The organism is Facklamia sp. P12950, from assembly GCF_050409465.1.
Lineage (GTDB): Bacteria > Bacillota > Bacilli > Lactobacillales > Aerococcaceae > Facklamia.
On sequence record NZ_JBNUPK010000008.1, the window covers coordinates 57,672 to 98,749 of the forward strand.

A 41,078-nucleotide genomic window follows, 5' to 3' on the forward strand; every position below is an offset into this window, starting at 1 on the left:
ATAGATGGTCTTAAGCTATAAAAAGAACCAGGGTCAATGATTGCCTGGTTCTTTTTGTTTTCTAGTTCTCTGAATTAGATTGTGCTAAAATAGAAAAGAATGATATCAAGAGAGGTGATGGAGTGACCCAAGATCAAAAGAACTATATCACGGTAGGAGCCTTATCAAAATATATCAGTCAAAAATTTGATCGTGACCCGCATATTCAAAGGATTAGAGTCTTGGGAGAGATTTCTAACTATCGTTATCGTCCTAATTCTCATCAATATTTTTCTTTAAAAGAAGGCCAAGTCCAAATTAATGCGATTATGTTCAAGAGTCAATTTCACCGTTTAAAATTCCAATTAGAAGAAGGCATGAAAGTTTTTGTAACGGCTAGAGTAGGAGTTTATGAAGGTGGAGGAAGGTATCAACTTTATGTTGAAAATATTGAGCCTGATGGAATTGGCTCTTTATACCTAGCACTTGAACAATTAAAAGAAAAAATGAAAGCCCAGGGACTTTTTGATCGTCCCAAGAGAAAAATATGTAAATATCCTAAACGACTAGCAGTGATAACTAGCCCATCGGGTTCTGTCATACGTGACATTATTACGACTGTTCAACGTCGTTATCCAATTGTCGAAATTGTTGTCTTTCCTACTAAAGTTCAAGGTAAGGAAGCGGCTAAAGAAATTGTTGCGTCATTTAAGCGGCTAGAAGAAAGCACTATTTCTTTCGATGGTGTTATCTTAGCACGCGGAGGTGGTTCGATTGAGGACTTATGGTGTTTTAACGATGAAGGAGTTGCCCATGCTATTCTTGCATGTCCCTTGCCAGTAATATCTTCGATTGGCCATGAAACCGATACTACGATTGCTGATTTAGTGGCTGATTTAAGAGCTCCAACTCCGACTGCTGCAGCGGAACTATCTGTTCCTGTGCTGCAAGAAGTTTTAATGACGATTAGCCAGCAACAAGTACGATTAATAAATGCTTTTCGAGGGCGCTTAGAATGGTCTCAAGAGCGTCTGGCAAGATCTGCTCGATCATATGTTCTTACTCAGCCAGAAAGACTGTACCAATCCTACGTGCAGAGTGTTATGCATTTAAATGAACGATTGAAAATGCGTCAAGAACAATATTTTTCACGCCAAAAACAAAAAATCAATCAACTAAAACAGGCTGTATATGCTTATAATCCTCAACAACAAATTAGCTACCGTCAAGAAAAATTAGGGACACTTCAACTAAGTTTACAACGCTCCTTCAATGATTATTTAAGAAGAAAATACGATAGGCACATGAAGGCAAGTGCCTTATTAGATGCATATAGTCCGCTGAAAATAATGGCAAGAGGATATTCTTTAGTTGAAAAAGAAGGTCAACAAGTAACTTCAAGTCATCAATTAACTGAAGGAGACCGTTTAAATATCCAATTATATAAGGGGCGTGCGAATGTTTTAGTAGAATCACTCGATAAAAATGAGCCAATAGATAGGGAGGATTAATCGATGACAGAAAATAAAACAGTAGAATCAACCATTAGTTTTGAACAAGCTTTACAAGAGTTAGAAGAAATTGTTCAACAATTAGAAAGAGGGACACTACCACTTCAAGATGCCTTACAAGCCTTTCAAAAAGGAATTTCATTAAGTCAGCATTGCCAAGAAGAATTAACGGAAGCCGAAGCGACAGTTACCAAAATGATGACTGAATCGGGATTACAGCCTTTAGATGAGGAGAATAAAACAGAATGATATTAGGTGGGCCCTTACGTTCCAAATTTGAACAGGCTTTGCAAGAGCAAGTTATCTCTTTAAATTCACCTTTAGAAATGGTGAAGCCAATGGTCTACTCGCTTAATAGCGGTGGAAAGAGATTAAGACCCTTACTTTTACTGACAACTATTGCGATTTTTAACAAAAAGAAAATTGATCAGGCTATGTTAACAGCCATTGCTTTAGAATTTATCCATACTTATTCTTTAATCCATGATGACTTACCAGCCATGGATGATGATAAACTGCGAAGAGGCCAACCAACCTCTCATGTTAGGTTTGATGAAGCCACAGCAATCTTAGCTGGTGATGCCCTTCAAGCGGATGCTTTCGCAATTTTATCTAAAGATGAAAGCTTGCAAGCCCATCAGAAGGTCGCTCTGATCAGAGAATTGGCTCATGCTGCAGGTTCATCTGGAATGGTTGCTGGACAGCTTTATGACATTAAGGCAGAAAATAAAACGATAGACATTGAGCAGTTACAACAAATTCATTTGATGAAAACTGGCCTTTTATTTATATTTGCTATGAAAGCAGCTACAATTATTTTAGAGGCTGATCAAGCTGAAAGCGATCTAATGATTACTTTTGGACAGCACTACGGTGTTGCGTATCAAATTCATAATGATCTAAAAGATGTCATAGACTTGAATGAAGAAGTGGATAGCTTAACTTACTCAGATATTATCAATCATAAATCAACTTATCCTAGTCTTTTAGGAGTAGGACAAGCTAAAGCGAGTTTGATTGAAGAAATCAAGTTAGCCAGAAAAGCTTTAAACGATTTAGAAAAGCTTAGCCATAAATCTTTCAAACAGTTAGATAACTTTCTATCACCTCTTGAAAAACACCTATAAGGAGTAATGAATGAAAAAAGAACGAGTCGATAAGCTAGTGGTCCAAGCAGGAATTACTCACTCACGTGAACAAGCACGCCGTCTGGTTATGTCAGGAAAAATCTATGATCAAAACGATCAGCGCTATGATAAACCAGGTGAAAAAATACCGATTGATCGCGAGCTCTATCTGAAAGGGAAACCTTTCCCTTATGTATCGCGTGGGGGATTAAAGTTAGAAAGAGCCTTATCTTCTTTCAATATTGATATTACAGACCATCTACTTTTAGATATCGGTGCTTCAACAGGAGGATTTACCGATGTGGCTTTACAAAATGGCGCACGCTTATCTTATGCTTTAGATGTAGGTTACAATCAATTAGCTTATTCCTTAAGACAAGATCCTAGAGTAGTCGTAATGGAACGGCAAAACTTTCGCTATGCTCGCTTCGAAGATTTTACAAAAGGACAGCCAACAATAGCAACAATTGATGTCTCTTTTATTTCTTTAGCTTTAATTTTGCCACCATTACAGCCGATTCTAAAAAAAGATGGTTCTGTTATTGCCTTGATTAAACCACAATTTGAAGCAGGACCTAGTCGGATTGGTAAAAAGGGTGTCATAAAAGACCCAGCAGTTCATCAAGAGGTCCTTGAAGAAGTATTAGCCTTTATTAGTAAAATTGGCTTTGTTATTAAAGAGCTTACCTATTCGCCAATTACAGGAGGCGAAGGGAATATTGAATATTTAGTGCATTTAATCAATGCTAGGCAAGTAGATAATCAAAGCCACTCAACAATTGCCATCGCAAAAATTGTGGAGGAGAGCCATCAAGCTTTTGAATAAACAATGCAAAGAGGTGCCTTATGTTAATCAGTTTAAGAATTGAAAACTTTGCAATTATTGATCAAGTTTCTATTGATTTTGATGAACAGATGACAGTGCTCTCAGGGGAAACTGGAGCGGGAAAGTCGATTATTATTGATGCGATTGGTATCTTATGTGGTGGAAGAGGGTCTACTGAGTTTGTGCGAAAAGGAAGCCCAAATCTCTTTATTGAAGGTCTTTTTAGTTTACAAGGAAATGAAAAGCTCTTAATGCAATTGCAAGCAATTGGAATTGAAATTGAGGATCCAGAAGATGCCCTTTTGATTCAACGCGAGATCCATAAGAGTGGACGAAATGTTATTAAAATTAATCAACGACCAGCTAATGTGACCATGCTAAAACGAATTGGTCGTTATTTGGTAGATATTCATGGTCAAAATGAACATCAAGCTCTGTTAGACTCCTCACGACATCTTGAGTTACTGGATCTTTTTGCTAGTGAGAGCTTACTTCAAGTTAAAGAAAAATATCAGCTAGTTTATAATCACTATCAAGATTTAAGACAGCAATTGTTAACTAAGAAATTTGACGAACAAGATGCACTTCAACGTTTAAATTATTTAGAGTTTCAGTTAGAAGAATTAAAAAATTTAGATTTAGTGGCAGATGAGGATCAGCAACTGCTACAACAAAGCAAGAGACTTCAAAATGCACAGTTAATGAGTCAGTATCTTAATGAAATCAACCAGCTAATGACCGATCAAGAAGCTAGTGTCGATCAGCAAATTGAGCGAGTGCTTTATCTGTTACAGCACTTGGGAAGATTTGATAATCAATATTTGTCATTTGAGGAGCGCTTACAAGGCCTGCAAGTAGATTTAAAAGAATTAAGCCGAGAAATTGCTTTTTCTTTTGATGTGCCAGATTATGATGAACAAGTGATGGATGAAATTCAAAGAAGACTAAGTCAGTTGGAAAAAGTTCAAAAAAAATATGGGCGTAATATTGAAGAGTTAATCGATTACCAGCTTGAACTCGTTAAGGAAATTGATCAAATTAAACATTTTGAAAGTTATCAAAAACAAACACAGGAAGCCTTCCTCAAAACTTATGAAGAAGCCTTTGAATTAGCTCAAAGCATATCCAATCTCCGTAAAGAAGCAGCCAAAGCAATTGTCTCAGAAGTTGAAGGTCAATTAAAAGAACTCTACATGCCGCATACTGAATTTGAGGTCAAGATGCGACAGGTAGAGTCTGATTCTAATTTGCAACCATTCTTTTCCAATTCTTATTTACGTTTGAATGAAGCGGGTATGGACCAAGTTGAATTCTACTCAAGGACTAATTTGGGAGAAGAAAGTCAACCACTGGCTAAAATAGCATCTGGTGGTGAACTTTCACGATTTATGTTGGCCTTGAAGACAATTTTCGCAAGAAATCAAGCAGTTGAGACCTTAATATTTGATGAAATTGATACAGGGGTTTCTGGTAGAGTCGCTAGTGCTATAGCGAGTAAACTGGCTAAAATCGCTCAAAATAAACAAGTCTTATGCATCACCCATTTAGCACAAGTAGCTGCCGCAGCCAATCAACAGCTAATTATTAAAAAAGAAATTAATCAAGAGCGCACGGTTACACAAGTGGATTATTTATCAGAAGAAGAGCGAGTAGCCATGATTGCTGGCATGATGTCTGGTGAAGTACAATCTGAATCCAGTCTACAAGTAGCTCAAGACCTGCTCACATCCTATCAAAAGAATTAGGGGGTTTTTGTTTGAATAAACTACCGATAGTAGTGATTACAGGACCAACAGGAGTTGGGAAAACCACTCTTTCAATCCGTTTGGCTAAACGTTTCAAAGGGCAGATTATTAATGCGGATTCAATGCAAGTATATCGTGGATTGGATATTGGAACAGGAAAAATTAAATCGGAAGAAATGTCAGGAGTACCTCACCATCTCTTAGACATCTACGACCCGCAAGATAATTATGATGCCAGTCAGTTTCAGGCCGATGCCAATCGTGCAATCGAACAAATTTTGGCGGAAGGAGACTTGCCCATATTAGTGGGGGGGACAGGTCTTTATTTAGAGGGTTTACTTTATGACCTTTCATTTGGTGGTCAGGAATCAATGGATTCTCACTACCGTAAACATTTAGAAGAAAGATTGCAAAACGAAGGCGAAGGTATTCTATGGCAAGAATTGAATGCTATCGACCCTTTAGCTGCAAAGAAAATCCCAATACAAAATGGCCGTCGGATTGTACGAGCTTTAGAAGTTATTAAGCAAACAGGCAAACTTTTTTCAAGTCAGACCGATATAAGTAACCGTCAATCACGGTTTAATGAATTATTGATTATTTTAAATCGTCCGCGCGAGGAATTGTATAGTCGAATTAACCGCAGAGTTGAATTAATGGTCGAAGAAGGATTGGAAAATGAAGTCCATCAGCTGTATCAGCTTAACAAAAATCTAGAGCTTTCAAGTATGAAAGGCATTGGCTATAAAGAGTGGTGGCCTTATTTTGAGCAAAATCAATCACTTAAAGAAACGATTACGACTATCCAGCAAAATAGCCGGCGCTATGCAAAAAGACAATTAACTTGGTATCGTAACCGCATGAAAAATCAGCATTGGATTGATTTAAGCAATCCAGATTATGAAGATGAAGCAAATGAATTAATCGCAAATTTCCTAGAAGAAATTGAAAGGGAGAAAAATGATTGAAACAAGAAAAGGGCCTGAACGAGTCCTAATAGTGGGTATCCGAACGGATACTTATCAAGAAGATCGTTTTATGGAATTAATCTCAGAGATGGAATCCTTGACCCAAACAGCAAAAGGTGTGGTCATTAAAAAAATGATACAAAACTTACCCAGACTCAATCATCATTCTGCCGTTGGGTCTGGCAAGTTAGAAGAAATCCGGCTCTATGTAGAAAGTGACGCTATTGACCTAGTTATCTTTTTTAATGCACTCTCACCAAGTATGAACAAAGTAATTGAGGCTGAATTAGGTGTGAAAGTCATTGACCGTGTTCAATTAATCCTCGATATCTTTGCCATGCGAGCTAAGAGTCGCGAAGGAAAGCTACAAGTTGGTTTAGCGCAATATCAATATTTATTACCAAGAATTGGTGGCCAAGGTAAGTCTCTGTCTCGTTTGGGAGGAGGGATAGGTACCAGAGGTCCAGGTGAAACGCAATTAGAGACCGATCGCCGTCATATCCGCTCTCGCATTACCCAAATAAAAAAAGATTTGCAGGAAGTGGTGCAGCATCGTAAACGAACACGCGAAAATCGCCACAGTGGTCGTGAGTTTAACATTGGCTTAGTAGGCTATACTAATGCTGGCAAATCGACTATTTTGAGTCAAGTAACGGAAAGTGAAACTTTCGTACAAGATCAATTATTTGCCACTCTAGATCCTCTCACTAGACAATTTGCCATTCATGGTCACCCAATGTTTACTTTGACAGATACCGTCGGTTTTATTGAAGAACTACCTACTCAATTAATCGAATCCTTCAAGTCAACATTGGAAGAAATCCGTTATATGGATGTCTTACTACATGTGGTTGATGCTTCCAATCCTGCCCATCTCATGCATGAAGAAACAGTCAACCGTATTTTGAAAGATATTGAAGCAGACCATATTCCGGTTTTAACGGTTTATAATAAAAAAGATGCAATGGAAGAGTCATTTGTTGCTGTTCAAAAACCAAATATAACGATTTCCGCTTTAGAAGCGACGGACATTGAAAAATTAAAAGAAGCGATTTGGGCTCTTTGTATTCAGTCAGCTGAGGCATACTCTGTAAAAATTTTACCCGAAGAAGCAGACCTCTTATCGCATTACCAACAAAATACGCTAGTCGAGAGTTTAGACTTCGATGAAGAAAATCAATTCTATCGAGTGACAGGATACCGTCGTAAACAAAATGACTAGCAGAGACTATAAAGGAGGATGAAAATGTTAACGATGAAAGATATTATTAAAGAAGGTCACCCAACCTTGCGTTTAAAAGCAAAAAAGGTAACTTTCCCAATGGATCCTTCGTTAAAACAAAAAGCCATGGAAATGTTAGAGTTTCTAAAGAATAGCCAAGATAAGGAAAAAGCAGAAAAATATGGGTTAAGACCGGGGGTAGGTTTAGCAGCCCCACAGATAAATATAAGCAAACAGATATTTGCTATGCATATTTATCAATTTGATGATGAAGGCAACATTTCTGGTGAAGAAATGAGTCAAATTTTCGTTAACCCAGTGATTACGAGACACTCTGTTCAGGAAGTCGCTTTAAGTGAAGGTGAAGGGTGCTTATCAGTGGATCGTGAAGTAGAAGGTTATGTGCCTCGTCCACAAAGAATAACACTCAAGTATCAAGATCTGGAAGGGAATGAACATAGTTTAAAATTAAGGAATTATCAAGCTGTGGTAGCTCAGCATGAAATTGATCATTTGCATGGTATCATGTTTTATGATCATATTAATGAGCAAGCGCCTTGGTATGCTAACAAGGATTTAATAATAATTTAGTTTAAGTATTAGCTAATCTAGAGAATAGATTGTTTGAATTTAATATTCTATGATATAATACTTAAGTAATTTGAAGAAGTTAGGAGAAGATAAGATGATTTCAGCAACAGATTTAAAAGCCGGTATGACTTTTGTGGACGAGGGAAACTTGATTAAAGTTTTAGAAGCTAGTCACCATAAACCGGGTAAAGGAAATACTGTTATGCGTATGAAGCTTCGTAATGTTCGCTCAGGTGCAACCTATGATACTACTTTTCGACCTGATCAAAAGTTTGAACGCGCATATTTAGACACTAAAGAAGTTCAATATCTTTACAAAATGGATGGTATGGCTGTGTTTATGGATTTAGAAACATACGAGCAATATGAACTGCCAGCTGATACCATTGAAAATGAGCTATTCTATTTATTAGATAATATGAACTGTAAAATTCAATTCTTCGGTCATGAAGTAATCGGAGTTGAATTACCAGGAACGGTTGTCTTGACTGTTTCGGAAACTCAACCTTCGATTAAGGGAGCAACCGTTACTGGCTCAGGCAAGCCAGCTACAATGGAAACAGGTTTAGTTGTAAACGTCCCTGATTTTATTGAAGCAGGTGAAGCATTAGAAATTGGAACAGCTGACGGATCTTATAAGGGAAGAGCTAACAAATAAGTTTAAAAGACGCAGCTTAATGAATTTTTTATATCATGATTGTTCGAAGATAAAAGCCCCTTGCTGATTAAAGATTCAGCAAGGGGCTTTTAATCAGTTAATCAAGTTCAGTAAAGGTTGCCCAATTATAATAAGAACCTTCATAGTTCTTAACATTTTCAAAACCTAGCATTTCCATAATTAATTGCATATAGGCCGAACGAAAATTGCTTGGACAATAAGTGACGATGGCATCCTCTTTATTAAATCCTTATTCTATGAAAAGAGCTTCGAATTCTTCATTTGATTTTAATAAAACCTCCTCATTATAAAGGTCTGTATTCTGTATATGGAATATTAATTGCGCCAGGCAAATGACCACCTTTTTTTCAAGTGAGTCAAGGATTTTATAATTGGCAATTGTCTCAGTTAATTTGTGTGTATCAATAACAGCTGTACGATCGATATCTTTGACAGTTGCTTCCACTGGTTCTAAGGTTATTTGATCTTTAACCAATTGAATATCAGATTTAGCAATTGCTCCTGAAACATGGCCTTTTTTTGCTTCTTTTTGACCGCGGGTGTCAATAATTATAGTATCTGAATTGCCAAATCTGGAAGCCAAATAATTGACATCAACGATATAAACTCCATTGAAACGATTGAAATCAGCTTTATCTCCATTTAACTCACGCTCAGCTGTTTCAGCACTTGAGTTCTCCGTGTCACTTGCAAATGCAATAAAACTGTTATACGAGCTAAGACCTAGTGATAATAAAAATACTAAAAGTATATTTATGATTTTTTATAATACTCTTCCTTCATGTATTTTAGTACTATTGAGTAATAAATGGTAATAAACATCTGTGAAATAATTATATAAGTAGAAGCAACCTATCAGAATATTAAATAATCAAAATAAAAACCACCTCAACGAACTCTATTAATAGAGAACAATTGAGGTGGTTTAATGTTATAAAATATGCCAGGCAGGATTCGAACCTGCGACCTACGGTTTAGAAGACCGTTGCTCTATCCAGCTGAGCTACTGGCACATAACAGCTACATTATTATAGTTTTTTTTTTTTTGATTGTCAAGCTGTTTCATAAAAAATCACTAAATATAACAGATTATCACTGAAAATTATAACAGATAAAACAGAGTTCTTTGTGCATTTTTTATCAAAGTTTATTATAAAAACCTATGATTTAATTGTAATTGTATGCATAACTCATCTTTTTTCTTGCAATTGGGCAGCTAAGGTGTTATCGTTGAAAACGAGCAATTATTGCTACAGTTTTAATTTAACTGTTATTAAGGACAAAAAATGAGAGGAATGTGAAAGAATGGCACGAGCTAAAGCAAAAGTGACAATGGATGAATTATTGATGCCAGATAATTTTGATTTTTCAATGGTTCAAGTGATGGATGAAGCGGGGAAGATTGTTAATCCAGATCTTTTAGGTGATGTTACTGAGGAAGACATGGTTAAATTTATGGAAGAAATGGTTTGGGCTCGCGAATTATTTGAGCGTTCAACAGCGCTTAACCGTCAAGGACGTTTAGGTTTCTATGCTCCAACTTCTGGTCAAGAAGCTTCTCAATTAGGTACTGTATTGGCTACTGAAAAAGAAGATGTACTGTTACCTGGTTACCGTGATGTTCCTCAATTAATTAAGCATGGACTTCCTTTACATAAGGCTTTTCTATGGTCAAAAGGACATGTAGCTGGATCAACTTTTGATGAAGACCTAAAGGCGTATCCACCACAAATTATTATTGGTGCACAGTATGTTCAAGCAGCGGGAGTTGCCTTAGGAATTAAAAAGAATAAACGACAAGCGATTGCGATGACATGGACGGGTGATGGTGGTTCTTCACAAGGAGACTTTTATGAAGGAATTAACTTTGCTGGTGCATATCAATCACCAGCTGTCTTTGTTGTTCAAAATAATGGCTGGGCGATTTCAACGCCCCGTTCTGTCCAAACAGCCGCACCGACTTTAGCTCAAAAAGCTGTAGCAGCCGGCATTCCTGGTATTCAAGTGGATGGGATGGATATTTTAGCTGTTTATGCAGTTACAAAGGCTGCTAGGGAATATGCGATTGCAGGTAATGGACCGGTACTAATCGAGACTGTTTGTTATCGTTTTGGTCCTCATACCCTTTCTGGAGATGATCCAAAACGTTACCAAGCAGAAGGCTCTCAAGCAGAATGGCGCGCTAAAGATCCTTTAATTCGTATGCGTAACTACCTAACTGCTAAAGGACTTTGGTCAGAAGAACAAGAAGAAGAAGTTATTCAAAGGACAAAAGAAGAAGTTAGAGATGCCATTAAATTAGCTGACCAAGAACCAAAACAAAAAATCTCAGATTTTTTAAAAAATATGTATGAGACACCAGATTTTGTAACACAAGAACAAATTAGTAAATTTGAAGCAAAGGAGAATAAATAATTATGGCTAAATTAACAATGATTGAGGCTATTACAGAAGCCTTAGCCAATGAATTGCGCACAAACGACCGCACACTTGTTTTTGGAGAAGATGTGGGTAAAAATGGTGGGGTTTTCCGAGCTACTCAAGGCTTACAAGAAGAATTTGGCGAAGAACGTGTAATGGATACACCGTTAGCTGAATCTGGTATAAGTGGCATGGCTATCGGGCTAGCTCTTGAAGGATTCCGTCCAATTCCTGAGATTCAATTTAATGGATTTGTTTTTGAAACAATGGACTCTGTTGTAGCTCAAGCCGCGCGTACCCGTTACCGTATGGGAGCTTCCCGTAACCTACCAATTACATTCCGTTCTCCTTTTGGTGGAGGAGTTCACACACCTGAGCTTCATGCAGACTCATTAGAAGGTCTCTTAGCTCAATCACCAGGCCTTAAAGTGGTAATTCCTTCTAATCCATATGATGCTAAAGGCTTATTAATTTCAGCGATCCGAGATAACGATCCAGTGTACTTTTTGGAACACATGAAATTGTACCGTTCTTTCCGTGAGGAAGTTCCAGAAGGAGAATACACTGTTCCTTTAGGCAAGGCAAAAGTTGTTAAAGAAGGTACAGACTTAACTTTAATTGCATATGGTGCTATGGTACAAGAATCGGTCAAAGCAGCAGAAAAATTAGCTAAAGAAGGCGTTGATGTTGAGGTACTTGACTTAAGAACAGTTCAACCATTAGATATTGAAACAATTATTGCTTCGGTAGAAAAAACAGGAAAAGTAATTGTAGTTCAAGAAGCGCAACGTCAAGCGGGTGTTGGAAGCAAAGTGATTGCTGAGATTTCTGAACGTGCAGTTCTTTCTCTGAAAGCACCAATTGGATTCGTAGCTGCTCCTGATACCATCTTCCCATTTGGAATGGCTGAAAGAGACTGGTTACCAAATGCAGAAGATATTGTGGCCAAGGCTAAGGAATTAGAAGATTTTTAGACGATAAATGATTTCAAGCAGATGTTCCATCTGCTTGCTTTCGAGTCAAGTTAAGAAAAGGAGAAAAATTATATGGCATTCCAATTTAAATTACCAGCTTTGGGCGAAGGGATTATGGAAGGTGAAATCGTCTCTTGGGCGGTTAAAGAAGGAGACACAATTAAAGAAGATGACACTTTAGTCGAGGTTCAAAATGATAAATCCGTTGAAGAATTACCTTCTCCAGTTTCTGGAACTATAAAAAAAATTCATGTAGCAACCGGTCAAATTGCTCAGCTCGGTCAAATAATTGTTGAAATTGATGCGCCAGGATTTGAAAACGAAGCTAACCCTGAGAGCGAAGAAACGCCGGCGAGTCCAGCCAAAGAAGCATCTGATTCAAAAGTAGATCAAACAGCAAAAGTTAATTCGAACACAGCATTTTTCCAATTTAAATTACCTGCTTTAGGGGAAGGGATTATGGAAGGAGAAATTGTTTCTTGGTCCGTAAAAGAAGGTGAAACAATTAAAGAAGACGAAACCTTAGTAGAAGTTCAAAATGATAAATCAATTGAAGAATTACCTTCTCCAGTTTCTGGCATCGTTAAGAAAATTCATGTACAGACTGGTCAAATTGCGCAATTAGGGCAAGTTTTAGTTGAAATTGACTCGCCAGAACACAATGGTCAAACCGACAATTCAACTAGTAGGGAAGAACAAGGAGAAGCGCTAGCAAACTCTTATGATGATGCAGCCTCGCCAGTTGAGAAAAACCCAGTAATTGAAACGACGGTAACTAAAGAGTCACCACATGTTCAAGGGTTATCGGATGAAGAGGTAGAGAACCGTCGCGTATTAGCAATGCCATCCGTTCGTAAACTTGCACGTGATAGGGCAATTGATATCACACGAGTAGCAGGAACCGGCAAGAACGGTCGCATCACAGCCGAAGATATTAATAACTTCGCCGCATCGGCCAAAATGGAGTTACCAGTTAATAAGTCTGAGCAAAAAGTGGCTACTTCTAGCACAAATGAAGAAATTGCGGCTAAAACGGAAGCTCAACAGTCAAAATCTGAAGCCAAGCCATTTGTATCCAATCAAACTGAGCGTGAAGAACGTGTGCCTTTATCAGGCACTAGAAATGCCATCGCTAAGGCAATGGTCAATTCTAAGCATACGGCTCCCCATGTTACTTTATTCGATGAAGTTGAAGTGTCTAAACTATGGGAACACCGTAAGAAATATAAGGTCATTGCTGCTAATAAAGAGGTCAAATTGACTTTTCTTCCATATGTTGTGAAGGCTTTAATCGCAGCTGCTAAGCAATATCCAGTGATAAATTCATCAATTGATGATGTTTCTAATGAAATTGTTTACAAAAACTATTATAATGTAGGTATTGCGACAGATACAGAACGGGGACTATACGTTCCAAACATTAAAGAAGCTAATACTAAGAATATGTTCCAAATTGCTAATGAAATTGTTGAGCTTTCTGAAAAGGCTCATGATGGTTCATTATTGATGTCTGAAATGTCAGGTGGAACAATGACTATTTCAAATATTGGTTCAGCCGGCGGAAAGTGGTTCAGCCCGATTATCAATCATCCTGAAGTAGTCATCTTAGGATTCGGTTCGATTGTGCAACAGCCAGTTGTCAATGAAGCGGGTGAATTAGCTGTGGGACGTGTATGTAAGTTGTCATTAAGCTTTGACCACCGTATTGTTGATGGAGCAACTGCACAGCGTGCACTGAATGAAGTGAAACGTTTTCTTGCAGACCCAGAACTATTATTAATGGAAGGATAGTGATCAAATGGTAGTTGGAGATTTCGCAATGGAATTGGATACCGTCGTAATTGGAGCAGGTCCTGGAGGCTATGTAGCAGCTATTCGTGCTGCACAGCTTGGACAAAAAGTAGCAATTATTGAAAGAGAATACTTAGGAGGCGTTTGTTTAAACGTGGGTTGTATTCCTTCAAAAGCCTTGATTCAAGCAGGACACGTGTATCATCAAGCAAAACATGGTGAAACATTTGGAGTTTCTACTTCAAATGTGGAAATTGATTGGGAAAAAACCCAAAATTGGAAGCAAAATGAAGTCGTAGCGAAAATGACTTCTGGTGTGGAAATGCTTCTTAAGAAAAATAAGGTGGAGATTATTGAAGGAGAAGCTTTCTTCTCTGATAAAGATACTCTTCGTGTTGTCAACGGTGAAGAAGCGCAAACCTATACTTTCAAAAATGCAATTGTTGCAACAGGATCTCGCCCTATTGAAATTCCGGGTTTTGAATTCAAAGGCCGTGTGATTGACTCAACAGGTGGATTAAACTTGCCTGAAATTCCTAAAGATCTAGTGGTTATCGGTGGTGGAATTATCGGTACAGAGCTAGGAGGCGTTTATGCAAATCTAGGAACAAATGTGACTATCTTAGAAGGATCTAAACAATTTATTCCTTCATTTGAAAAAGATATGACACGTCTTGTTGAAAGAGATCTAAAAGCTTTAGGAGCCGAAATTGTCACAAACGCAATGGCTAAGAAGGCTGAGGAAAAGGGAGACCGTGTGGTTGTAACTTATGAGCGCAAAGGTAAAGAAATTCAAGTTGAAGCGGACTATGTAATGGTTACTGTAGGACGCCGTCCAAACACTGACAACTGTGGTTTGGAACAAGCAGGTGTTGAATTAGATGAACGTGGATTGGTTAAAGTAGATAATCAAGGACGTACTTCTAATCCAAACATTTTTGCCATTGGCGATATCGTTCCTGGAGCCATGTTAGCCCATAAAGCTTCATTCGAAGCGAAAGTTGCTGCATCAGCAATTTCTGGTGGAAAAGACATTGTTGATTATAAAGCCATGCCGTCTGTATGTTATTCTGACACTGAATTAGCTTCAGCAGGACACACTAAGGACTCTGCTAAAGAAGCGGGGATTGATGTAACTGTAACTAAATTCCCATTCGGTGGTAATGGCCGTGCAGTAGCTTTAGATCACTATAATGGTTTTGTTCGTTTGGTTACAAGAAAAGAGGACGATGTCATTATCGGAGCTCAAGTGGCTGGGCCAAGTGCCTCAGATGTATTAGCAGAAATCACCCTCGCAATTGAAGCCGGTATGAATGCTGAAGATATTGCCTTAACTGTTCATGCGCACCCAACGTTAAGTGAAGCAACGATGGATGCAGCTGAAGCAGCACTCGGCATGCCAATTCACATGTAATAACTCTATAACCCCTGATAGAACAACTTCTATCAAGGGTTTTTTATTCGTTTTCTAAAAGGGACAGTATTTAATAATCAACTAGGGGAAAAATTTAAGCCCCATGCAAAAATCATGCAGGGGGCTTAAATTTTAAGGTTAGACGATTTGCATCCTTAAAGAGGTGGCAGTGTTCCCAGATCCTTTTTTGGCATTGATTGGAATTGATGATAAATGACATAGCTAGCTAAGATAAAAGCCATTACGTCCGCGATAGGGGCTGCCAAAGGGACTTGTTCGACACCGAACTGGTGGCCAAAAAACAAAATGAGGGGAAGCAAGAAAAAAATCTGTTTACTAAGGGCCAATAATGCACTCTTAAAGCCATAACCAATGGCTGATAGGAGATTTGCCATTCCAATGTGCATGCCTATAATAACCGTCATGAATAAAAAGCTACGTAAGTAATGCATGGCATAAGTAAAGTATAACTCCTCACCATTACCAAAGATACGGATTAAAGGACGGGTGAGGGTTTGGAAGATAACAAACATTATTAATGAGAAAGCGGCTAAAACTTTCATCTCTAATTTGAAAGTGTCTCTAACGCGCTGATAGTTTCTAGCGCCGTAATTGACACCCAAAATAGGTTGAGCTCCTTGAACGATTCCGATGACAACACCTATGAACAAGGTGTTAATTTTAATGGTAATACCAGCAGCAGCGATTGGGATATCCGCTCCGTAAATAGAGTTGGCTCCGGCAAATTTAAGAGTATTATTGAGGACAATTTGAACGACGGTATTTGACAACTGAAAGACAAAAGAGTTGATACCCAGTTTAAATATTTGCCAAAGTTCGTTCAGCTGGATAGTTATTTCACGAAAATGAATGGATACTAGTTTGAATTTTGGAATATAAGCAAGAATAAAAAGTCCTGAGACTATTTGCCCGATAATTGTGGCCAAAGCAGCACCACGCATTCCCCAATTAAATCCGAAAATAAACAGAGGGTTCAATGCTGTATTGATTGCTGCCCCTACGAGAACACTTATCATGGAGTATTTTGCACTACCATCTGCTCTAACGAGATTTGCTCCACCAATATTCAACATAAAAAAAGGAATACCTATAGCAATAATTTGTACATATTGAACGGACAGAGGATAAACTTTTTCAGTAGCTCCGAAAAATTTCATTAGTGGACCTGCTTGCCAAAAGACTACAAGAGCGAGAAGAATTCCCGATAAAAGTAAAAATCCAAAGGCTGTTGCGAGTGTATTGCGAGCCGTAGTGAAATCTTTTCGACCAATAGTTAAATTAAAGTTAGCAGCGGCGCCAATTCCTGTGAGTAATCCGATGGCTAAACAGACCGTCGTTATCGGAAAAGCGATATTGGTTGCTGCATTTCCTAAATAGCCAACTCCTTGTCCAATAAAGATTTGATCTACGATATTGTAAAGAGAGTTGGCCAGGTTGGCAATAATACTGGGAATTGCAAATTGTTTAAGTAATTTGGACACGGGTTCAGTTTCAAGAGGGTTGTGTATGTTAGGAATTTCAAGCGAGGGATTAGTTTCTGTCACAAATTTCTTCCTTTCTTAGCAAATTTATTTTTATTATGATAATCGACTTCCCATTATAACATAAAAAAATTCTAAAGGTAAAACGATCCAATTAAACAAGAAAATTTGTGATCTAGAGTTGTCAAACATATGTTACACAAGGTGCTTCTAAAATGGCATGCTTATGTCTTAGCGTCTAGCCCTCAAATTCTTTATATCTGTCAAAGAGGAAAGCGGAGCGATCCTTGACAGAAATAAAGAATTTGAGATCATGGGCAAGACTAAGCAGGCTTGTTCCTAAAGTATTCGCGTACTACTTCATTGGGACTCTTAAAATTTAAAACCTTTCGATGGATATTATTGCCTCGGTTCACATATCGACGATGTGCTTTCTTCAATTCTTGCATACTCTTCAATTCTCGACGAATGTAGAATCGTTCCCCATCTTCTCGGTGACTTCTTTCAACTATGCCGTTCTGCCATAGAGAATAGGGACGGGTCTTGAGATACTCTATCTCCTTACTCTCTGATATCTCTTCAAAAAAGTATGCTTAACGCTCAAAATAGTCCCGAAAGTGGAAAGAGAGTTTACCAACACTCTTTCACCGGAGCATTATGCCTTTCTAAACAAGCAAGAAACAGAACCATGAATGAAAGATAAAAAGATACGTTGCAAATAAAACACTATTTTTAACATTTTATATTTGAGGCGTTCAAAATATTGAATGTGAGGAGTTTTTGACGGTAATTAGTATGCTCTATTGACTAGGATCCGCTTTTTGATTGAGTAGAACAATGTATCTCATTAAGAAAACGTTTTATATTCGAAATACTTTTTCATTTGCGTAAAAATGCGTTATATTAGTATTAACCGAAATGAATTTGTTGGAGGTGTAATAAGATGTCTAGTTATTCCTATCCATTAAATGAAGATTGGTCAAGTCAAGAAATTACGATCGTTGTTGATTTTTTAGCAGGGGTTGAATCCGCCTATGAAAGAGGAATTAGAGTAGAACGGATTAAAGATAAGTATCGAGCATTTAAAGAAATTGTCAATTCGATAAGTGAAGAAAAACAAATTGATCGTGAATTTCAAGCGGCTTCGGGATACTCTATCTATCGATGCATGCAAAAAGCTAAAACATTGAAGGATTCCCAAACGTTAAAAATGCCTTAGGAGGTCACTATGGATTTTCAATTACATCAACGTGTAATATCTTGGTTAAAAACAGCTGGGGACTCGTTGATCGCTTCCTTGAATACCAATTTAATGGTTGAAGAAAAAACGAACGCAAGTGATTTAGTCACACGGATGGATAAAGAAGTAGAAGCCTATTTTACCCAACAAATTAACACTTACTATCCCGACCATCGTGTATTAGGCGAAGAAGGAAAGGGACATTCGATTAAAGAGACTCATGGAGTCTTATGGATAATTGACCCGATTGATGGAACTTTGAATTTTGTCAAGCAAGGGCGTTTTTTTGGCGTCATGATTGGTATATATAAAGACGGTCGGCCGCTAGCGGGCTATATCTATGATGTAATGCAAGGCGATCTTTATTATGGGTTTGTCGGTCAAGGCGCTTTTTTGAATGATCGTCCTCTGATACCATTAGAAATTAATTCGTTAGAGCAAGGGCTTATGGTGACAAACGCCCACATTTTAGTTGAAAACCAATTTAATAGTCAAGCATTATTACATGCATCTCTGGGTTCAAGGTCTTATGGTTGTGCAGCTTATGAAATGATTTCCGTTATTAGAGGGGAATCCGCTTTTTATTTAGCAAGTCGTTTAATGCCGTGGGATTTTGCAGCGGGAGTAGCAATTTTAGAATCTTTAGGTTTTAAGTATAGTCAACCTAACGGACAGGATCTGAACCTTTTAACAGCGAATCCTGGTCTCTTCTCTAACGCTGCAGTTTATGAGGAAGTATTACAGATAATTAATTCAAAAGAAAATTAGGAGAATTTAATGAAAATAAGAAATGACATAAGAAATATTGCAATCATTGCCCACGTTGACCACGGTAAAACCACTTTGGTTAATGAGCTCCTTAAGCAATCGGATACTTTAGATGCTAGAGCTCAGATAGACGATCGTGCAATGGATCGCAATGATATTGAAAGAGAACGTGGCATTACCATCTTAGCTAAAAATACAGCTGTAAATTACAAGGGAACACGGATCAATATCATGGATACGCCTGGACACGCAGACTTCGGTGGTGAAGTAGAACGTATTATGAAAATGGTTGATGGCGTTATCTTGGTAGTAGATGCTTATGAAGGTACTATGCCTCAAACACGCTTTGTGTTGAAGAAAGCCTTAGAAGAAGGTAAGACTCCTTTAGTGGTTGTTAATAAAATTGATAAGCCATCGGCTCGTCCGGAGGTAGTTGTTGATGAAGTGCTTAACCTATTGATTGAATTAGGCGCAGATGATGATCAATTAGAGTTCCCAGTTGTTTATGCTTCAGCTATTAATGGGACTTCTTCGCTTTCTAGTGATTTGCAAGACCAAGAAAATACCATGGATCCAATTTTTGAATCAGTAATTGAACATATTCCAGCACCAATTGATAATTCAGATGACCCACTGCAGTGTCAAGTCACCATGCTTGATTACAATGACTTTGTCGGCAGAATTGGAATCGGTCGCGTTTTCCGTGGCAAGATCAAAGTTGGGGATGCGGTAACGGTTATTAAGATTGATGGCTCTAAGAAGAATTTCCGGGTGACAAAATTATATGGTTTTCTTGGATTAGACCGAATTGAAATTAAAGAAGCGATGGCCGGAGACTTAATTGCAATTTCTGGAATGGATGATATTTATGTAGGAGAAACGATTGCTTCAGTTGATAATCCAGAGGCTATGCCATTGCTTCATATCGATGAGCCAACTCTAGAAATGAACTTCTTAACCAATAATTCTCCATTCGCTGGCCGTGAAGGGAAGTATGTTACTGCGCGTAATTTGGAAGATCGTTTGATGCAGGAATTGCATACAGACGTTTCTTTAAATGTTACGCCAACAGACTCGCCAGATACTTTCAAGGTGGCTGGACGTGGGGAGTTACATTTATCGATCTTAATCGAAAATATGCGACGTCAAGGCTATGAATTCCAAGTCTCACGTCCGCAAGTGATTATAAGAGAAATCGATGGCGTTAAGTCAGAACCATTTGAACGTCTTCAAATCGATACCCCGGAAGAATACATGGGGGGCATTATCGAGGCTATCAGTAATCGTCGGGGTGAAATGGCAGATATGGTTCACTCTGGCAATGGACAGATTCGTCTGGTCTTTTCAATTCCAGCTCGTGGTTTAATTGGTTTCTCAACCGAATTTATGTCTTTAACAAGGGGATACGGCATTATGAACCATACTTATGATGAGTACCGTCCGGTGATTAATGTAGAACTTGGTCAGCGTCGTAACGGAACCTTAGTTTCCATCGATAGCGGTCAAGCAACCACATATTCAATTATGAATCTTGAGGATCGTGGAACGATTTTTGTTGAACCTGGTACGGAGGTATATGAAGGAATGATTGTTGGCGAACATAATCGTGAGAATGATTTGACGGTTAATATCACTAAAGCAAAACAATTAACGAATGTCCGTTCAGCTAACAAAGACCAAACAGCTGTGATTAAATCCACTAAAAAAATGACATTGGAAGAAGCTATACAATTTATGGCAGATGATGAATATTGTGAAATTACACCAATGGCAATCCGTTTACGCAAACGTATTCTAGACAAATCAACCCGTGAAAAAGCGAAAAAAAATAAAAAATAATATAAACATAGAACTCGAAGATAATAAAAGAGTATCTTTGGGTTCAATGCCTTTGTGAATAGATATATAAGCATATTTCTTTGTCTGACTATAGTGGCATGATATGATAAAGATCATAACAGAATTAGGAGGAGTAAAAATGACATTCAAATTACCTGAATTACCCTATGCATATGATAATTTAGAGCCCGCTATTGATCAAAAAACCATGGAGATTCACCATACTAAACACCACAATGGTTATGTTACTAAATTAAACGCAGCCGTTGAGGGAACCGAGTATGCTGACCAATCGATTGAAGAAATTATCAAGAGCTTAAAATCACTTCCAAGTGATATTCAAACAGCTGTTCGCAACAATGGTGGAGGCCACTATAACCACTCGCTATTCTGGGAATCATTACAAGCTCCTCAAGAAGACAACAAGCCTTCTGGAGACTTAGCTAAGAAAATTGATGAAGAATTTGGGTCTTTCGAAAAATTCCAAGAAGAATTTACAAAAGCTGCAACCGGTCAATTTGGATCAGGTTGGGGTTGGTTAGTTAAAGATGGCGACAAACTAAAAGTTTTAGGCACTCCAAATCAAGACAATCCTTTAACTGAAGGTTTAACTCCTTTATTAGGTTTAGACGTTTGGGAGCATGCTTACTACTTAAACTATCAAAATAGACGTCCGGACTACGTTAAAGCTTTCTGGTCTATTATTAATTGGGACAAAGTTGCAGAACGCTTTTCAGCATAATATTTATGAATAAATAAGTATAATGATTATTTTTAAAACTATCTATTTAGTTTTCACTTACTTTCCAAGTTTTTAAACTTAAGAAAAGTAAGTGCTTTTTTAATTCCTAGTCAGAGTAAATCCCGATCTTATTTTCATAAATACCCACTACTGATGCTTTATGCTATAATGTTTTTAGCGAATTAGAGAGGAATAATTATGGAAAACAAAGTCTTTCACATCACTCCTAAAACTAGAGAAGTAGTTTCTAAAGAAATGAATAAAGAGCGTTTTATCACAAGCTTTAAGAAAAAATTTGATCTATATGGAAAGGGCGATAAGTTACTAAGTCTTATTGTCATTGTTTTACTACTTTTTTCCATGTTAGCCGTCTTTTCTTCTACCATGTCACAAGATCCATTAGCCATGGTGAAGAAGCAAGCCCTCTCAATTTTGATTGGTTTTTGCATGATTTTACTCGTTCGGCTTGTTCCAAACGGATGGTTTTCTAACATCTTTTTAATTAATATACTCAATTTTCTAACAATGGTTTTAATTTTTTATGCTACTTTCTTCGGTCAGGAAGGAGGAGGGGCATCTTCTTGGATCAATATTGGAGGATATAATTTTCAACCTTCTGAGCTATTTAAAATAGCTATGGTGCTCACATGTAGTCGACTGGCTGTTTATTTTAAAAGAACTTATCTGATAGCACTAGAAAAGTCTTCTTTTTGGTATATCATTTTGCCCTTTGGTTTAATGATAATATCGGCAATGTTTGTTTTAATTCAGCCTGATGTAGGCACAACAGTACTTATTGGTTTTTGTGCTTATTCTCTGTTTATGATTTTTAATTTATCAAGAAAGAAGAATATTCTTTCTCTGTTATTTTTTATTGTTGTTACTATAGTTATCTATATTGTTTCAATATACTTTGCAGACTATTTTGTGGGTACTGGAAGGCACTTTTTTGAACGTTTAGGATCTTTCATTGATCCGTTTAAATATCAACATGGGACAGGCTATCAAGTCATTCAATCCTATAAAGCAATCGCTAATGGTGGCCTTTTCGGTGTGGGCTTAGGTCAAGGAGTAATAAAAGAAATGCTTCCTGCCGCTCATACAGATTTTATTTTATCAGTGATAGCAGAAGAGACAGGATTGCTAGGGGTAAGCGCTGTAATCTTAACATTACTTGGTTTAGTTTTTTACTTACTCAGAACAGCCAGTATGATGAGTAAATTGTTTCACCGTATTTGTATTACGGGATTTGCTATTTTAATCTTTACGCAAACATTTGTAAATATTGGAGGATTGACAAGTTTAATCCCCCTTACTGGAGTGACACTTCCCTTTATATCGTATGGAGGGACGAGCATGGTAGTCAATTTGATAATAATAGGCATTGTTCAAAAATTCATCAGTGAAGAAGCTCGGATGAGACAAACAACTAATCGCTCAAAAGTATCCAATTTGAAAGGTGGACGCTAATGACATTTGAAGCAGTAAAAAGAAAATCGCTTGTTGTATGGTTATATAGTCTTAAACAATGGAAGCAATTAAGAAAATATGGCACAGTACATTATTTAAGTGAACGCTTGAAATATGCCATCATGTACGTGAATGATTCTCAGCTTGATGAAACTTTATCTTCTTTGCGTAAATTAAATTTTGTGCGGGAAGTAGAGGTTTCATACCGAGATGATATCGATATGACTTTTAAAGATGCTATAAAGGATCGAATTGATCCTGATTTAAAAGCAGAAGAGGAAGAAGAGGTTTCGTTTGACGAATTCTTTAAAGATCTCGCCCAAGAAATCGTCCCAGAAGCAAAAGATAAGAAGTAGGTGGTATGATGCGAGTCATTGCAGGAAGTTATCGATCTCGTCCTTTAAAGGCGGTTCCCGGGAAAAACACACGGCCTACAACCGATAAAATAAAAGAATCGATGTTTAACCTTTTGGCTAATCGATTACCGATTGATGGCTATTGTTTGGATTTTTACGCGGGATCAGGAGCTTTGGCCATAGAGTCTGTTTCAAGAGGACTGGCAGGAGCTGTTATGTGCGAGAAAGATCGGCGAGCCGTTTTAACGATTAAAGAAAATATAAAGATGACAAAAGAAGAAGAAAAGTTTGTACTTCTAAGTGGCAAAAACCGGACAAAGTTATTAGATTGGGGTCTAAAAAACCAACGAGCCTTTGACCTTGTATTTCTTGATCCCCCTTACGCTGAAAATCAAGTTGAGCAAGACTTAGAGTGGTTAATCAAAAATGATTTTCTAAATCCGAGTTGCTTAATAGTTCTTGAGGCTGACGAAGTGCATTCCGTAAAAGAAATCCCTAATTTTCTTGAATTAAAAAATAAAAAATATGGGATTACAGTCATTCGAATATATCAATACCAAGGTGAGGAGAGCGAAGAGTATGAGTAAAAGGGTAGGTGTTTTTCCTGGTTCATTCGACCCCTTAACATATGGACACTTAGATTTGATTGAGCGATCCAGTCAATTGTTTGATGAAGTAATCGTATTAATTGCAGTGAATACCACAAAAAAGACCGTCTTTACAGTTGAGGAGCGAAAGCTTTTAATCGAAGAGGCTACAGCAGCATTTAAAAATGTAAAAATTGATTACTTAGAAGATGGCTTAATTGCTCATTACTATCAAAAAGTTAAGGCGATTTCCCTTATTCGGGGAGTACGCTCGGCACAAGATTTTGAATATGAAGCGAATATTGCGACTGTTAATCGAACCCAACTCCCAGGCCTTGAAACAGTTCTTTTATTTGCGAATGAAAATTATCGCTATTTAAGCTCCAGTTTAATCAAAGAAATCGCTTATTTTGGTGGAGATATTTCGCAAATGGTTCCTCCAAATGTTGCCCAAGCACTTGCTCAAAGGATAAAATAAAAAGAGATATCCAAAGCTTATTTTAAGACCCTCAGTATTTTGATGCTGGGGGTCTTAAAAGCGCCTTTAAGAAATTCTCCTTGTATTTAAGATTGTCAAGTGAGGAGGAAAGTCATGAAGTCTTATTTTGAAGAAAGTCAAAAAGCGTCTGTTTATGCAAAAATTAGAAATAAGCCATTTTTATTGATATTAGTTGCTTGTGTATGTGTTTTTATGATGCTAAATCAAAACAATTTATTAAGGGATACTGTTGATTTACAAGCAGAAGAGCATTCACTAGCATTGGAAATGACCAGTCAAGAAAATGAGACCACTGTATTAAAACAACTTTATGTAGATTTGAAGGGAGCGGTTATGAAACCAGGAGTTTATCAATTACAGCAAGGATCACGTTTAATTGATTTAATCGATAAGGCTGGAGGTTTTACTGAAGATGCGGCACAAGACAGCTTAAATTTAGCGTTACTGTTAGAAGATCAGATGATGGTTACAGTATATAGTCAGTCGGAATGGGATACCCTAATCATAAACGAGCAATCACAGCAGAAAACATCGGCCTTAAACCAGGAGTTAATGTTGGTAGGATCTTCTAATAAAGAGGAGAGGCAAACACTCATTAATATTAATACAGCAGATCAAGCAGAATTAGAAACTTTGCCACAAATCGGTCCTTCTAAAGCTCAAAAAATCATTCAGTATCGCCAGGACCATGGTTCTTTTCAAGCCACTGAAGATATTTTACAAGTTTCAGGCATCGGTCCAAAAACCTTTGAAGGATTAAAAGACCTTATTACAGTAGGGCTTCAGCAATGAATAAATTGACAAGTTGTCGTTATCACTGGACTTTAATTGCTATGCTAATTAGTTTGTTTTTATTGTTTCTTATACATTCCACCTTGTCTTTCTTCATTCTATTTTGTTTAAGCCTTATACGAATTATTAAGTGTGATAATAAGGCCGTAATCATTTTAGCTGTCTTTTTTTTATTGTTAGTGTTCGTAAGGCATCGGTTTTTAGAAAACAAGTTACAAGAACAACTTTCTATGCTTAATGACCAAGAAAAAATTGAAGCCACTATAACTATCAATCCAAACCAAATCCAACAAAGTGAAAATACCTTTTATGGTGAAGTCTTCTTAATTATCGAAAATGATACCACTTTCCCTGTGACAGTGACCTATTGGAATGAGGAAGCTTTGCAAGAAAATTTACCTGACTTAACCCTTAGCTCCTATCGTTTAGAAATAGAAGGCGAAATTAAGCAAGTAGAACCTAATCGCAATTTTGATCTTTTTAACTATCAAAGTTACTTAAAAAGAAAAGGCATAGCTTGGGGGGTGGAGGTAAAGAAAATTAAAAAAATTTCATTGAATCAATCTAATTTAATCAACCACCCCTTAGAATTACTTGCTAATGTTAGAGCAAGGTTAACACATTATATAAGAAAATGTGGTCAGATTCCTTTAGTTAGTATTCATAATAAATTACTCTACAATTTAAATTCCACAGTTTATCAAGATTATAAACAGGCCTTTATGACTTTAGGAATTTTACACTTTTTCTCAATCTCAGGTTTTCATGTCAACTATCTCCGAAGAGTTCTCAATACTATCTTATTAAGAATAGGTATTTCTCCTCTAGTAAGTAAAAAAATCAATTTTATACTTTTAACCTTTTTTGCATGGTTAGTAGCTTGGCCTATAGGTGTTATCCGTTCTATGTCGGTTATTATAATTAATGATTTACGCAAAAGGTTTGATTGGCCACTTTCTTCTTTAGATGTTTTGTCAGTAATTTATATAACCCTCCTAATTATTAATCCCTTCAATATAAAAAGTTTAGCCTTTCTTTTATCATTCATAATGTCGTATCTGATTTATTTTTATCAAGGAAGTATAGTCGATAGCCTTTCAACTACTTGGCAAGAAAAAAGTGAACTAACTTTATTTTGTTTCTTATTTTCATGGCCCCTTTTACTCTCAAGTACTTATACCATTAATTTTTTACAGCTAGCAGTCGTGCTTTTATTTACGCCTATATTCGAAAGATGGATTTTGCCAAGCATGTTCTCTTTTTCAATTTTATTATATGTTAGTCAGTACTATCCAGCTTTATTAAAGTTCATTACTTATCTATCTAATGTCTTCCAAAGAATGTGGGAATTCCTTTCGCTTCATTCTGTTATAGAAAGCGGGACAATCTTATTAGGAAACGGAAACTTTTTCTTACCAATCTTTTTACTTGGTATAGCTATTATTTGGTTTTATTATTTAAAAAGCAACCCAAAATTAGCTTGGCAATCTTTAATTATCGGTTATTCAATCGGAATATTATTTTATCCTTATCTTGATCCACGTGAGCGAATCATCGTTTTAGATGTAGGGCAAGGAGATGCTTTACTCTATAAAAAGGCTTTTTCAAAAGAGGCTTGGTTAGTTGATACCGGAGGGAAGATGGCTAGCTACCAGGAGAAAAATAAATTGGATACTCAATTTGCTTTAAAAAATGTCATTCCAGCTTTAAAATCACAAGGAATTGCTAGTTTGGAAGGCGTCATTATCACTCATCCAGATATCGACCACCTTGGTAATTTGATAACACTTATCCAAGAGATTGAAATAAAACATCTGTATTATTCAAAATTCACTAAAGAGTCAGCAATATGGCAAACCATGGCAAATAAAATTCCTAATCAGACCCAGCATCACATCTTAAATCCGGGAACTAAGGTGAGGGTAGGAGGCAATCAAATTGAGATAATTTGTTTGGATATGCCTGCGAGTCTTAAAGATGATTTTAGTAATGCTTCTTCGCTAATCACTTCTTTTGTAATAGACGATAAAAAATTTCTTAATATGGCAGATCTACCAATTGAGCTAGAAAAATCTTTGTTACAAGTTTTTTCAAGTGAAAAAGTAGACGTTTTAAAAATTGGTCATCATGGTAGTAAAACTTCTACTAGTGAAGATCTATTAGACCAACTGCAACCAGAATTAGCGCTCATATCATCTGGGAAGGACAATCCTTATAATCATCCTCATAGTGAAACAATTGAAAAATTAGAAAAAAGACACCTTAATTATTTAGATACACAAGATGTCGGTGCTATCGAAATTTCATACTTACCTTTTTATGGCTGGTCAATTAGAACAGCAATAAACAAGGAGAACTTAAATATACAGATTAGAAATTCACATTTACTATATTAGCGATATATGATATATTTTAAAAAACTGAAGTAAAGGGAGGTTTGTGATGAACATAATAGTCTTTATCTATGCATCTATAGTGTTTATAACTGGCATTTTAGGAATAAAAAATGGGCTCAATATTTCAAAGATAACATTGACTGTTATTGATTTGCTATTTCTTTTGACCCTAATGAATTTATGGTCAAGCTTGAAACCTTTAGACATTGCTATTTCTATCTTGTTACTAGCCCTTTCCATTACGCTCTATCGCGATCGATTGGTAAGTAGTCGACAAGCTAATATAAGCCATCATCTTTTGCGTTTAATCATCCATTTTATTCTAATATACTTTTTATTTAACTAAAAATTGACAGATAATTCTTCTTTCGTTACATTGGAAGCAATATAAAGGAGGAATTCTATTGGAAAAAATACCAAGTTTTACCATCAATCATTTAATCTTAAAACCCGGTATCTACTTGTCTCGAACAGATGAGATTGGTGGAAGAAAACTACATACTTATGACTTACGTTTCACAGCACCAAATGTTGAACCCGTAATGAATACAGCAGAAATACATACAATTGAGCATTTAGCAGCAACTTTTTTACGTAATCACGAAAAATATAAAAAGGAAGTCATTTATTTTGGACCAATGGGCTGTCGTACGGGCTTCTATTTAATTTTAACGGACGCCTTAGAAGGGCTAGAAGTTTTGAATTTAATTAAAGAAACCTTTAAATTCACAGCAGACTTTGAAGGGGAGATACCTGGTGCTACTGCCAGAGATTGTGGAAATTATCTCGATCAAAACCTACCAATGGCTAAATATCAAGCAAAGCGATATGTAAAAAATCTTGAAAAAGTGACTGATTTAAGCTTTACTTATCCCGAATAGTTTTTCAAAAATAAATGCAGGTTTATAATGGAGTTTAAAATGAAACTTCAACAAACCTGCTATTTATTTGACTGTGTAGTGATATAATTAATCAGTAATTAATTGGTCTCTTTCAAAGTCGAATTCAACTGCTGGATATTGAATGGTTTGGTGAAACAGCTCTTATAACTTTTCGCATCCAAATCACATCAATAAAGCGTTCAGCTTTGCGCACTAATTTTGGGAAAGTAAGCATAGGTTTAAAGCCTTCTTTTTCATGAAAGCTTAGAGAGCGATAATTATCAGCGACAATGGTAGAAATGATGTATTCGATATTAGTTTGAGAGAGCATCAACACTATCACCGTATAAAGTTCATGACCGCCCCCCTTTACTGGACAACCTTCAGCTGTCTAGATTGAAAGTAAAGTAGCCTGAGGCAAAAAGGCTTTATAAAAACCACTAAGGTAAGCAAAGCCAATCACTTCATTTCCATGTTGAAAGCCTAATTTACCATCGGTTTTATAGACAGTTAGTCGTCGACTAATTGAGCGACGTGTTAAACCGAGCTCCACCTGGGCTCTGGCTTTTGATTTTCGGCCCTGTGCAACCGATTGAATGACGGCATATTTTCTTTGTTCGAACATTATTAAATAACTCCCCATCTAACCCCCTGAAGGAAGTATAACTCAGAAGTGGGACATTTTGATTTGTGTTCTCTTGAGACATTATCATTTACGTTTAACACAAATTTTTTAGATTTTTATTGGAATGGATTGACTAATTTTAATAGATAAGATATAATTATTTCGCTTTCGAGATTAAAAATTTTAAGATAAGAAGGTGAGAGTAGATGTTAGATCGAGATACAGAAGTTTTAAAAACATATATTGGTATGATGAGAGCACATGCCTACTTTGAGAAATTGGTGAAAAAAGATGCGAATCATTCAGATATGAATGTGACGGAGTTTGCTGTATTAGAATTATTATATAATCGTGGCCCTCAACCAATTCAACAAATTGGGAATCGAATTTTAATTGCTTCCTCTTCAACCACTTACGTGATTGATAAGTTGTGTAATAAGGGTTATGTGGAACGAAAGCCAGATTTAAATGACCGTCGTGTAACTTTTGCTGAAATTACAGCAGAAGGTACTAAGTTGATGGATGAGATTTATCCTGAGCACCGTAAACATTTGTTAGAAGTTTTTGAAGAATTCACTACAGATGAAGTGCTCGAAATGAAACGCTTATTACAAAAGTTAACTCGCTATGAATAGCCTGCTTGATCCCCTAACTCTTTTAGTGAGTTAGGGACTTTTTTGTTAAATGTAGCGTGTATTAGGATAGTCTTGCTTTTAACTTTAATTCTTTCTATTATAAACTAAAAAGGCAAATCGGATTTAGAAAGGACAAATTATTGATGAAATTCTCGGCTTTAATTCTTTTATTATTTTGTTTATCCGCTTGTCAAAAGGCGCCTTTAAACGAAGAAACAGAATCAAAAAAAGTACAGCTTGATGAATTAGAAATACTAGAGAGTACTTACGATGAAGATTCCACTAAAGAAAGTTCTTTAAAAAAGGATGGTACTCGTCAAGCTTGGACAGATTATTCTAACTATGCGGAAGTCGATGAGGATGGCTATGCCTACTATATGCAAGAAAACCCTGATATTTCTTCGGAAATATTTCCTTTATACGATAGTAGTGATCATAAAGTTCTTTTATTTACCTTTGATGATGCGCCTCAAAGACCGAATTCCTATGCACTTGAAATTGCCCAACAATTAAAAGCTAAGGATGTAAATGCTATTTTCTTAGTGAATGGTATGTTCTTAACAGAGGAAAAGGGGAGAAAGATTACCAAGCAAATTTATGATATGGGATTCGAAATCGGTAATCATACTCAGCATCATCCTAACTTAAAAGAAATGACCTACGACCAGCAGTATCAAGAAATTAAACAAACAAGTGATTTGGTTGAAGAAATTACAGGAGAAAAACCAAGATGGTTCCGCCCGCCTTTTGGTTTGTTTAACATGGATACCTATCAGATATGCCAAGAACTAGAAATGCAATTAATGACTTGGAATTTTGGATATGATTGGATGGATGAGTATTTAGAAAGCGAAGCTTTATTAGAAGTGTCTTTAAATAATGATTATTTAAGGGCAGGAGCAAACATTCTTATGCATGATCGTCCATGGACTAATGGTGCTATCTCGAGGATGGTAGACGGTTATCGTGAGCAAGGTTACCATATAGTTGATCCTTTATTAATTCGTAAACCAAATTTTGAAAAAGAAAGCTAGGCGAATCGATTGAAAAAATATTTTCCTCTATCTTTTTATTTTAAACTCTTATTTATAATACTTGGACTAAGCACCATCTATCACTTTCATGAAGAAATGATCGATCAAGCTTTGTCTCAAGAAGGTTTATCCACTTATCAAAGACTCAGTAAAATATCTGAGGAACTGATTGGAATTGAAAAAGTTCCAGATGAAGACTCTCCCGATATAATTAATCAGATTCAGTCGTACCCAGGGAATAAACAACCCATCCAGTATCCACAAGCAGTTTTAGCACATCCTCGATTTATCAAAGGCCAGCAAATGGCAGACTCTTTTAATAAGCAGTTAGATATAAGTCAGCTAAACAGGTCATTTATAGAAGCAATTAACAGAGTTTATCTCCCACAACAAACAGTCTATCTAGCACCATATTTGTCAAATGGGAATCTACTTAGACTCGATGAGTTAGACAATTATGTATATTTAGATTCTAAAACTACAGAGGGACTAAATTTCCGCGAGCGTTTTTACGAGATTGAAAATAATCAATATCGGATTGGCGAAAACTTATATGAGGTTTTTATTTCGTCTGATGATATTCATTTAGATACTTGGTCTAAAGATGAAGCAGTATTCGCTCAATATTTAGCCAAAGCTTTTTTCGAACAAAATGAAGATTTTTCTGACATGCGGTCGGTATTTATATCTGCTAAAGCTTCAGCCAGTGATTTTCGTCTAGATGATTCGTCCTATGTGCGGATTGTTGTGGTATTAAACTTTGACACACAGAAACTTTAAATAGGGAGGATAATATGAAAAGTAACAATTACCTTAGATGGTCTCTTGCATTAGCAAGTATTTCTCTAGCTTCTCAATTACATCAAAATTTTAAGCATCCACTTCCTAAGATTAGTCATGCTGAAAGATTGCTTGAATTAGCTGAAATTGAAAATTCCATGGATTGGTTGCAAGAAGAAGAATATGAGAAGAATTGGGATGAAAAACTAAGCCCATTTATCGATAATTTAAGACAAGAGGGATCAATTAACCAAGGGGCTTATCACTTAGCTTATGACTTCTATGCTTTAGAAACAGCCAAAGCAACTTGCCTTATTGTCCATGGTTTTAATGAATTTAAAGAAAAATATCGAGAATTAGTATATTATTTATTACAATCAGGAATTCAAGTACTGACTTATGATGCACGAGGACATGGGGAATCTAAATTATCACCTAACCAAACCCAAATTGATATTATAGATTTTAACGTTTATATCAATGATTTAAAATGCCTAGTAAGAAGGGTTAAAGAACTGGGTGGAGAAGAACAGCCTCTCTTTATATTTGGACACTCAATGGGTGGGGCTGTCAGTTCTCGCTTTGCTCAATTATGGCCAGATTTAGTAGATGGTCTTATTTTATCCTCCCCAATGCTTGCGATTGATACTAAGGGAATGCCAATGGAATTGGCGCATATGAGCGCTAGCTTGATGCAAAAAGTCGGCCGGGGTAAGAATTATTTACCTGAAGATTCAAATGGAGGAATAGATGACCATTTAGTTTTCAGAACACCCAATCAGCTGTCCAATTCTGAAGTAAGAGGGCGCTTCTTTTTTGAACTCAATAAAAAACTTCATCTTTATCCTACCAAGTCAGGCTCTATTAACTGGTTGAAGGCATCTTTAGATGCTTTGCAAACTATCCATCAAGAAAAAGAAATCAAGAAAATGACTTTTCCAAGTCTCATCTTCCGAGCAGCTAGTGATAAGATTGTAAAAAAAGAGGGTATCTTCCATTTTTATAATTGTCTTCCAAATTCATTAAACTTCCTTGTACCTTCAAGTGAGCACGAGATTCTTTTAGGACATGATGATCAAGTGAGAAAGATAGTGAGTCAAATCCTTCACTTTATTAATAAAAATATATAGTAAACAAAGAAGGCTGCCTTAAGGGATGTTTAAGGCAGCCTTCTTTGTTTGAATTATTTGGTTTGGTAGCCAACAATTAGACCATTTCTTTGAGCATAGAAAGTGCATAAGCCAGAAGAAGGTAAAATATTAATTTCTGCATGTGGAAATTCTGCAAGAATCATTGACTGAAGTTCTTGGCTCGCTTCCGGGTTTAGGACATGGTTAATAAATATTTTCCCTCCATTAAATCCCTTGCTTTTTATTTCTGCCCAAAGTTTTTTCATTGCTTTTTGATGGCCTCTAGCTTTTTGAGCAAGTTCAATCGTACCCTCAGAACTTCTTTTTCCGATTAAACGTATATTTAGTAATCCAATCATGTTTCCAACAATTTTAGATATTCGGCCATTTTTTACTAGATTATCAACAGATTCTAACAAAAAATTGACATTTGTATTTAAATGTTCTTTTTCAATTCTTGCCACTACCGAATCAAAATCAGTCTCTTCTTTAATGATACTTGCAGCAAGAGTAATAAGTAGGTCGATTTCAGCTCCAGCCGATCGACTGTCGATGATTTTAATATTAGCATCAGGACTTTTCTCTAAGGCTAACTCTCTTCCTAAACAAGCAGCATTGTAAGAGCCTGAAACACCTGAAGATAAAGTGAAACATAAAACATTTTGATTGGACTCAAATGTTTGTGCATAACTTTCAGGGCTTGGACAAGCAGTTCCAGTCTGTTGGCCACTTTCCATTTTATTAACTAGAGTTTGGGTATCCACTTGATTGTTATCTTTATATGTATGCTCATCGATATTCAGTATTAAAGAAACAACTTCAAACTCTATTTCCTCGTTGATATCTTTGACAGAACGAATACTCGCGCCAGAGTCAGTTACTATTTTCCACTGCATAATATTTCCCCCAATTATGGTCAATTAATTATCAGTAGTATAACTAATTTCAGAATCAGTTTCAATTTATTGAAAGTTTAATTTTAACACTTGCTAAAAACAGCATATTATCGGTAAAATAGGAGTTGACATACATTTCATGTGAGGAGGAAAGATTATGTTAGGAGATCTACATCGGTCCAATTTAATCGTCTTAGTTCAAATAGTTTTTTCGATTGTAGGATTAGGCTTTGCCTATATAGGGGCAATTGAGTATGGTTTAATATCTATGATGATAGGAGCCATTCTTAATGAGTATTCAATTGATATTTCTGAGCAATTTGACCAGACAGATGCACAACTAGCTTTTTCCACAGAGTTAGAGGTTATAGCTGATTTTCTATCCTTTGGTTTGATTCCAATTGGATTATTATTAACAGCTACTCAAGGTGGAATATTAGGTATGATTACTATTGCAGTCTACTTAACTGCTGTAGCCATTCGTTTAGCACATTTTAACCGTCCCTTGGAATTTCAAGCTTATCAAATAGATGAAGAGAATTTCTATTTGGGTCTTCCCTTAATTTCAGTAGCTATTGTCTTACCGATACTTTATTTACTTAGTTATCTTATACCAGCAACTGTCTTTTCAGTGCTTATCATGGTTGTTATGATAGTCTTAGCTGCCGGTTATGTGATTGCAAAACCAATTCCGCGTCTAAAAAAAGAATGGATGACTTACCTTATATTTGGTGTAATATTCTTAATTGTCGCTTATATACTTTTAGGTATTTTTAAATAGTCCATTTAAAACCTCCTTTTGTTATTAAGAGGAGGTCTTTTTATAACGAGTTAAAAATGTAACTGCAGAAGGATAGTTAATTAAATTGCATGTTTTATCTATTAATAAAATAGCATTGATAGCTGAAAAAGCGATATATCAGAGTAGTTTATATCAATACCAAAGAAAGCGTATTGAGCAAAGCGGTAGCTATTAAGATTTCTTTCCGAATAAATGAATCATCAAAAGTTTACATTAGCAAGTAGGGGACTCTTTGGCAATAGATTTGGAGGTATATTTTTTGCTACAATGTTCTTTAAAGGTGTTTCTATGAACGTTGGATTAATCGATGGCTAATAGATTGTGAAATGCTAGATAATGAACAAATGTATTGTCTAGCCAGTCTAGATGACTGTGTCTATCTTCCTTTTTACCGTTTATAATGAAATACGATAAACTAACGATTATCTTTCTTAATTTTAAGACATATTATCAGTGATTATTTTCAGGGAGAATTCCCTTTAGAACAGGAGTAAATTATGACAGATTCAACAAAAGAGTTAAAAATTAACAAACAAATAGATCGACTATTGGATGACCTAACGGGCGATGAATTAAATGAAGATGTTATTAAAAACATTAAATTTTTAAATGACAGTTCCTTAATGATTGAAGACGAAGAATACGATTTGATTATTAATCATCAAGAAGCTTTTGACTTTGAAGCCTTCTATAATCGCTATCAAGACCTCTTCGCTAAGTATGATTATATTGTTGGTGATTGGGCTTTTAATCAGCTTCGCTTAAGAGGATTTTATCAAATCGGAACACCCAAAGTGGCTTTCGATCAACGTATTGAAACGTTAGAGGATTATATCAATGAATATTGTAATTTTGGCGCCAAGTATTTTGTTATTGGAAAAAAAAGCTCTATCGCTGAATATCCTCATTTATTAGATCGATTGAGGGCGGGCAAGATAAATAACATTCAAAGTAAGACACTTTATCCAAGAACTTCAAATAAAAACACACGGGGACGTAGCTATCAAAAAAGAACGAATCGAAAAATTCAAAATCTCGGCCATCGTTCTAAGACTGTTACCCCTAAAATTAAGAGAAGAAATGAAAAAAGCCACTCACTAAGTAAATCTGAAAGTAAAAACAATTTGACTGTCGGGTCTAATAAGATGAATAAGCCGACAAACAGAATCAATCATAAGAAGGATTTCGTTATAAAAAAACGCCCCAACTAGCCTTTATTAGAAAGCGAGGATCCATAGTTTGACTGACCACATTAAAAATTTTGCCAGAGTTTGCTTATTTTGCCTAGCATCCTTAACTGGGGCAATCTCATTGACCGTTTTTCTATCGCCAGTTATTTATAGAATCTTTAATCAATATTTTAAATTGCATGAAACAGTTGGATTAACGAGTGAGCAATTAAATCAAAATTATCAAACAATTGTTGATTTCTTAACCCATCCGATGGAAAGTCAAATGCTATTGCCTGATTTTGCCTCTTCTGACGGAGGGATTCAGCATTTTGCTGAAGTTAAAGTTTTAATCCAGCTAACCATGATGGCAGCTTTGTTTTTAATTTTTGTTTTAGCGATTGTTTTGATAAATATTCGCAAGCAGAGGAGACGTAATCCCTATCTTAAGATATATATGATGCTAAGTTACATGTTGCCAATTGGTTTATTATTTCTAGCAGTTATCGCTTTTGATAAAATCTTTATTCTTTTTCACCAAATTTTCTTTAAAAATGATTTATGGCTGTTTGATCCTTTAACAGATCCTGTCATTAATGTGCTTCCAGATAGTTACTTCTTTCTATTACTAATTGTTGTCGTTATGCTATATGAATTATTGTTAGGAATTATTTATTTGTTTATTAAAAAGAAAATATAAAAAAGATAAGCTCAGCTGCTGAGCTTATCTTTTTTTAGCTTATAAATGACTTGGTTTTTTTGGAGGAACGGAAATTTCATCAGTTTGTGGTTGTGCGTGCGCAATTCGGCTTGCAGCGGCAGCGGCTAAGGCACCCACGATGTCATCAATAAATGTATTGCACCGCTGATCTTTTTCATCATTTAGTTTACCAATAATGCCCGGTTTAAGCTTATCTAAATAACCGAAATTAGTAAGACCGATTGATCCATAAACATTGACGATTGATAGAGTCAGAATTTCATCTATTCCATAGAGGCTCTCATCACGCATTAATAAGTCACATAGAAGTGGAGACAAAAGTCCTTTTTCAGCAGCAATATCTAATTCAATTCCAGTTATAATAGCATTTTGAACTTCTCGTTTTTGCATCACAGCATGTAAATTATCAATGCAGTCTTGCATAGTTAAAGTCTCAACATAAGTATTTTGTAAATCGTAGACGATTTTAGCGATTTCTTCGATGCTAACACCTCTTTCAGCTAGCAATTCATAGGATCTGGATTCTAGGTGTTTTAAGTGAATATAATCTTTAGTCATTGAACTCTCCTTCAAAAATAGTTGATGAATGTAAGGGCGACGGTCGATAATTAGGATCGATGAAGTGTAAGGCTTGATTAACAGCTAATAAGGCTTCACCAAATCCAGCTGCAATGATCTTTACCTTACCAGGATAGTCAGCAATATCCCCAACAGCGAAAACACCAGGCAAATTAGTTTCCATTAATGATGAAACTTTGATTTGGTTGCGAGAAAGCTTGAGTCCCCAATCTTTTATATGGCCTAAAGAATTAGAAAAGCCATAATTGACAATTAATTGATCGAGGCAAAGTTCTACTATTTTTTTTGATTTCACCTGCTGAAGCTTGAGTGATTCGAGCTGGTGATTTTTACCCTCTAAGGTTAAAATTTTATAGGGGGTTAGAATTTTAACAGACGAGGCATGTAATTTGGATACTGAGCTTTCTAAAGCTCGAAAGTTTTCACGTCGGTGTATTAAATAGACTTCTTTAGCAATTGGTTCTAGGGTGAGTGCCCAATCAACTGCAGAGTCTCCTCCTCCACATACTGCTATCCTCTGATGCTTAAAATGTTCAGGTTTTTTAACAATATAATGTAAGGAATGATTTTCGAAATGATTCGCATTATCCATTCCAAGCTTTCGGGGTTGAAAAGCTCCATTACCTGCTGCAATGATAACGGTCTTTGAGTAATAAATTTCTTTACTAGTTTGAATTGTATAGATGCCATCTTCTCTGGGAGAGAGATTTAAGACTTCTTCTCCCAAAGAAATATCTGGTTTAAAATGATTGACCTGTTCAAATAGTTTTTGACTCAAAATATTCCCCTTAATCGAAGGATAGGCAGGAATATCGAAAATCAACTTTTCACCATAAAGATGATTTGGTTGCCCCCCCACCTCCTCAAGTGACTCAATAATTTTTACTTTTGCGTTTCGCATATGAGCGAAGAAAGCGGTATAAAGGCCTACAGGGCCTGCACCGATAATTGTTATATCATAAATATTTTCCATAATTTCTGCCTTTCTAATAAAAAAACGCAAGGAATACTAAGCGCATGACTACTGCCACAAATCCGCCTGTAATAATACCTGCAAATACTTCTGTTGGTTTATGTCCAAGGTATTTAGTAACTATAAGGTCTTGATAATTATCAATAATTTCAGTTTCAAATTCAGAGTCTTCTAGTTTTTCTTTAATTGATTGAACATTTATATCCTCATAATTTGATTGAGAGAGACGTTTAACGATAGCATCAATTACAAGGCCTTGTTCACCACTTTGACGTCTGACCCCCATAGAATCGAACATGATAATAACACCGAATACAGTTGCTATGGCTACGTGTGCTGAAGCAAAACCGTATTCAAATATAAGACTGGCAATTAAACTTGCGACGGCAGCCGAATGCGATGAGGGCATGCCACCAGTAGAAGTGATTATATCTAATTTAGGACTTCGCTTTGAATAATAGGCAATTGGATATTTAATCATTTGCGCGAAAAAAATGGCGGTAAAAGCAGCAATTAATGGGTAATTCATAGCATCCTTATCCTTCTTTTTATTTTTAACACTAACTATCTTAACAAAAATAAGACCCTTTAACTATAAATTTAGTTTTTTTTCGAGTAAAATGATAGAGAAAATAGATATAAGGAGCGATAAAATGAATAATTTTCCACAATTAAAGACAGAGGAAATACAAAGTCAAGTTGTTTTACATACTAATAAGGGTGACATTGAATTAGCATTATTTAAAGAACAAGCACCCAGGACAGTCGAAAACTTCATTACTTTAGCTGAAGAAGGCTACTATGATGGCGTGATTTTCCATAGAGTTATTAAAGATTTTATGATCCAAGGAGGAGACCCAACAGGAACAGGCATGGGTGGTGAAAGCAAATGGGGAGAAAGTTTTGAAGATGAATTTTCAATGCATCTTTTTAACTTTTATGGAGCTCTTTCAATGGCTAATGCAGGACCAAATACAAATGGCAGTCAATTTTTTATTGTAACTGCACCAAATGTACCGGCTGATATGCTCCAACAGTTAAAAGACTTAGGGTTCCCTGATGAAGTTGTGAAGGCTTATGAAGAAAAAGGAGGAGCCCCTTGGTTGGATCAACGCCATACTGTCTTTGGTCAAGTCGTTGGAGGTATGGAGAATGTTTTAGCTATCCAAAATGTTACAACAGGGCCTCAAGACAAACCGGTTGAAGATGTGATGATTGAATCCGTTACCGTTTCTAAATAAGTGAGAAAGCACGGTAATCGATATGAAGTTTAAAATAGGAGATATTATTGAAGGAGAAGTAACCGGTATCCAGAACTATGGTATTTTTATAAAGCTTTCTGATGAAGAACAGGGTCTAGTGCATATTTCCGAATGTAAACATGGATATGTAGGGGCTTTAGATGAATTCATTAATATTGGAGAAAAAGTTAAAGTAGTTGTAATTGATATTGATGAATACAGTAAGAAAATTTCTTTATCCATGCGAGCACTAGATAAAATTAACACCCCATTGTTTCCTGTTAGAAATCGAAGAAAAAAAAGACGGAATTTACCAGACATAGGATTTAAGACCATAGCAGATAAGATGCCACAATGGATTGATCAAGCAATGCATTCTATTGAAGAAAATGAGTTTAATACCAAGATAGAAGTTTAGGAGGTTTATAAATGGAAACAATTAGCTTTGATTATTCGAAGGCTTTGAACTTTTTTCAAGAAAAAGAAATGGAGCACTTAAGTGGGTTCGCAGAATCCTCTTTACGTGAACTTAAAGAAAAAACAGGGGCAGGTTCTGAATTTACGGATTGGATTGATTGGCCACTTGATTTCCCCCAATCCGAAATAGAGCGAATTAAAGGAGTAGCTCAAAAAATTCAAAAGAACTCGGAAGTATTAGTAGTAATCGGCATAGGCGGATCCTATTTAGGAGCTAAAGCAGCCATAGATTTTTTAAACCATACTTTTTATAATATGATGGCTCCAAGCAAAAGTTTGCCTCAAATACTTTTTGCTGGTAACAACATATCATCCACTTACTTGAATGATTTAATAGAAGTAATTGGAGAGCGTGATTTCTCTATTAATATCATCTCTAAATCAGGAACAACTACGGAACCAGCAATTGCTTTTCGGGTTTTAAAAGAAAAACTAATCAAAAAATATGGAAAAAAAGAAGCTTATCAAAGAATTTATGCGACAACCGATCAAGCTAAAGGAGCATTAAAAAAAGAAGCCCAACAAAATAATTATGAGTCTTTTGTAATCCCAGATGGTATCGGTGGGCGCTTCTCAGTTTTAACACCAGTGGGCTTGCTTCCGATTGCTGTAAGTGGTGCAAGCATAGAAAGGCTGATTGAAGGGGCAAAAATTGCTAGAGAGCTTTATCTAAATGAGGATTTAGCAAAAAATCAAGCCATGCAGTATGCTGTTATAAGAAATATTTTCTATCGCAAAGGAAAGGTCAATGAATTGTTAATCAACTATGAACCAGCTTTACAAGCTTTCGGTGAATGGTGGAAACAGTTATTTGGCGAGTCTGAAGGAAAAGATCATAAAGGAATTTTCCCATGTTCAGCTAACTTTTCAACAGACCTACATTCAATTGGTCAAATTATTCAAGATGGCCAACGAAATATATTTGAGACGGTATTAAACTTCCAAAAAGTTAGGAAAGATTTAACAATCCCTCAATTAGAAGAAGACGTTGACGGTCTTTCATATTTAGAGGGAGAAAAAATGTCAACTGTTAACCAAATGGCTTATCAAGGAACTATGATTGCCCATACGGACGGAGAGGTACCTAATCTTATTATTAACATTCCAGCAATGAATGAAGAAAGCCTCGGTCAAATGATTTATTTCTTTGAAATGGCAGTCGCTATTTCTGGATACCTTAATGGTGTCAACCCATTTGATCAGCCGGGAGTCGAAGCCTATAAACGTAATATGTTTGCCTTACTTGGTAAAGATGGTTATGAAGAATTAACAAAGGAACTTAGTCAAAGAATATAGAATTATCAATCGATAATAAAAGTTAAAACATTTGAGATGGTCGGACTATAGATCGTCTCAAATGATTTTTATTCATCAGAGGTTATTGATAAAATTGAAGAACAAAAAAGAATTCACAAAAAATTTATAAAAAGTTAAAAAAGCTATTGACTTAAGCTAACAACCCATGCTATATTAATTCTTGTCGTCACGAACGAAGAGCAATGCATCTTGAGTTGCTAAAAATAAAAAACTTTGAAAAGTATTTGACATTAACAAACAACTCATGTTATATTATTTCTTGTCGTCACGAACGACCGAAACGAAAAAAGTTTAAAAAACTTTTTAAAAAGGTTTGACAAAAAATCTAAACCATGCTAGTATATAGAAGTTGTCACTTATGGCAGCGAAGCTCATTGAA

The 41,078-nt window shown here is 36.1% G+C and carries 42 protein-coding genes, 1 tRNA gene and 3 pseudogenes; 35 read left to right on the forward strand and 11 right to left on the reverse strand.

Translation table 11 applies throughout. From position 1 onward, the window contains the following. The first annotated feature begins 122 nt into the window (after window positions 1-122). The 9 genes from xseA to efp all read left to right on the forward strand — a co-directional run bounded on the left by xseA (window position 123) and on the right by efp (window position 8,627). On the forward strand, window positions 123-1,490 hold the full coding sequence (gene xseA / locus ACQV2Q_RS07445) for an exodeoxyribonuclease VII large subunit (protein WP_428874284.1): 1,368 nt from the start codon (window positions 123-125) through the stop codon (window positions 1,488-1,490). A 3-nt stretch (window positions 1,491-1,493) separates the two neighbouring features. Then, window positions 1,494-1,739, forward strand: coding sequence for an exodeoxyribonuclease VII small subunit (locus tag ACQV2Q_RS07450; RefSeq protein WP_428874285.1), 246 nt, complete (start codon window positions 1,494-1,496; stop codon window positions 1,737-1,739). After that, entirely contained in the window at window positions 1,736-2,617 is an 882-nt protein-coding gene (locus ACQV2Q_RS07455) for a polyprenyl synthetase family protein (RefSeq protein WP_428874286.1), read from the forward strand. The genes ACQV2Q_RS07450 and ACQV2Q_RS07455 overlap by 4 nt, the downstream gene beginning before the upstream one ends. Window positions 2,618-2,627: 10 nt before the next feature. Beyond that, window positions 2,628-3,443, forward strand: a complete 816-nt coding sequence (locus ACQV2Q_RS07460) for a TlyA family RNA methyltransferase (RefSeq protein ID WP_428882402.1) — start codon at window positions 2,628-2,630, stop codon at window positions 3,441-3,443. A 20-nt stretch (window positions 3,444-3,463) separates the two neighbouring features. Beyond that, complete coding sequence (gene recN / locus ACQV2Q_RS07465) at window positions 3,464-5,188, forward strand: DNA repair protein RecN (protein ID WP_428875299.1); 1,725 nt, start codon at window positions 3,464-3,466, stop codon at window positions 5,186-5,188. A gap of 11 nt (window positions 5,189-5,199) precedes the next feature. After that, on the forward strand, window positions 5,200-6,156 hold the full coding sequence (gene miaA / locus ACQV2Q_RS07470) for a tRNA (adenosine(37)-N6)-dimethylallyltransferase MiaA (RefSeq protein WP_428882403.1): 957 nt from the start codon (window positions 5,200-5,202) through the stop codon (window positions 6,154-6,156). Beyond that, window positions 6,149-7,378, forward strand: coding sequence for a GTPase HflX (hflX, locus tag ACQV2Q_RS07475; RefSeq protein WP_428882404.1), 1,230 nt, complete (start codon window positions 6,149-6,151; stop codon window positions 7,376-7,378). Before miaA ends, hflX begins: the two co-directional genes overlap by 8 nt. Before the next feature lie 24 nt (window positions 7,379-7,402). Continuing rightward, window positions 7,403-7,969 carry a peptide deformylase gene (gene def, locus ACQV2Q_RS07480; RefSeq protein ID WP_428874293.1) on the forward strand — a complete coding sequence of 189 codons (567 nt, stop codon included), beginning with the start codon at window positions 7,403-7,405 and terminating at the stop codon, window positions 7,967-7,969. Window positions 7,970-8,063: 94 nt separating this feature from the next. After that, window positions 8,064-8,627 carry an elongation factor P gene (gene efp, locus ACQV2Q_RS07485; RefSeq protein WP_428874295.1) on the forward strand — a complete coding sequence of 188 codons (564 nt, stop codon included), beginning with the start codon at window positions 8,064-8,066 and terminating at the stop codon, window positions 8,625-8,627. Window positions 8,628-8,724: 97 nt separating this feature from the next. On the opposite strand, the pseudogene ACQV2Q_RS07490 reads toward efp, so the two are convergent. The 3 genes and pseudogenes from ACQV2Q_RS07490 to ACQV2Q_RS07500 all read right to left on the reverse strand — a co-directional run. Then, window positions 8,725-8,859, reverse strand: a pseudogene (locus tag ACQV2Q_RS07490) (rhodanese-like domain-containing protein); the annotation flags it as partial. Between the two features lie 18 nt (window positions 8,860-8,877). Next, window positions 8,878-9,231 carry a hypothetical protein gene (locus ACQV2Q_RS07495; RefSeq protein WP_428882405.1) on the reverse strand — a complete coding sequence of 118 codons (354 nt, stop codon included), beginning with the start codon at window positions 9,229-9,231 and terminating at the stop codon, window positions 8,878-8,880. A 356-nt stretch (window positions 9,232-9,587) separates the two neighbouring features. Continuing rightward, window positions 9,588-9,661, reverse strand: a tRNA-Arg gene (locus ACQV2Q_RS07500). 292 nt (window positions 9,662-9,953) lie between these two features. Between ACQV2Q_RS07500 and pdhA the strand changes: the two genes are divergently transcribed. The 4 genes from pdhA to lpdA all read left to right on the forward strand — a co-directional run bounded on the left by pdhA (window position 9,954) and on the right by lpdA (window position 15,248). Further along, window positions 9,954-11,063, forward strand: coding sequence for a pyruvate dehydrogenase (acetyl-transferring) E1 component subunit alpha (gene pdhA / locus ACQV2Q_RS07505; RefSeq protein WP_428875356.1), 1,110 nt, complete (start codon window positions 9,954-9,956; stop codon window positions 11,061-11,063). Window positions 11,064-11,065: 2 nt separating this feature from the next. Next, window positions 11,066-12,043, forward strand: coding sequence for an alpha-ketoacid dehydrogenase subunit beta (locus ACQV2Q_RS07510; protein ID WP_428874299.1), 978 nt, complete (start codon window positions 11,066-11,068; stop codon window positions 12,041-12,043). A gap of 72 nt (window positions 12,044-12,115) precedes the next feature. Then, complete coding sequence (locus tag ACQV2Q_RS07515) at window positions 12,116-13,834, forward strand: dihydrolipoyllysine-residue acetyltransferase (RefSeq protein ID WP_428882406.1); 1,719 nt, start codon at window positions 12,116-12,118, stop codon at window positions 13,832-13,834. 7 nt (window positions 13,835-13,841) lie between these two features. Continuing rightward, complete coding sequence (gene lpdA, locus ACQV2Q_RS07520) at window positions 13,842-15,248, forward strand: dihydrolipoyl dehydrogenase (RefSeq protein WP_428874301.1); 1,407 nt, start codon at window positions 13,842-13,844, stop codon at window positions 15,246-15,248. Between the two features lie 155 nt (window positions 15,249-15,403). Here the strand turns inward: lpdA and ACQV2Q_RS07525 are convergent, their stop codons facing one another. Both ACQV2Q_RS07525 and ACQV2Q_RS07530 read right to left on the reverse strand, forming a co-directional pair. After that, window positions 15,404-16,813, reverse strand: coding sequence for an MATE family efflux transporter (locus ACQV2Q_RS07525; RefSeq protein WP_428875359.1), 1,410 nt, complete (start codon window positions 16,811-16,813; stop codon window positions 15,404-15,406). A gap of 260 nt (window positions 16,814-17,073) precedes the next feature. After that, window positions 17,074-17,334: pseudogene (locus ACQV2Q_RS07530) on the reverse strand (IS481 family transposase); the annotation flags it as partial. Window positions 17,335-17,693: 359 nt separating this feature from the next. Between ACQV2Q_RS07530 and ACQV2Q_RS07535 the strand changes: the two are divergent. The 12 genes from ACQV2Q_RS07535 to ACQV2Q_RS07590 all read left to right on the forward strand — a co-directional run bounded on the left by ACQV2Q_RS07535 (window position 17,694) and on the right by ACQV2Q_RS07590 (window position 28,320). Beyond that, window positions 17,694-17,969 (forward strand): UPF0223 family protein, encoded by a 276-nt coding sequence (locus tag ACQV2Q_RS07535; RefSeq protein ID WP_428875364.1) that lies wholly within the window; start codon window positions 17,694-17,696, stop codon window positions 17,967-17,969. A 9-nt stretch (window positions 17,970-17,978) separates the two neighbouring features. Beyond that, complete coding sequence (locus tag ACQV2Q_RS07540) at window positions 17,979-18,758, forward strand: inositol monophosphatase family protein (protein WP_428875365.1); 780 nt, start codon at window positions 17,979-17,981, stop codon at window positions 18,756-18,758. 9 nt (window positions 18,759-18,767) lie between these two features. After that, complete coding sequence (typA, locus tag ACQV2Q_RS07545) at window positions 18,768-20,597, forward strand: translational GTPase TypA (protein WP_428874312.1); 1,830 nt, start codon at window positions 18,768-18,770, stop codon at window positions 20,595-20,597. A gap of 139 nt (window positions 20,598-20,736) precedes the next feature. Then, on the forward strand, window positions 20,737-21,339 hold the full coding sequence (locus tag ACQV2Q_RS07550; RefSeq protein ID WP_428874313.1) for a superoxide dismutase: 603 nt from the start codon (window positions 20,737-20,739) through the stop codon (window positions 21,337-21,339). 198 nt (window positions 21,340-21,537) lie between these two features. Next, entirely contained in the window at window positions 21,538-22,809 is a 1,272-nt protein-coding gene (locus tag ACQV2Q_RS07555) for an FtsW/RodA/SpoVE family cell cycle protein (protein WP_428882407.1), read from the forward strand. After that, complete coding sequence (locus tag ACQV2Q_RS07560) at window positions 22,809-23,165, forward strand: YlbG family protein (RefSeq protein WP_428874316.1); 357 nt, start codon at window positions 22,809-22,811, stop codon at window positions 23,163-23,165. Before ACQV2Q_RS07555 ends, ACQV2Q_RS07560 begins: the two co-directional genes overlap by 1 nt. 5 nt (window positions 23,166-23,170) lie before the next feature. Then, entirely contained in the window at window positions 23,171-23,752 is a 582-nt protein-coding gene (gene rsmD / locus ACQV2Q_RS07565) for a 16S rRNA (guanine(966)-N(2))-methyltransferase RsmD (protein WP_428874317.1), read from the forward strand. Continuing rightward, the gene (gene coaD, locus ACQV2Q_RS07570) at window positions 23,745-24,230 is read left to right on the forward strand and encodes a pantetheine-phosphate adenylyltransferase (RefSeq protein ID WP_428875366.1); all 486 of its coding nucleotides are present in this window, start codon (window positions 23,745-23,747) and stop codon (window positions 24,228-24,230) included. The genes rsmD and coaD overlap by 8 nt, the downstream gene beginning before the upstream one ends. A gap of 114 nt (window positions 24,231-24,344) precedes the next feature. Beyond that, the gene (locus ACQV2Q_RS07575) at window positions 24,345-25,043 is read left to right on the forward strand and encodes a helix-hairpin-helix domain-containing protein (RefSeq protein ID WP_428874321.1); all 699 of its coding nucleotides are present in this window, start codon (window positions 24,345-24,347) and stop codon (window positions 25,041-25,043) included. Window positions 25,044-25,084: 41 nt separating this feature from the next. Next, window positions 25,085-27,439 (forward strand): DNA internalization-related competence protein ComEC/Rec2, encoded by a 2,355-nt coding sequence (locus tag ACQV2Q_RS07580; protein WP_428882414.1) that lies wholly within the window; start codon window positions 25,085-25,087, stop codon window positions 27,437-27,439. A 46-nt stretch (window positions 27,440-27,485) separates the two neighbouring features. Then, window positions 27,486-27,785, forward strand: coding sequence for a hypothetical protein (locus tag ACQV2Q_RS07585; protein ID WP_428874322.1), 300 nt, complete (start codon window positions 27,486-27,488; stop codon window positions 27,783-27,785). Window positions 27,786-27,843: 58 nt separating this feature from the next. Next, on the forward strand, window positions 27,844-28,320 hold the full coding sequence (locus tag ACQV2Q_RS07590) for an S-ribosylhomocysteine lyase (RefSeq protein ID WP_428876612.1): 477 nt from the start codon (window positions 27,844-27,846) through the stop codon (window positions 28,318-28,320). A 124-nt stretch (window positions 28,321-28,444) separates the two neighbouring features. Here ACQV2Q_RS07590 and ACQV2Q_RS07595 read toward each other — a convergent pair. Together ACQV2Q_RS07595 and ACQV2Q_RS07600 are read right to left on the reverse strand one after the other, a co-directional pair. Next, window positions 28,445-28,675 (reverse strand): annotated as a pseudogene (locus ACQV2Q_RS07595) (N-acetyltransferase family protein); the annotation flags it as partial. A gap of 36 nt (window positions 28,676-28,711) precedes the next feature. Then, window positions 28,712-28,963 carry a hypothetical protein gene (locus tag ACQV2Q_RS07600; protein ID WP_428874325.1) on the reverse strand — a complete coding sequence of 84 codons (252 nt, stop codon included), beginning with the start codon at window positions 28,961-28,963 and terminating at the stop codon, window positions 28,712-28,714. A gap of 188 nt (window positions 28,964-29,151) precedes the next feature. Here ACQV2Q_RS07600 and ACQV2Q_RS07605 point away from each other — a divergent pair, with 188 nt between their 5' ends. The 4 genes from ACQV2Q_RS07605 (at window position 29,152) to ACQV2Q_RS07620 (ending at window position 32,524) form a co-directional block, all read left to right on the forward strand. Then, entirely contained in the window at window positions 29,152-29,580 is a 429-nt protein-coding gene (locus ACQV2Q_RS07605; RefSeq protein ID WP_428874522.1) for a MarR family winged helix-turn-helix transcriptional regulator, read from the forward strand. 143 nt (window positions 29,581-29,723) lie between these two features. Next, window positions 29,724-30,614 carry a polysaccharide deacetylase family protein gene (locus ACQV2Q_RS07610; RefSeq protein ID WP_428882408.1) on the forward strand — a complete coding sequence of 297 codons (891 nt, stop codon included), beginning with the start codon at window positions 29,724-29,726 and terminating at the stop codon, window positions 30,612-30,614. Between the two features lie 9 nt (window positions 30,615-30,623). Beyond that, window positions 30,624-31,394 (forward strand): hypothetical protein, encoded by a 771-nt coding sequence (locus ACQV2Q_RS07615; RefSeq protein WP_428882409.1) that lies wholly within the window; start codon window positions 30,624-30,626, stop codon window positions 31,392-31,394. Between the two features lie 14 nt (window positions 31,395-31,408). Continuing rightward, the gene (locus tag ACQV2Q_RS07620) at window positions 31,409-32,524 is read left to right on the forward strand and encodes an alpha/beta fold hydrolase (protein WP_428882410.1); all 1,116 of its coding nucleotides are present in this window, start codon (window positions 31,409-31,411) and stop codon (window positions 32,522-32,524) included. Window positions 32,525-32,577: 53 nt separating this feature from the next. Here ACQV2Q_RS07620 and ACQV2Q_RS07625 read toward each other — a convergent pair whose 3' ends face one another. Then, window positions 32,578-33,420: a DegV family protein gene (locus ACQV2Q_RS07625; protein WP_428875487.1), complete on the reverse strand. Its 843-nt coding sequence runs from the start codon at window positions 33,418-33,420 to the stop codon at window positions 32,578-32,580. A gap of 157 nt (window positions 33,421-33,577) precedes the next feature. Between ACQV2Q_RS07625 and ACQV2Q_RS07630 the strand changes: the two genes are divergently transcribed. From ACQV2Q_RS07630 to ACQV2Q_RS07640, 3 genes are all read left to right on the forward strand, one after another. Next, window positions 33,578-34,201 carry a hypothetical protein gene (locus ACQV2Q_RS07630; RefSeq protein ID WP_428874517.1) on the forward strand — a complete coding sequence of 208 codons (624 nt, stop codon included), beginning with the start codon at window positions 33,578-33,580 and terminating at the stop codon, window positions 34,199-34,201. Window positions 34,202-34,719: 518 nt separating this feature from the next. Further along, a complete protein-coding gene (locus tag ACQV2Q_RS07635; protein ID WP_428874515.1) occupies window positions 34,720-35,433 on the forward strand; it encodes a YutD family protein in 714 nt (237 codons plus the stop codon). A 28-nt stretch (window positions 35,434-35,461) separates the two neighbouring features. Next, window positions 35,462-36,091: a TIGR01906 family membrane protein gene (locus tag ACQV2Q_RS07640; protein WP_428882412.1), complete on the forward strand. Its 630-nt coding sequence runs from the start codon at window positions 35,462-35,464 to the stop codon at window positions 36,089-36,091. Window positions 36,092-36,130: 39 nt separating this feature from the next. On the opposite strand, the gene ACQV2Q_RS07645 is transcribed toward ACQV2Q_RS07640, so the two are convergent. The 3 genes from ACQV2Q_RS07645 to ACQV2Q_RS07655 are packed head-to-tail and all read right to left on the reverse strand — an operon-like array spanning window position 36,131 to window position 38,193. Continuing rightward, window positions 36,131-36,670: a phosphatidylglycerophosphatase A family protein gene (locus ACQV2Q_RS07645; RefSeq protein WP_428874513.1), complete on the reverse strand. Its 540-nt coding sequence runs from the start codon at window positions 36,668-36,670 to the stop codon at window positions 36,131-36,133. Then, window positions 36,663-37,664: an NAD(P)/FAD-dependent oxidoreductase gene (locus tag ACQV2Q_RS07650; RefSeq protein ID WP_428875484.1), complete on the reverse strand. Its 1,002-nt coding sequence runs from the start codon at window positions 37,662-37,664 to the stop codon at window positions 36,663-36,665. Before ACQV2Q_RS07650 ends, ACQV2Q_RS07645 begins: the two co-directional genes overlap by 8 nt. A 13-nt stretch (window positions 37,665-37,677) precedes the next feature. Continuing rightward, on the reverse strand, window positions 37,678-38,193 hold the full coding sequence (locus ACQV2Q_RS07655) for a divergent PAP2 family protein (RefSeq protein WP_428874511.1): 516 nt from the start codon (window positions 38,191-38,193) through the stop codon (window positions 37,678-37,680). Window positions 38,194-38,317: 124 nt separating this feature from the next. Here ACQV2Q_RS07655 and ACQV2Q_RS07660 point away from each other — a divergent pair, with 124 nt between their 5' ends. From ACQV2Q_RS07660 to ACQV2Q_RS07670, 3 genes are read left to right on the forward strand one after another with little or no spacing between them, the layout of a single operon-like run. Next, window positions 38,318-38,905, forward strand: coding sequence for a peptidylprolyl isomerase (locus ACQV2Q_RS07660; RefSeq protein WP_428882413.1), 588 nt, complete (start codon window positions 38,318-38,320; stop codon window positions 38,903-38,905). A 22-nt stretch (window positions 38,906-38,927) separates the two neighbouring features. After that, window positions 38,928-39,323, forward strand: a complete 396-nt coding sequence (locus ACQV2Q_RS07665; RefSeq protein WP_428874509.1) for a CvfD/Ygs/GSP13 family RNA-binding post-transcriptional regulator — start codon at window positions 38,928-38,930, stop codon at window positions 39,321-39,323. Window positions 39,324-39,334: 11 nt separating this feature from the next. Next, entirely contained in the window at window positions 39,335-40,678 is a 1,344-nt protein-coding gene (locus ACQV2Q_RS07670) for a glucose-6-phosphate isomerase (RefSeq protein ID WP_428874507.1), read from the forward strand. The last annotated feature ends 400 nt before the right edge of the window (window positions 40,679-41,078 follow it).

Coding starts and splice junctions, on each gene's coding strand:
- ACQV2Q_RS07540 (WP_428875365.1), top strand. CDS start 17,979: ATGGATTTTCAATTACATCAACGTGTAATATCTTGGTTAAAAACAGCT.
- typA (WP_428874312.1), top strand. CDS start 18,768: ATGAAAATAAGAAATGACATAAGAAATATTGCAATCATTGCCCACGTT.
- ACQV2Q_RS07645 (WP_428874513.1), bottom strand. CDS start 36,670: ATGACTAAAGATTATATTCACTTAAAACACCTAGAATCCAGATCCTAT.
- ACQV2Q_RS07650 (WP_428875484.1), bottom strand. CDS start 37,664: ATGGAAAATATTTATGATATAACAATTATCGGTGCAGGCCCTGTAGGC.
- pdhA (WP_428875356.1), top strand. CDS start 9,954: ATGGCACGAGCTAAAGCAAAAGTGACAATGGATGAATTATTGATGCCA.
- ACQV2Q_RS07600 (WP_428874325.1), bottom strand. CDS start 28,963: ATGGGGAGTTATTTAATAATGTTCGAACAAAGAAAATATGCCGTCATT.
- ACQV2Q_RS07515 (WP_428882406.1), top strand. CDS start 12,116: ATGGCATTCCAATTTAAATTACCAGCTTTGGGCGAAGGGATTATGGAA.
- ACQV2Q_RS07625 (WP_428875487.1), bottom strand. CDS start 33,420: ATGCAGTGGAAAATAGTAACTGACTCTGGCGCGAGTATTCGTTCTGTC.
- hflX (WP_428882404.1), top strand. CDS start 6,149: ATGATTGAAACAAGAAAAGGGCCTGAACGAGTCCTAATAGTGGGTATC.
- ACQV2Q_RS07555 (WP_428882407.1), top strand. CDS start 21,538: ATGGAAAACAAAGTCTTTCACATCACTCCTAAAACTAGAGAAGTAGTT.
- ACQV2Q_RS07455 (WP_428874286.1), top strand. CDS start 1,736: ATGATATTAGGTGGGCCCTTACGTTCCAAATTTGAACAGGCTTTGCAA.
- ACQV2Q_RS07610 (WP_428882408.1), top strand. CDS start 29,724: ATGAAATTCTCGGCTTTAATTCTTTTATTATTTTGTTTATCCGCTTGT.
- ACQV2Q_RS07620 (WP_428882410.1), top strand. CDS start 31,409: ATGAAAAGTAACAATTACCTTAGATGGTCTCTTGCATTAGCAAGTATT.
- ACQV2Q_RS07635 (WP_428874515.1), top strand. CDS start 34,720: ATGACAGATTCAACAAAAGAGTTAAAAATTAACAAACAAATAGATCGA.
- rsmD (WP_428874317.1), top strand. CDS start 23,171: ATGATGCGAGTCATTGCAGGAAGTTATCGATCTCGTCCTTTAAAGGCG.
- def (WP_428874293.1), top strand. CDS start 7,403: ATGTTAACGATGAAAGATATTATTAAAGAAGGTCACCCAACCTTGCGT.
- lpdA (WP_428874301.1), top strand. CDS start 13,842: ATGGTAGTTGGAGATTTCGCAATGGAATTGGATACCGTCGTAATTGGA.
- ACQV2Q_RS07605 (WP_428874522.1), top strand. CDS start 29,152: ATGTTAGATCGAGATACAGAAGTTTTAAAAACATATATTGGTATGATG.
- ACQV2Q_RS07560 (WP_428874316.1), top strand. CDS start 22,809: ATGACATTTGAAGCAGTAAAAAGAAAATCGCTTGTTGTATGGTTATAT.
- recN (WP_428875299.1), top strand. CDS start 3,464: ATGTTAATCAGTTTAAGAATTGAAAACTTTGCAATTATTGATCAAGTT.
- efp (WP_428874295.1), top strand. CDS start 8,064: ATGATTTCAGCAACAGATTTAAAAGCCGGTATGACTTTTGTGGACGAG.
- ACQV2Q_RS07510 (WP_428874299.1), top strand. CDS start 11,066: ATGGCTAAATTAACAATGATTGAGGCTATTACAGAAGCCTTAGCCAAT.
- ACQV2Q_RS07660 (WP_428882413.1), top strand. CDS start 38,318: ATGAATAATTTTCCACAATTAAAGACAGAGGAAATACAAAGTCAAGTT.
- ACQV2Q_RS07670 (WP_428874507.1), top strand. CDS start 39,335: ATGGAAACAATTAGCTTTGATTATTCGAAGGCTTTGAACTTTTTTCAA.
- ACQV2Q_RS07585 (WP_428874322.1), top strand. CDS start 27,486: ATGAACATAATAGTCTTTATCTATGCATCTATAGTGTTTATAACTGGC.
- ACQV2Q_RS07535 (WP_428875364.1), top strand. CDS start 17,694: ATGTCTAGTTATTCCTATCCATTAAATGAAGATTGGTCAAGTCAAGAA.
- ACQV2Q_RS07575 (WP_428874321.1), top strand. CDS start 24,345: ATGAAGTCTTATTTTGAAGAAAGTCAAAAAGCGTCTGTTTATGCAAAA.
- ACQV2Q_RS07450 (WP_428874285.1), top strand. CDS start 1,494: ATGACAGAAAATAAAACAGTAGAATCAACCATTAGTTTTGAACAAGCT.
- ACQV2Q_RS07655 (WP_428874511.1), bottom strand. CDS start 38,193: ATGAATTACCCATTAATTGCTGCTTTTACCGCCATTTTTTTCGCGCAA.
- coaD (WP_428875366.1), top strand. CDS start 23,745: ATGAGTAAAAGGGTAGGTGTTTTTCCTGGTTCATTCGACCCCTTAACA.
- ACQV2Q_RS07580 (WP_428882414.1), top strand. CDS start 25,085: ATGCTAATTAGTTTGTTTTTATTGTTTCTTATACATTCCACCTTGTCT.
- ACQV2Q_RS07460 (WP_428882402.1), top strand. CDS start 2,628: ATGAAAAAAGAACGAGTCGATAAGCTAGTGGTCCAAGCAGGAATTACT.
- ACQV2Q_RS07665 (WP_428874509.1), top strand. CDS start 38,928: ATGAAGTTTAAAATAGGAGATATTATTGAAGGAGAAGTAACCGGTATC.
- ACQV2Q_RS07630 (WP_428874517.1), top strand. CDS start 33,578: ATGTTAGGAGATCTACATCGGTCCAATTTAATCGTCTTAGTTCAAATA.
- ACQV2Q_RS07550 (WP_428874313.1), top strand. CDS start 20,737: ATGACATTCAAATTACCTGAATTACCCTATGCATATGATAATTTAGAG.